The 54,729-nt window shown below is 65.6% G+C and carries 58 protein-coding genes (2 of these 58 cut by a window edge); 53 read left to right on the forward strand and 5 right to left on the reverse strand.

Features of this window, described 5'->3' with window-relative positions; all coding sequences use genetic code 11:
• The 10 genes from ACSQ17_RS06490 to ACSQ17_RS06535 all read left to right on the forward strand — a co-directional run.
• Positions 1-1,424 carry the 3' portion of a heavy metal translocating P-type ATPase gene (locus ACSQ17_RS06490; protein WP_436068054.1) on the forward strand. Its footprint begins 754 nt before the window's first position, so only the last 1,424 of its 2,178 coding nucleotides appear in the window; its start codon lies beyond the left edge, outside the window; its stop codon occupies positions 1,422-1,424.
• A gap of 11 nt (positions 1,425-1,435) precedes the next feature.
• Positions 1,436-1,813, forward strand: coding sequence for a DUF3703 domain-containing protein (locus ACSQ17_RS06495; RefSeq protein WP_436068055.1), 378 nt, complete (start codon positions 1,436-1,438; stop codon positions 1,811-1,813).
• A gap of 173 nt (positions 1,814-1,986) precedes the next feature.
• Positions 1,987-3,615: a methyl-accepting chemotaxis protein gene (locus ACSQ17_RS06500; protein ID WP_436068056.1), complete on the forward strand. Its 1,629-nt coding sequence runs from the start codon at positions 1,987-1,989 to the stop codon at positions 3,613-3,615.
• Positions 3,616-3,617: 2 nt separating this feature from the next.
• Positions 3,618-4,133 (forward strand): chemotaxis protein CheW, encoded by a 516-nt coding sequence (locus ACSQ17_RS06505; protein WP_233685947.1) that lies wholly within the window; start codon positions 3,618-3,620, stop codon positions 4,131-4,133.
• On the forward strand, positions 4,130-5,383 hold the full coding sequence (locus ACSQ17_RS06510) for a CheR family methyltransferase (RefSeq protein WP_392540098.1): 1,254 nt from the start codon (positions 4,130-4,132) through the stop codon (positions 5,381-5,383). The genes ACSQ17_RS06505 and ACSQ17_RS06510 overlap by 4 nt, the downstream gene beginning before the upstream one ends.
• Entirely contained in the window at positions 5,383-6,060 is a 678-nt protein-coding gene (locus ACSQ17_RS06515; protein ID WP_436070439.1) for a chemotaxis protein CheW, read from the forward strand. Before ACSQ17_RS06510 ends, ACSQ17_RS06515 begins: the two co-directional genes overlap by 1 nt.
• Positions 6,057-8,318, forward strand: a complete 2,262-nt coding sequence (locus ACSQ17_RS06520; protein ID WP_436068057.1) for a hybrid sensor histidine kinase/response regulator — start codon at positions 6,057-6,059, stop codon at positions 8,316-8,318. The genes ACSQ17_RS06515 and ACSQ17_RS06520 overlap by 4 nt, the downstream gene beginning before the upstream one ends.
• Entirely contained in the window at positions 8,315-9,319 is a 1,005-nt protein-coding gene (locus tag ACSQ17_RS06525) for a chemotaxis response regulator protein-glutamate methylesterase (protein WP_436068058.1), read from the forward strand. Before ACSQ17_RS06520 ends, ACSQ17_RS06525 begins: the two co-directional genes overlap by 4 nt.
• A gap of 57 nt (positions 9,320-9,376) precedes the next feature.
• Entirely contained in the window at positions 9,377-10,399 is a 1,023-nt protein-coding gene (locus ACSQ17_RS06530; RefSeq protein WP_233685951.1) for a diguanylate cyclase, read from the forward strand.
• 107 nt (positions 10,400-10,506) lie between these two features.
• Positions 10,507-11,277 (forward strand): sulfite exporter TauE/SafE family protein, encoded by a 771-nt coding sequence (locus tag ACSQ17_RS06535; RefSeq protein ID WP_436068059.1) that lies wholly within the window; start codon positions 10,507-10,509, stop codon positions 11,275-11,277.
• A 3-nt stretch (positions 11,278-11,280) separates the two neighbouring features.
• Here ACSQ17_RS06535 and ACSQ17_RS06540 read toward each other — a convergent pair whose 3' ends face one another.
• Positions 11,281-12,273 (reverse strand): AraC family transcriptional regulator, encoded by a 993-nt coding sequence (locus ACSQ17_RS06540; protein WP_436068060.1) that lies wholly within the window; start codon positions 12,271-12,273, stop codon positions 11,281-11,283.
• Positions 12,274-12,446: 173 nt separating this feature from the next.
• Between ACSQ17_RS06540 and ACSQ17_RS06545 the strand changes: the two genes are divergently transcribed.
• The 7 genes from ACSQ17_RS06545 to ACSQ17_RS06575 all read left to right on the forward strand — a co-directional run bounded on the left by ACSQ17_RS06545 (position 12,447) and on the right by ACSQ17_RS06575 (position 17,057).
• Positions 12,447-13,301 (forward strand): MaoC/PaaZ C-terminal domain-containing protein, encoded by an 855-nt coding sequence (locus ACSQ17_RS06545; RefSeq protein ID WP_436068061.1) that lies wholly within the window; start codon positions 12,447-12,449, stop codon positions 13,299-13,301.
• A 112-nt stretch (positions 13,302-13,413) separates the two neighbouring features.
• The gene (locus ACSQ17_RS06550; RefSeq protein ID WP_436068062.1) at positions 13,414-14,178 is read left to right on the forward strand and encodes a hypothetical protein; all 765 of its coding nucleotides are present in this window, start codon (positions 13,414-13,416) and stop codon (positions 14,176-14,178) included.
• A 76-nt stretch (positions 14,179-14,254) separates the two neighbouring features.
• Complete coding sequence (locus ACSQ17_RS06555; RefSeq protein WP_436068063.1) at positions 14,255-14,575, forward strand: nucleotide pyrophosphohydrolase; 321 nt, start codon at positions 14,255-14,257, stop codon at positions 14,573-14,575.
• Positions 14,568-15,317 (forward strand): methyltransferase, encoded by a 750-nt coding sequence (locus ACSQ17_RS06560; RefSeq protein WP_436068064.1) that lies wholly within the window; start codon positions 14,568-14,570, stop codon positions 15,315-15,317. Before ACSQ17_RS06555 ends, ACSQ17_RS06560 begins: the two co-directional genes overlap by 8 nt.
• 29 nt (positions 15,318-15,346) lie before the next feature.
• Entirely contained in the window at positions 15,347-15,940 is a 594-nt protein-coding gene (locus ACSQ17_RS06565; protein WP_436068065.1) for a DUF4136 domain-containing protein, read from the forward strand.
• A gap of 24 nt (positions 15,941-15,964) precedes the next feature.
• Complete coding sequence (locus tag ACSQ17_RS06570) at positions 15,965-16,528, forward strand: DUF4136 domain-containing protein (RefSeq protein WP_436068066.1); 564 nt, start codon at positions 15,965-15,967, stop codon at positions 16,526-16,528.
• 40 nt (positions 16,529-16,568) lie between these two features.
• Entirely contained in the window at positions 16,569-17,057 is a 489-nt protein-coding gene (locus ACSQ17_RS06575) for an N-acetyltransferase family protein (RefSeq protein ID WP_436068067.1), read from the forward strand.
• A 6-nt stretch (positions 17,058-17,063) separates the two neighbouring features.
• Here the strand turns inward: ACSQ17_RS06575 and ACSQ17_RS06580 are convergent, their stop codons facing one another.
• Positions 17,064-17,963, reverse strand: coding sequence for a LysR family transcriptional regulator (locus ACSQ17_RS06580; RefSeq protein WP_436068068.1), 900 nt, complete (start codon positions 17,961-17,963; stop codon positions 17,064-17,066).
• A gap of 99 nt (positions 17,964-18,062) precedes the next feature.
• Here ACSQ17_RS06580 and ACSQ17_RS06585 point away from each other — a divergent pair, with 99 nt between their 5' ends.
• The 11 genes from ACSQ17_RS06585 (at position 18,063) to ACSQ17_RS06635 (ending at position 28,429) form a co-directional block, all read left to right on the forward strand.
• Positions 18,063-18,935: an MBL fold metallo-hydrolase gene (locus ACSQ17_RS06585; protein ID WP_436068069.1), complete on the forward strand. Its 873-nt coding sequence runs from the start codon at positions 18,063-18,065 to the stop codon at positions 18,933-18,935.
• Positions 18,926-19,624, forward strand: a complete 699-nt coding sequence (locus tag ACSQ17_RS06590) for an SDR family oxidoreductase (RefSeq protein WP_436068070.1) — start codon at positions 18,926-18,928, stop codon at positions 19,622-19,624. The genes ACSQ17_RS06585 and ACSQ17_RS06590 overlap by 10 nt, the downstream gene beginning before the upstream one ends.
• A 63-nt stretch (positions 19,625-19,687) precedes the next feature.
• The gene (locus ACSQ17_RS06595; protein WP_436068071.1) at positions 19,688-20,137 is read left to right on the forward strand and encodes a DMT family transporter; all 450 of its coding nucleotides are present in this window, start codon (positions 19,688-19,690) and stop codon (positions 20,135-20,137) included.
• 237 nt (positions 20,138-20,374) lie between these two features.
• Positions 20,375-21,574 (forward strand): tyrosine-type recombinase/integrase, encoded by a 1,200-nt coding sequence (locus tag ACSQ17_RS06600; protein WP_023101691.1) that lies wholly within the window; start codon positions 20,375-20,377, stop codon positions 21,572-21,574.
• Positions 21,571-22,635 carry a PDDEXK nuclease domain-containing protein gene (locus ACSQ17_RS06605; protein WP_023101690.1) on the forward strand — a complete coding sequence of 355 codons (1,065 nt, stop codon included), beginning with the start codon at positions 21,571-21,573 and terminating at the stop codon, positions 22,633-22,635. Before ACSQ17_RS06600 ends, ACSQ17_RS06605 begins: the two co-directional genes overlap by 4 nt.
• Positions 22,636-22,980: 345 nt before the next feature.
• The gene (locus tag ACSQ17_RS06610) at positions 22,981-23,490 is read left to right on the forward strand and encodes a JAB domain-containing protein (protein ID WP_023101689.1); all 510 of its coding nucleotides are present in this window, start codon (positions 22,981-22,983) and stop codon (positions 23,488-23,490) included.
• Between the two features lie 279 nt (positions 23,491-23,769).
• Positions 23,770-24,120 carry a DUF2958 domain-containing protein gene (locus ACSQ17_RS06615; protein ID WP_023101688.1) on the forward strand — a complete coding sequence of 117 codons (351 nt, stop codon included), beginning with the start codon at positions 23,770-23,772 and terminating at the stop codon, positions 24,118-24,120.
• Positions 24,121-24,185: 65 nt separating this feature from the next.
• Entirely contained in the window at positions 24,186-24,464 is a 279-nt protein-coding gene (locus ACSQ17_RS06620) for a hypothetical protein (protein ID WP_023123544.1), read from the forward strand.
• Between the two features lie 719 nt (positions 24,465-25,183).
• Entirely contained in the window at positions 25,184-26,014 is an 831-nt protein-coding gene (locus ACSQ17_RS06625; protein WP_023101686.1) for a DUF932 domain-containing protein, read from the forward strand.
• 75 nt (positions 26,015-26,089) lie between these two features.
• Positions 26,090-28,156: a ParB/RepB/Spo0J family partition protein gene (locus ACSQ17_RS06630; protein WP_023123543.1), complete on the forward strand. Its 2,067-nt coding sequence runs from the start codon at positions 26,090-26,092 to the stop codon at positions 28,154-28,156.
• Between the two features lie 63 nt (positions 28,157-28,219).
• Positions 28,220-28,429 carry a hypothetical protein gene (locus ACSQ17_RS06635; protein WP_023101684.1) on the forward strand — a complete coding sequence of 70 codons (210 nt, stop codon included), beginning with the start codon at positions 28,220-28,222 and terminating at the stop codon, positions 28,427-28,429.
• Positions 28,430-28,557: 128 nt separating this feature from the next.
• Here the strand turns inward: ACSQ17_RS06635 and ACSQ17_RS06640 are convergent, their stop codons facing one another.
• Positions 28,558-29,076, reverse strand: coding sequence for a GNAT family N-acetyltransferase (locus tag ACSQ17_RS06640; protein WP_023101683.1), 519 nt, complete (start codon positions 29,074-29,076; stop codon positions 28,558-28,560).
• A gap of 826 nt (positions 29,077-29,902) precedes the next feature.
• Here ACSQ17_RS06640 and ACSQ17_RS06645 point away from each other — a divergent pair.
• Positions 29,903-30,217 (forward strand): DUF736 domain-containing protein, encoded by a 315-nt coding sequence (locus ACSQ17_RS06645; protein WP_023101682.1) that lies wholly within the window; start codon positions 29,903-29,905, stop codon positions 30,215-30,217.
• A gap of 358 nt (positions 30,218-30,575) precedes the next feature.
• Here ACSQ17_RS06645 and ACSQ17_RS06650 read toward each other — a convergent pair whose 3' ends face one another.
• Positions 30,576-30,872: a helix-turn-helix domain-containing protein gene (locus ACSQ17_RS06650; RefSeq protein ID WP_023101681.1), complete on the reverse strand. Its 297-nt coding sequence runs from the start codon at positions 30,870-30,872 to the stop codon at positions 30,576-30,578.
• Positions 30,873-31,114: 242 nt separating this feature from the next.
• Between ACSQ17_RS06650 and ACSQ17_RS06655 the strand changes: the two genes are divergently transcribed.
• The 10 genes from ACSQ17_RS06655 to ACSQ17_RS06700 all read left to right on the forward strand — a co-directional run bounded on the left by ACSQ17_RS06655 (position 31,115) and on the right by ACSQ17_RS06700 (position 38,568).
• Positions 31,115-31,465, forward strand: coding sequence for a DUF2958 domain-containing protein (locus ACSQ17_RS06655; RefSeq protein ID WP_023101680.1), 351 nt, complete (start codon positions 31,115-31,117; stop codon positions 31,463-31,465).
• A gap of 109 nt (positions 31,466-31,574) precedes the next feature.
• Complete coding sequence (locus tag ACSQ17_RS06660; protein WP_071560086.1) at positions 31,575-31,754, forward strand: hypothetical protein; 180 nt, start codon at positions 31,575-31,577, stop codon at positions 31,752-31,754.
• Between the two features lie 54 nt (positions 31,755-31,808).
• Positions 31,809-32,579 carry a DUF7011 domain-containing protein gene (locus tag ACSQ17_RS06665; protein WP_023101679.1) on the forward strand — a complete coding sequence of 257 codons (771 nt, stop codon included), beginning with the start codon at positions 31,809-31,811 and terminating at the stop codon, positions 32,577-32,579.
• Positions 32,580-32,705: 126 nt separating this feature from the next.
• Positions 32,706-32,972 (forward strand): helix-turn-helix domain-containing protein, encoded by a 267-nt coding sequence (locus tag ACSQ17_RS06670; RefSeq protein WP_020228437.1) that lies wholly within the window; start codon positions 32,706-32,708, stop codon positions 32,970-32,972.
• Between the two features lie 26 nt (positions 32,973-32,998).
• Positions 32,999-33,856, forward strand: coding sequence for a replication initiator protein A (locus ACSQ17_RS06675; RefSeq protein ID WP_023101678.1), 858 nt, complete (start codon positions 32,999-33,001; stop codon positions 33,854-33,856).
• Positions 33,857-34,109: 253 nt separating this feature from the next.
• Positions 34,110-34,748 (forward strand): ParA family partition ATPase, encoded by a 639-nt coding sequence (gene parA, locus ACSQ17_RS06680; RefSeq protein ID WP_016452353.1) that lies wholly within the window; start codon positions 34,110-34,112, stop codon positions 34,746-34,748.
• A complete protein-coding gene (locus ACSQ17_RS06685) occupies positions 34,745-35,029 on the forward strand; it encodes a hypothetical protein (RefSeq protein ID WP_023101676.1) in 285 nt (94 codons plus the stop codon). The genes parA and ACSQ17_RS06685 overlap by 4 nt, the downstream gene beginning before the upstream one ends.
• Positions 35,026-35,589, forward strand: a complete 564-nt coding sequence (locus ACSQ17_RS06690) for a DUF2840 domain-containing protein (protein WP_023123541.1) — start codon at positions 35,026-35,028, stop codon at positions 35,587-35,589. The genes ACSQ17_RS06685 and ACSQ17_RS06690 overlap by 4 nt, the downstream gene beginning before the upstream one ends.
• Positions 35,586-36,161: a S26 family signal peptidase gene (locus ACSQ17_RS06695; RefSeq protein WP_023123540.1), complete on the forward strand. Its 576-nt coding sequence runs from the start codon at positions 35,586-35,588 to the stop codon at positions 36,159-36,161. Before ACSQ17_RS06690 ends, ACSQ17_RS06695 begins: the two co-directional genes overlap by 4 nt.
• Positions 36,162-36,585: 424 nt before the next feature.
• Positions 36,586-38,568 carry a relaxase/mobilization nuclease domain-containing protein gene (locus ACSQ17_RS06700; RefSeq protein WP_031656922.1) on the forward strand — a complete coding sequence of 661 codons (1,983 nt, stop codon included), beginning with the start codon at positions 36,586-36,588 and terminating at the stop codon, positions 38,566-38,568.
• 42 nt (positions 38,569-38,610) lie between these two features.
• On the opposite strand, the gene ACSQ17_RS06705 is transcribed toward ACSQ17_RS06700, so the two are convergent.
• Positions 38,611-39,315 carry a TetR/AcrR family transcriptional regulator gene (locus ACSQ17_RS06705; protein WP_031656921.1) on the reverse strand — a complete coding sequence of 235 codons (705 nt, stop codon included), beginning with the start codon at positions 39,313-39,315 and terminating at the stop codon, positions 38,611-38,613.
• Positions 39,316-39,564: 249 nt separating this feature from the next.
• On the opposite strand from ACSQ17_RS06705, the gene ACSQ17_RS06710 reads away from it, so the two are divergent.
• The 14 genes from ACSQ17_RS06710 to trbE form a co-directional block, all read left to right on the forward strand.
• Complete coding sequence (locus tag ACSQ17_RS06710; RefSeq protein WP_031656920.1) at positions 39,565-40,611, forward strand: lipid A deacylase LpxR family protein; 1,047 nt, start codon at positions 39,565-39,567, stop codon at positions 40,609-40,611.
• 110 nt (positions 40,612-40,721) lie between these two features.
• Positions 40,722-41,723 carry an HlyD family efflux transporter periplasmic adaptor subunit gene (locus ACSQ17_RS06715; RefSeq protein WP_033475074.1) on the forward strand — a complete coding sequence of 334 codons (1,002 nt, stop codon included), beginning with the start codon at positions 40,722-40,724 and terminating at the stop codon, positions 41,721-41,723.
• A complete protein-coding gene (locus tag ACSQ17_RS06720; protein ID WP_031656919.1) occupies positions 41,720-43,495 on the forward strand; it encodes an ATP-binding cassette domain-containing protein in 1,776 nt (591 codons plus the stop codon). The genes ACSQ17_RS06715 and ACSQ17_RS06720 overlap by 4 nt, the downstream gene beginning before the upstream one ends.
• On the forward strand, positions 43,492-44,619 hold the full coding sequence (locus ACSQ17_RS06725) for an ABC transporter permease (protein ID WP_031656918.1): 1,128 nt from the start codon (positions 43,492-43,494) through the stop codon (positions 44,617-44,619). The genes ACSQ17_RS06720 and ACSQ17_RS06725 overlap by 4 nt, the downstream gene beginning before the upstream one ends.
• 4 nt (positions 44,620-44,623) lie before the next feature.
• On the forward strand, positions 44,624-45,736 hold the full coding sequence (locus ACSQ17_RS06730; protein ID WP_031656916.1) for an ABC transporter permease: 1,113 nt from the start codon (positions 44,624-44,626) through the stop codon (positions 45,734-45,736).
• Positions 45,737-45,751: 15 nt separating this feature from the next.
• Positions 45,752-47,260, forward strand: a complete 1,509-nt coding sequence (locus tag ACSQ17_RS06735; protein WP_031656915.1) for an efflux transporter outer membrane subunit — start codon at positions 45,752-45,754, stop codon at positions 47,258-47,260.
• 120 nt (positions 47,261-47,380) lie between these two features.
• On the forward strand, positions 47,381-48,325 hold the full coding sequence (locus ACSQ17_RS06740) for a LysR family transcriptional regulator (protein WP_033475075.1): 945 nt from the start codon (positions 47,381-47,383) through the stop codon (positions 48,323-48,325).
• A complete protein-coding gene (locus tag ACSQ17_RS06745; protein ID WP_031656913.1) occupies positions 48,322-48,600 on the forward strand; it encodes an EexN family lipoprotein in 279 nt (92 codons plus the stop codon). The genes ACSQ17_RS06740 and ACSQ17_RS06745 overlap by 4 nt, the downstream gene beginning before the upstream one ends.
• A 236-nt stretch (positions 48,601-48,836) precedes the next feature.
• Complete coding sequence (locus tag ACSQ17_RS06750; RefSeq protein WP_033475076.1) at positions 48,837-50,840, forward strand: conjugal transfer protein TraG; 2,004 nt, start codon at positions 48,837-48,839, stop codon at positions 50,838-50,840.
• Complete coding sequence (locus tag ACSQ17_RS06755) at positions 50,837-51,301, forward strand: ribbon-helix-helix protein, CopG family (protein WP_033475077.1); 465 nt, start codon at positions 50,837-50,839, stop codon at positions 51,299-51,301. The genes ACSQ17_RS06750 and ACSQ17_RS06755 overlap by 4 nt, the downstream gene beginning before the upstream one ends.
• On the forward strand, positions 51,298-52,335 hold the full coding sequence (trbB, locus tag ACSQ17_RS06760) for a P-type conjugative transfer ATPase TrbB (RefSeq protein ID WP_031656907.1): 1,038 nt from the start codon (positions 51,298-51,300) through the stop codon (positions 52,333-52,335). Before ACSQ17_RS06755 ends, trbB begins: the two co-directional genes overlap by 4 nt.
• On the forward strand, positions 52,332-52,724 hold the full coding sequence (locus ACSQ17_RS06765) for a TrbC/VirB2 family protein (RefSeq protein ID WP_033475078.1): 393 nt from the start codon (positions 52,332-52,334) through the stop codon (positions 52,722-52,724). Before trbB ends, ACSQ17_RS06765 begins: the two co-directional genes overlap by 4 nt.
• Complete coding sequence (locus tag ACSQ17_RS06770; protein WP_031656903.1) at positions 52,721-52,993, forward strand: VirB3 family type IV secretion system protein; 273 nt, start codon at positions 52,721-52,723, stop codon at positions 52,991-52,993. The genes ACSQ17_RS06765 and ACSQ17_RS06770 overlap by 4 nt, the downstream gene beginning before the upstream one ends.
• A 12-nt stretch (positions 52,994-53,005) precedes the next feature.
• On the forward strand, positions 53,006-54,729 hold the 5' portion of the coding sequence (gene trbE, locus ACSQ17_RS06775; protein ID WP_033475079.1) for a conjugal transfer protein TrbE. 736 nt of this gene lie beyond the right edge of the window; 1,724 of the gene's 2,460 nt are visible here — the first part of the coding sequence; it begins with the start codon at positions 53,006-53,008; the stop codon falls past the right edge of the window.

Consider the following 54,729-nt stretch of genomic DNA (forward strand, 5'->3'; position numbering starts at 1 on the left):
GTGAACGCATCGGCCTGGATGGCGAGGTGGTCAGCGGCCACTCGACGATCAACCAGGCCCCGATCACCGGCGAAAGCCTGCCCGTGGAAAAGACCATTGGCGATCAGGTCTTTGCCGGCACCATCAACGAAGCCGGCTCGCTGGAATACCGCGTACTGGCGGCCTCGGCCAACACCACGCTGGCGCGTATCATCCATGCTGTCGAACAGGCGCAAGGCTCCCGTGCGCCGACCCAGCGCTTTGTTGATCAGTTCTCCAAGGTCTACACCCCACTGGTGTTCCTCTTCGCCCTGGCGGTCGCCATAGTGCCGCCGCTGTTTATGGGCGAGCCCTGGTATGACTGGATCTACCGCGCCCTGGTGTTGCTGGTAGTGGCCTGCCCCTGCGCCCTGGTGATCTCGACCCCGGTGACCATCGTCAGCGGCCTGGCTGCGGCCGCGCGCAAAGGCATTCTGGTCAAGGGCGGGGTTTACCTGGAAAGCGCCGCCAAGCTGGGTTTCCTGGCGCTCGACAAGACCGGCACCATCACCCACGGCAAACCCGTACAGACCGACTATCTGCCCCTGCTGGAGCAGGATGCCGAACGCTATCGCGGCCACGCCGCAAGCCTAGCCAGTCGCTCCGACCACCCGGTGTCCCAAGCAATTGCCAGGCTGGCGCTCGAACAGAACCTGCCAACCAGCACGGTCGAAAGCTTCGCCGCACTGCCAGGCCGTGGCGTACAAGGCAGCATCGACGGCACCTCGTTCTATCTGGGCAACCACCGCCTGATGGAAGAACTGGGCCTGTGCTCGGCCGAACTGGAAGCCACCCTCGAAGGCCTCGAACGCCAGGGCAAAAGCGTGGTGGTGCTGTGCGACAGCAACCAGGCGCTGGCCCTGTTTGCCGTGGCCGACACGGTCAAGGAGTCCAGCCGCGAGGCCATTCAGCAGTTGCATGCGCTGGGGGTGAAAACCAGCATGCTCACCGGCGACAACGCACATACGGCAGCGGCAATCGCCACGCAGGTGGGCATCGACGAAGCGCGCGGCAACCTGCTGCCGGCGGACAAGCTGCAAGCCATCGAAGCCTTGCAGGCGCGCGGTTTTGTCGTCGGCATGGTCGGCGACGGGATCAACGATGCGCCGGCGCTGGCCAAAGCACAGATCGGTTTCGCCATGGCGGCGGCCGGCACCGACACGGCCATCGAAACCGCCGACGTGGCGCTGATGGACGATGACCTGCGCAAGATCCCGGCCTTTATCCAGTTGTCGCAGCAGACCGCCGCCATTCTGAAGCAGAACATCATCCTGGCATTGGGGGTCAAGGCGCTGTTTCTCGCCATCAGCCTGAGCGGCCAGGCCACCCTGTGGATGGCGGTGTTTGCCGACATGGGCGTCAGCCTGCTGGTGGTGTTCAACGGCCTGCGCCTGCTGAAGAAATAGGAGCAAAAAACATGCACACACCCTCGCAACAGGCGATTACCGAGGCCTTCCAGCACGCCGAACAGGCCAGGCAAGCAGGCCACAGTGGCGCCGCTTTCGTCTGGCTGGAACGCGCACATATCCTCAGCCAACGCCAGCCTCTGCTGCATGCCAAAAGCCATTGGCTGATGCTCACGCTCGGCTGGCAGCAGCGCGATTACCGCGAAGTGGCCGGCCAACTGCCGCGGACTGTCGCGGCCCTGCTGTTCTCGCGCATCTGGGTGCCCGTTGGCAACACCGGACGAGCGCGGGTCAGCGCCTTCCGGCCGATGCCCGTGGCAGAGGAGTTGCGCACGCTGCTGCGCCACGAGAAACGCGCCTCTCTGCACCGCAACGAAGGGGGCCTTTAGCGCCGCCGCGGCGGTGCGCTGGCGAGTTACGCGCTATAACTGGTTGGCTGGCCGCTGGCTGACCAGTAGCATGGCCGCACCAGCGCGAGCATCGCAGCCACACCCTTGCGGGTGGCCGCTCGCCCATCACCACGCACGACTAACAGCCTCAACAGCAGCTGAAGGATCACGGGATGAAGTTAACCGTACGCAACCGCATCATTGCCAGTTTCACCGTCCTTATCGCCATTCTGCTGCTGCTCGCCGGAGCCTCCTACCTGCGTATGTCGGCCATCAAGGATGCAACGGAAAGCATGCTGACCGACTCGGTACCCGGCGCCTACTATGTCAGCGAGATTCAGGAAGCCTGGGCTCAGCACATGCTCGACACCCGGCGCATGCTCCTGCGCCTGGTCGATGAAGAGCCGCAGGCCGTGCTTGATCACTACCAAGAGCAGTTCAAACTCAACGAAACGGCGCTCAAAGACCTGCAAACACGCTATCAGAGCGCTGTCGCAACCGAGCGCGAACATGCGCTCGCAGCGGCGTTCAAGCGGCAACACAAGCAATACCTGAAAATGCATGAGCAGCTGCTCAATACCGTGCGTGAAACGCCGGGAGCCCAGGCACGCGCCTTCAGTGCCGGGCAGGTTTTCCCGGAATGGGAAAAAGGCCAGCAGACACTGAGCGACCTGACAGAGCTGAACAAATCACTCTCCGACAGCGCCTCTACGGAAATCCGCAACGCCGTGCGCACGCTGGAAATCGGCCTGCTGCTGGCCATCCTGCTGACCATTGCCGCCGCGGCCACCAGTGGCTGGCTGCTGCTGCAATCGATCACCCGGCCGGTCAACAGCATCGTCAGCACGCTCAAGCAACTCGAAAGCGGCGACCTTTCGGTGCGCCTGGACATGCAGCGTCAGGATGAATTCCACGCCATCGAAACCGGCTTCAACAGCATGGTTGGCGAGCTCAAGACCCTGGTCGGCCATGCCCAGCGCTCGGCTGTGCAGATGACCACCTCGGTCACCGAAATCGCTGCCACCTCGCGCCAGCAGCAGGCCACCGCCACCGAAACGGCCGCCACCACCACCGAAATAGGCGCCACCTCGCGCGAGATTGCCGCCACCTCCCGCGATCTGGTACGCACCATGGGCGAGGTGTCCGACAACGCCGAACAGACCTCGGTACTCGCCGGCACCGGGCAACTGGGGCTGACCCGCATGGAAGAGATCATGCGCCACGTCATGGGCGCTGCCGACGTGGTCAACGGCAAGCTGTCGATCCTCAACGAGAAGGCCGGCAACATCAATCACGTGGTCACCACCATCGTCAAAGTGGCGGACCAGACCAACCTGCTCTCCCTCAACGCAGCCATCGAGGCGGAGAAAGCCGGCGAGTACGGCAAAGGCTTTGCCGTGGTCGCCGTCGAGGTACGTCGCCTGGCCGACCAGACCGCCGTAGCCACCTACGACATCGAGCAGATGGTGCGCGAAATCCAGTCGGCGGTATCGGCCGGGGTCATGGGCATGGACAAATTCTCCGAAGAGGTGCGCCGCGGCATTGGCGAAATGGCGCAGATGGGCGACCAGCTGGCGCAGATCATTCAGCAGGTGCAGGCCCTTGCACCGCGTATCCAGATGGTCAACGAAGGCATGCAGGCACAATCGACCGGTGCCGAACAGATCAACCAGGCCCTGGTGCAACTGAGCGAAGCCAGCAGCCAGACCGTCGACTCCCTGCGCCAGGCAGGCGCGGCGATTGACGAGTTGAACCAGGTGGCCAACAACCTGCGGGTTGGCGTAAGCAGCTTCAAGGTCTGACCATGCACAAGGCCGTGACTGCCAACGCCCGCGAGGGTGAACTGCACCTGCTGTTCCACCTCGGCGAGGATCGCTACGCCATCAGCGCTCGCGAAGTGGCTGAGGTGCTACCGTTGCGCCAGCTCAAGCAGGTTCCGGAAACCCCGGCGTGGGTGGCTGGAATCTTCCAGCACCGCGGGCGGATGATTCCCGTGCTCGACCTCAACCAGCGCGTACTCAACCGCGCTGCGCGAATACGCAGCAGCACGCGCCTGGTGCTGGTGTACTTCGACGGCCAACGCGGCGAGCAGGCCAATATCCTCGGACTGATTCTGGAGCAGGCCACCGACACCCAACGCCTGCCGGCCAACGCCTTTGTGGCCAGCGGTCTGGAGGCCGGACAAGCGGACTATCTCGGCCCGACACAGGCAGACGCACGCGGCCTGATCCAGCGTATCGAAGTAGCCGGGCTGCTCGATGAGACGCTGCGTAGCCTGCTGTTCAAGGCCACGCCAGCGGCTGAGGACGAGCACGCATGATCGAGCACATCGAGCGCCTGCTGAAGTCGCGTATCGGCCTTGATGCCGAGTCAGTCGGCCGCAGCGTGATCGAGCGTGCCGTGCGTCAGCGCATGCAGGCCCAGCACAAGAGCACCCTGGAGGACTACTGGATCACCCTCAACGGCTCGCCCAAGGAACAACAGGCGCTGGTTGAAGCCGTGGTGGTGCCGGAAACCTGGTTCTTCCGCTACCCCGAATCCTTCAAGGCCCTCGCCACCCTGGCCCTGGAGCGCTGTACGCAGCTCAACACCACGCGGCCGCTGCGCATCATCAGCCTGCCCTGCTCCAGCGGCGAAGAACCTTACTCGATCGCCATGACCCTGCTCGATGCCGGTCTCGCCCCCGAGCAGTTCCAGATTGAAGCCCTGGATGTCAGCGACAAGGTGCTGGCCCTGGCCAGCCGTGGCATCTACGGCCGCAACTCGTTTCGCGGTGAGGCGCTGGCGTTTCGCGAGCGCTTCTTTCGTCCGCAGGATGACAGCTTCGTGCTCGATGAGCGGGTCAAAAGCCGCGTACAACTGCGCTGTGGCAACCTGCTCGACGGCAACCTGTTCAGCACCACGCCGGCCTACGATTTCATCTTCTGCCGCAACCTGCTGATCTACTTCGACCGGGCCACTCAGGTGCGCGTGCTGGATCTGCTCAAACGTCAGCTGCAACCAGAAGGCGTGCTGTTTATCGGCCCGGCCGAGGCCAGCCTGGCCACTCAAAATGGGATGCAGGCGCTGGGCCGGCAACAGACCTTTGCCTTCCGCTTTGCCGCCAGTGACGCCGCCCGCCCGCTCAACCTGAAGCCACCCAGCCGCCCACTGCCACCCATGCCGCGCCAGCCGGCACCAGCACCAGCACCAGCACCAGCACCACGGCTACGCAGCGCGCCGATTGTTGCCGCACCCGCTGCCGCCCCTGTAGCACAACCAACCCGCTCACTCTGGGACAGCGTTGCCGAGCTGGCCAACACCGGGCACTGTGAGCAGGCGCGCAGCCTCTGCGAACAGCACCTGCTGACTGAAGGCCCCAGCGCTCAGGCTTTCTATTGGCTGGGGCTGCTTAGCGATGTGCAACAGCACAGTGACCAAGCCTGTGGCTACTACCGCAAGGCCATCTATCTTGATCCGCAGCACCGCGAAGCACTGACCCACCTGGCCGCCCACCTGGAAAACCAGGGCGACCAGAGCGGAGCCCAACGCCTGTACCGGCGCGCCCAGGAGGGAGGTAAATCAACGTGATGGACACGGACCCGCTACTGCCGCAACAGGCCCCGATCGACGATTGCTGGAACCGCATCGGCGTATTCGGCGACCAGAGCTGCGCGCGCCTGGACGCCCATATCCACTGCCGCAACTGCGAGGTTTACAGTGCTGCCGCGATCGCCCTGCTCGACCGTTACGGCACCCGACTGGAACAGGACAGCAGCACCTATGGCCAGGTCGAGGCCAGCGCCGAGCAGGGCGAGCAGCGCTCGCTGCTGATCTTTCGCCTGGGCGAAGAGTGGCTGGCGCTCGCCATCCGACGCATGGCCGAAGTGATGCCGCTTTCGCCGATTCACACCCTGCCACACCAGAAAGCCGGCAGCCTGCTGGGCGTCACCAACGTGCGCGGCACCCTGGTCGCCTGCCTCGACCTGGGCAGTGTACTGGGCCTGGAGCACAGCGACAGCAAAGCGGAAAAACGCAGCATCCCGCGCATGCTGATTCTTGAAACCGGCGCCGGGCCATTGGTCAGCCCGGTGGATGAAGTCGGCGGTATTCAGCGCATTCCCCTGGCGCTGATCGGAGCCTCAGTGCAAGAAGACAAGCGCACCATCAGCCGCTTCAGCGCCGGTGTACTGCAGTGGGGTGGCAGGAGCATCACCCTGCTTGACGATGAACAGCTGCTCGCCGCCATGAGCAGGAGCCTGACATGACCCCGGACCAGATGCGCGATGCCTCGCTGCTTGAGCTGTTCCGCATGGAAGCGGAGGCGCAGAAGCAGGTGCTGGATACCGGCCTGCTGATCTTGGAGCGCGACCCGCTCAACGCCGGGCAGCTGGAAGCCTGCATGCGCGCGGCGCACTCGCTCAAGGGTGCTTCGCGGATTGTTGGCCTGGACAGCGGCGTGCAGGTGGCCCACGCCATGGAAGACCTGCTGGTGGCCGCCCAGGAGGGCCTGCTGCGCCTACTGCCGGATCATATTGATGCCCTGTTGCAAGGCTCCGACCTGCTGCTGCGCATCGGCCAGGCACAGTCCGATAGCGAACTTGAAACCCAGGTCAAACAGCTCACCTCACGCCTGCAGACACTGCTCGGGGCCGCAGTACCGGCCCTGCGAGAGCCACCCATTCCCCAGCAAACACAGCCCCAGACACAAACGCCGGAACCGGCGTCCGGCGCCCAGCCCGCGCCCCCTGTGCCGCCCGCAGAACCGACAAGCGAAGAGCACAGCCGGGTGCTGCGCGTATCCGCCGAACGCTTCGATCACCTGATCGACCTGTCGGGCAAATCGCTGGTGGAATTCCAGCGCATGAAACCGCTGAGCGACTCGCTGCACCGCCTCAAGCGCCAACAGGCCGCCGCGCGACGCACCTACGAAAGCCTGCGCGAACAGCTGCTCGGCCTGCCGATCAGTCCCGCCATAGAAACCCTGCTCAACGACGGACGCCACCTGCTGATGGAGTGCCAGCAGCAGCTGCAAAGTCATCAGGAACTGTTCGATGATTTCGTCTGGCATGGCGGCCAGCGTACCCAGCAACTCTATGACCTGGCCCTGGCCTCGCGCATGCGGCCGTTTGCCGACGTGCTGACCGGCCAGGCGCGCATGCTGCGCGACCTGGGACGTTCGCTGGGCAAGCAGGTGCACCTGGAAGTCGAAGGCGAACACACCCAGGTCGACCGCGATATTCTCGAACGCCTGGAAGCACCGCTGACCCACCTGCTGCGCAACGCCGTCGACCACGGCATCGAGCCGCCGGCGCTGCGGCTGCGCAAAGGCAAGCCCGAAGAAGGCACGGTACAACTCAAAGCCCGTCATCACGCCAACATGCTGATCCTCGAAGTCAGCGATGACGGCGGCGGCGTTGACCTGGAGCGGGTTCGCCAGGCCATCATCGAGCGCCGCTTCACCTCCGCCGAACAGGTGGCGCAGATGAGCGAGGAAGAGCTGCTGACCTTCCTCTTCCTGCCTGGTTTCAGCATGAGCCAGCAGGTCACCGAAGTGTCCGGACGGGGCGTCGGCCTGGACGTGGTGCAGCACGAAATCCGCCGCATGCGCGGCAACGTGCGCCTGCAACAGCGTCAGGGCGAAGGCAGCCTGTTCCACATCGAACTGCCACTGACCCTGTCAGTGGTCCGCGCGCTGGTGGTGAGCATCGGCGGCGAGGCGTATGCCTTCCCCCTGGCGCAGATCGAACGCATGCTGCGCCTGCAACGTGAGGCGATTGTGCACCTCGAAGGGCGCCAGCACTTCTGGCTCGAAAACGAGCACATCGGCCTGCTCTCCGCCGCCCAGTTGCTGCAACGCGCCGAGCAGAAGAGCGAAGAAACCGACATCCCGATTGTGATGATCCGTGACCGCGAGCGCTGTCACGGCCTGGCGGTCGAACGTTTTATTGGTGAGTACACCCTGGTGCTGATGCCGCTGGACCCGCGCCTGGGCAAGATCCGCGATGTGGCAGCCGGGGCCCTGTTGCACGACGGCACACCGGTGCTGATTCTGGATGTCGATGACCTGCTCAATTCAGTGGCCAAGCTGCTCGGCGGCGGCCATCTGGAGCGGGTCGACCACAGCGGCAGCATTCGCCAGGCGGCCAGCAAGCGCGTGCTGGTGGTGGATGACTCGCTCACTGTGCGCGAGCTGGAACGCAAGCTGCTGCTCAGTCGCGGCTATCAGGTCGAGGTGGCCGTCGATGGCATGGACGGTTGGAACGCCCTGCGCGCAGGCAGCTTCGACCTGCTGATCACCGATATCGACATGCCGCGCATGGACGGCATCGAGCTGGTCACCCTGGTGCGCCAGGACCCTCGCCTGCGCGCCCTGCCGGTGATGGTGGTGTCCTACAAGGACCGCGAAGAAGACCGCCGCAAAGGCCTGGAGGCCGGGGCGGACTACTACCTGGCCAAGGCCAGCTTCCATGACGAAGCACTGCTGGATGCAGTACAGACCCTGATTGGAGAGGCACGCGAATGAGGATTGCAATCGCCAACGACATGCCGCTGGCCGTAGAAAGCCTGCGCCGAGCGCTGGCTGCCGAGCCGCAATATGAGTTGATCTGGGTCGCCAGCAATGGCGAAGAAGCGGTGCGCCGCTGCCGCGAGGATCACCCCGACCTGCTGCTGATGGACATGCTGATGCCTGGTATGAACGGTGTCGAAGCCACCCGACGGATCATGCACGACACCCCCTGCGCGATCCTGATTGTCACTGCCGATGTCGAGCGCAACATGACCCAGGTGTTCGACGCCATGGGTGCCGGCGCGCTGGACGTAGTGGCCGTGCCGTCACTCGGGCCGCAACAGTTACTCGATGGCGCGGCGATCCGCCGCAAGATCCACAACATCGCCTGGATGATCGGCCACAAGGCTTCACGCAGCATCACCCCGGCCCCGACCAAAACCAGCGATCCGCGCGGCAAGCGCCTGGTGGCCATTGGCGCATCGGCCGGCGGCCCGGCGTCCCTGGTCGAGTTGCTGCAACAGATCCCCGCAGATTTCCCCGCCAGCATCGTCCTGGTGCAACACGTCGACGAGGTGTTTGCCGCCGGCATGGCGCAGTGGCTGGCCAGCGAATCGCACATGCCTGTGCGTCTGGCTCAGGAAGGCGAGCTGCTGCAACCGGGCGAAGTGCTGCTGGCCGGCACCAACAACCACCTGTACCTGACCGCCGAAGGGCGGCTGGTCTACCGCCGCGAACCGGCCGATCAGGTTTACCGTCCGTCTATCGATGTATTCTTCAACAGCGTGGCCAGCCACTGGCGCGGCGACGCCATCGGCGTGCTGCTGACCGGAATGGGCCGCGACGGCGCACGCGGGCTCAAGCAGATGCGTGAGCGCGGTTTTCACACCATCGCCCAGGATCAGGCCAGCAGCGCGGTCTATGGTATGCCTAAGGCCGCGGCAGCCCTGGATGCTGCCGTGGAGATTCTGCCGCTGGACAAGATTGCCCCGCGCCTGATCCAGCGCTTGAGTTGATGCACCCACCGCTAGCACTTTGCCGGCACCAGATGAAGTAAATGATGGAGTACTGCCATGCCACGGCCTAATGAGCATCCCCCGCTTCCTCAAGGGCTACCTGATAACTCGATGATGGTGCTGCTGGTCGATGACCAGGCCATGATCGGCGAGGCCGTGCGCCGGGCACTCAGCGAGGAAAGCGACATCGACTTTCATTTCTGCTCGGACCCGCACCAGGCCCTGAATGTGGCTCAACAGATCAAGCCCACGGTGATCCTGCAGGACCTGATCATGCCCGGTATCGATGGCCTCGACCTGCTCGGCCAGTACCGCAGCGCCCCGGGGCTGCGCGATGTGCCGGTCATCGTGCTGTCGACCAAGGAAGACCCCAAGATCAAGAGCGCCGCCTTCACCGCCGGGGCCAACGACTACCTGGTGAAATTGCCGGATGTGATCGAACTGCTGGCGCGTATCCGCTACCACTCGCGCTCCTACCTCACCCTGCAACAGCGTGATGAGGCCTACCGTGCCCTGCGCGAAAGTCAGCAGCAACTGCTCGACACCAACCTGGTTCTGCAACGGCTGATCAAATCCGACGGCCTCACCGGCCTGGCTAACCGCCGCTACCTGGACGAGTACATCGAAGTCGAGTGGCACCGTGCCCAGCGCGACAACAGTGAACTGTCACTGCTGATGATCGATGTCGATTACTTCAAAGCGTTTAACGACCGGTATGGGCATGTCGCCGGCGATGACGTATTGCGCCAGGTGGGCGAGGCGCTGCGCGCCAGCTGCAACCGCGCCGCCGATCTTGCCGCCCGCTATGGTGGCGAGGAATTTGCTGTGGTCATGCCGGGCACCGCCTCTGGTGGCGCGCGCCTGCAAGCCGAAAAAGTCCGGCGCGCCATTGAGGCGCTGGGCATCCCCCATGAACTGCCCAAGCCCGGTTCGCCGATCAGCGTGAGTATCGGCATCGCCACCCTCAGGCCGAGTGAGGGCAACGACCCCATGAGCCTGATCATCAAGGCTGACGAGGGCCTTTACCTGGCCAAGCACAGTGGTCGCAACCAGGTGGCGATGGCCTCGGACAACAGCTGAGCCCCCACGACAGATAGCGCACTGCCGCGAAACGGGACCTTGGTCGTACTTGGCCAGTCCGTGCGCGCGGCCTTACCTTGCCTCTCCAGCCAAACGAATAAAGTCCCATGTCAGTGCCTGATCTTCTGCTTCTGCTTGCCGCCGGTTTTGCTGCCGGCGGGATGAATGCCCTCGCCGGTGGCGGCACCTTCTTCTCCTTCCCGGCGTTACTCGCGGCGGGTCTGCCGCCGGTGACCGCCAATGCCACCAATGCCGTGGCGCTGTGGCCGGCCAGCCTGGCGGGAGCCTGGGCGGCGCGGGATTCGCTGCGACCGCTGGGGCGTTATCTGCTGCCGTTGCTGGCCGCCGGGCTGGCCGGCGGTTTGCTCGGTGGGCTGTTGCTGCTGGTTGGTGGCGATGCGGTGTTTGCCACACTGATTCCCTGGCTACTGCTGGCGGCCACCGCGCTGTTTGCCGCCAGCCCCTGGCTCAGTCGCTGGCTGGCCGCGCGCCGCGCCGAAGCCGCACAACCGCCCCACAGCCCGTTGTCGCTGGGTGCGCATATTGGTGTGTCGATCTATGGTGGCTACTTCGGTGCCGGCATGGGCATCCTGCAACTGGCGGCATTCTCCATCGAAGGCCACCCGCTGGCCCGCGCCAATGCCCTGAAAAACCTGATTTCGGCGGTGATCTACAGCGTCGCCACCGCGACTTTTATCATCGCCGGGCGGGTCAGCTGGTATGAGCTGGTGATTCTGCTGGTGGGCGCCACCGTAGGCGGCTATGTCGGCGGTGCGCTGGGCCAGCGTCTGCCGGCCACGTTCCTGCGCCTGCTGGTGATCAGCGTGGGCAGCGGTATGACGCTGTATTACTTCTGGGCGACCTATTTCGCCCAGTAACACTCAATTTTTACCGCGTTTGCGAAACTCCACCGGGGTTTCGCCGACCCAACGCTTGAAGGCGCGGTAGAAGGTGCTCGGCTCGGAGAAGCCAGTGCGTTCGACAATCACCTCAATGCGCTCGTCGGTGTTGAGCAGCAGGTCCTTGGCCAGGCGACAGCGGTAGTCAGTCACCAGGTCATTGAAGCGCACGCCGGCCATGGCCAGTCGCTCGCGCAGCCGTCGCGCTGGCATGTTCAAGCGTGCCGCCACCTGCTCCAGGGTGGCACCGCTGTCCACCAGCAACTCGCCAATCAACTCACGCACCTTGCGCACCAGATCCAGCCGCTCGACCTCGGCCAGCTGCCTACGCGCCAATGACTCGTGCATGCGCAGCAGCTCTGGCGCGGCATGCCGCGAGGTCTTGTCCAGCACTGCGGCATTGAACACCAGGGCGTAACGCTCGCCACTCAGTTGCGCCGGACAGCCGTAGACCTGCTGGTAACGCTCGGTCGGCGCGCCGTCGGCATGCATGAATTGCACTTCATAGGGGGTGAAATCGCCTTCGGTCAGCGCATCGAACAAGCGGATTACCGCGCCGGCGAGCATTTCAGGGAAATGCCGTGGCGTGCCGGGAATCAACCCGAGCACCAGCACCGCGCGCTCACCGTGCACCTCAAGATTGGCATTCAGGGTGTCGGAAAGCAGGCGTACATAGCGCAGGGCATGGCGCAGGCCTTCGCCGAAGGTTTCGCTGGAAAGAAACAGGTATTCCAGCAGCAGGCCGTGAAACGCCGGCAGGTGCTGAGCCAGGTAGAGGCCGACATGCTCTTCGCCGCATTCGTCGATGGCGGCCTTCCAGAACAGCGCCTGGGCGGCATGCGGAAAGCGCCCGGCAGGCAGACCACCCGGCGGCAGGCCAACCCGCGCCAGCACTCGATCAGGGTCGGTACCGCTGGCACGCAAGGCATCGATCACTGGACGCATTAGCGCCACGTCGTCAGTCAGGTCACGCATTTTTCAGGAATTCTTATTGTTCGCGAGGCGCGGCCATCTTAGGCAGCTTTAGGCTCTGCGCTCAAGGCGTGAATGCGGGCAATTGACTGGCCCGCCACATAACCAGGCAGCACGGCCAATGCAGGTACAAGCGCACCATCTAAGCTGCTGCCACCATTCTGAGGAGTGACCCCATGGCCATCGACTGGCTCGATCTACCCGCCCCGCCTGCCTTACCCGCCCTGTTTCAGCGTGCCGCTCTGCGCCGCCGCGTGACCGGCCGCAGCCTGCCCGAGCTGGGCGTGCGTTGCCAGGTCACGGTCGACCCAAAACACCTGGCGCGCTACCGGCAGATTTGCGGCGTTGCCGATGATCACCTGCTGCCCGCTGCCTATCCGCACATCCTGGCCTTTGCCCTGCAGATGCAGTTGCTCACCGACAAGCGTTTCCCCTTCCCGCTGCTTGGCCTGGTGCACCTGGAAAACCACATTCGCGTGCTACGCCCACTCGGCGGCCTCGGGCCGTTTACCGTCAGCGTGCAGGTGCAGGACCTGCAACCCCATGACAAGGGCGTGACCTTTAGCCTGATCACCCAACTGCACGACCAGCTCGGCCTGCTCTGGGAAGGCGACAGCCGCATCCTCTGCCGCGCCCTGCGCCTGGACGGCAAGCCAGCCGAACGCGCAGCCGAAACCGTGCTGACGCAAACCACCCTGGCGCACTGGCGCGCCCCTGCCGATATCGGCCGTCGCTATGCGCGCATCGCCGGCGACTACAACCCAATTCATATGTTTGCCGCCACGGCCAAGCTGTTCGGCTTCCCCCGCGCCATCGCCCATGGCCTGTGGAACAAGGGCCGCGCCCTGGCCGAACTGGGCCCGCGCCTGCCTGCTGCCGGCTATGCCGTGAGCGTGCGCTTCCAGAAGCCGGTGCTGCTGCCGGCAGAAGTGCGCCTACTGACCAGCGAGCCCGGCAGCCATGGCCAGTTCAGCCTGCTCGGTCAGGATGAACTGATCCATATGAGCGGCAGTTGGCAGCCGCTGGACTAGACGCGCGGCAAGGCTTGGCGTTTTTCCGGGGGCGGATTATCGTGTGCCTTCCTGCGCCTGCGCGGTCATGGTTGACCCGTCCGGCAACTCCAATGGATCAGAGAGCCTCAGCATGAAAAACACCGCCGTACTTGCCACGTCCTTCGTCCTCGCTTGCACTGCGTTGCAGGCCCATGCCCTGGACGCGTCCGGGCAGCGCTATGTCAATCAGCTGGTACAGGGCGGTCCGGTATCGATTCGCGAAGCCGCGCAGAGCATCTATCACAGCGGTTACCGGGACCAGGAAACCCTCGACGTGGCCGCCGAAGTGCTGCTGCAGAAGTACCGCAGCGCCACCGACAACACCACCTCCGACGCCCTGGCCTGGGTCTGCAAGGCCCTGGCCAGCTCGGGCAACGGCCGCTACAAGCCAGTGCTGGCCGAAGTGGTGGCCAACTCCAATAACCGCAAGCTCGACCGCCACTGCGAAAAGGCCGGCAACAGTCTCAGCGCCGGCGGCGCGCCCTACACTGCCGGCAGCGTCAACCTGGACGCCTACCGCGCCGGCCAGGGCCAGCCTGCCGCCAGCAGCACACAGGCGCTTGCGCCCGCTGCCGCACCGGCAGCCGTGGCCCAGGGCAGCGGCTCGTTCAGCGATGTGCGCACCGGCATGAGCATGGATGAAGTCAATGCACTGCTCGGCGCGCCGACCGCTACCTTCTCGCACCAGACCGGCAAGGCCTGGATCCCGTTCAACTTCAAAGGCAAGGACGTCGCCCGCGTGGTGTCGTTGTACAAAGGCAAGGGCCGCATCACCTTCTCCCAGGAAAGCGTCTATGCCAACGTCTGGCGCGTGCTGGAAGTAACTAACAACCCCAACGAAAGCGGCTACCCATAACCTGCGGCATCGGTTTGCCGGCTTGAAGACCGGCCGGCAAACCCCGAAGCTATGCTCCTCTTTGCTGGAGCGCCTGATGAACCTCGCCGAACTGACCACCCGCATGCACGCCATTCGTGACCACAACGATTGGCGGCCCTTCCACAGCCCGAAGAACCTGGCCATGGCGGCCAGCGTGGAAATGGCAGAGCTGGTGGAAATCTTCCAGTGGCTGACCGAAGCACAATCCCGCGAACTGCCTGCTGAACAACTGGCCCACGCGGGTCAGGAAATCGGCGATATCGTCCTCTATCTGATACTGCTGTGCGGCGAACTGGGCCTGGATATGGAACAGGTGGTGCGCGCCAAGCTGGCCGACAACGAACGGCGCTTTCTCGGGAGCACAGCCCATGAGTGATCGGCACTTCGACGAGCTGGCCACGCGCTTTGCCGAGAAGATCTATGGCGGCGCCAAGGGCGCGATTCGCCTTGCCGTGCTTCAGGCCGACCTGGCCGAAGCCCTGCCCGAACGCCCATTGCGGGTGCTGGATATTGGCGCAGGCCTTGGCCATATGTCGCTATGGCTGGCCGATCGCGGCCACCAGGTAACCCTGACCGAACCCGCCGAACCCATGCTCAATGGCGCCCGCGAGCGCTTTGCCGCCGCCGGCCAGCAGGCCACGTTTATCCAGGCGCCCTGGCAGGGCCTGCTCGGCCAGCTCAATCAACCCTATGACCTGGTGATCTGCCACGCGGTGCTGGAATGGCTGGCAGAGCCGCACAGCATCCTGCCGGTGCTGCACCAGCTATGCGCGCCCGGAGGCTGGCTGTCGCTGGCGTTCTACAACAAGGACGCGCTGATCTATCGCAACCTGCTCAAGGGCCACTTCCGCAAACTGCGCAAGGCCGAGTTCGCCGGGGAAAAGCAGAGCCTGACGCCGCAAATGCCGCTTGATCCGCGCGAGCTGGCGGCGCAACTTGAGGGCACTTGGCAGGTCGAAAGCCAGAGTGGCGTGCGGGTGTTTCACGACTATATGCCACAGCCCTTCCAGGCCAAGGCCGAGCTGCTCGACCTGCTGGAAATGGAGCTGGCCTACCGCCGCCATCCCAGCTTTGCCGGGCTGGGCCGTTATCTACACTGGATCTGCCGGCCACGCTGATTGACCTCTCACAGGAGGCTGAACATTCAATGAAACGACTGGGCGCATTACTGCTACTGGCCACCCTCGCGGCCTGTCAGAGCCAGAACCCCTATATTGCTGACAGCAAGCCTATGCCGCCGGCCCCCGCTCACTCGCCCCAACAACTGGACCGCAGTGCCTACCCCGCCACGCCACGCGACTATGCGCGCTACCGCACCTGGAGCTGGCAGCAGTTACCGGCTGGCAGCGCCTGGGCCAGTTCCGAGCAGGTGCAGGAAGCCCTGAGCAATGCCCTCGACCAGCGCGGCCTGCGCCCGCATCGCGTCGGCAAAACCAGCGACCTCAAGGTCAGCGCTGAGCTGCGTCTGGAGCAGCGCCTGCGCCAGGTCACGGAACAGTACGGCAGCCATTACGGCCATAGTCGCTATGGCGATAACTACGGCATGTGGGGCAGCGCGCCGCTGGTGCGCAGCTATACCGAAGACGTCATGGTGGTGCGCATTGAACTGTTTGATGGCCAAAGCGGTCAGCCGGTGTGGAACGGTCATGCCGAAACGCGCAACAGCGGCAGCCAGGGTGAACGCGCCGCCGCACTGCGCAACGCCGTACAACAAGCCCTGGCGGCGTACCCGCCAAGCTGATTGCCGAACCCGAGGAGAGCACCCATGCGTGCATCGCTGCTGTTACTGCCCCTGCTATTGATCCTCAGTGCCTGCCAGAACACGCAGCTGCAGCGCGACTTCGACCTTAACCGGGATTTTGCCGCCTACCGCAGCTGGAGCTGGCAGGAACCGGCGGTGCAATACAAACCCGATGACCCGCGCCTGAAAAGCGACCTGACAGACCAGCGCATCCGCACGGCGGTCAGCCAACAGCTCGACCAGCGTGGCCTGCGCCCGGCAGCCGCAAACACGCCAGGTGACCTCAAGGTGCAGGTGTGGATGATCGTCGACAACCGCCAGCAGCAGGTCAGCACCCAGCTCGGCGGCGCCTGGGGTGATCCCTGGAGTGGCGGTTTCTGGGGCGGCCCGAGTTACGTGGAAACCCGCACCCTGGACTATCAGGTCGGCACCCTGCAGATCGACCTGTTCGATAGTAAAGACGGCAAACTGGTCTGGCGCGGCAGCACCGAACAGGTGCTGCGCAACCCACAGCCCAGCCCGAGCGAGCGCGAAGCCGCGATTCGCCGCAGCGTGACGGAAGTGTTAAGCCAGTACCCGCCTCGATAAACCACCGCTACGCGCGCCCACTGACCGCCAAGGATGCTGCATGAGCCCAACCCCACGCCTCAGCCACCGCCCCGCTGCGGCGGCTGATCTGGCCGAGATTGTCGACTTTCCACAGAACGCCGATGAGCTGTTCTTCTGCTACCCCAAGGCCGACTGGCCGCTGAGTGTCGGTCAATTGGCCGCCGCCATTGCCGAACGCCGCGACAGCACCGTGGTGCTGTTCGATGGCCGAGTGGCCGGCTTTGCCAACCTCTACCAGTGGCACTACGACGAGCACTGCGCGCTGGGCAACCTGATGGTCGCCCCCTGGGCCCGCGGTCAAGGCGTGGCGCATTACCTGGTGGCAGTGATGGAGCAGTTGGCACGCGAGCACTACCACGCCAAACGCATGCTGGTGTCGTGCTTCAACGCCAACAGCGCCGGCCTGCTGCTCTACCCCAAGCTCGGCTATGCCCTCAGTGACGTGGTCGAGCGGCGCGACCCCAAGGGCCAGCGCGTCGCGCTGATCCAGTTCAGCAAACCCCTGTAGGCAGACTTACAGATCCCAGTCCGGCCGATCCGCCAATCGCTGGATCAGAAAATCCAGCAGTACCCGTAGCCCCGGCGGCATCTGCCGGCGCGTGCCGTACAGGGCGTGGATGCCCAGTTGCTGTGGCTCGTAGTCAGGCAGCAACTGCACCAGCGTCCCGGAGCGCAAATGCGCGCCGACCGAATAACGCGGCTGCAAACTGATGCCGATATCGGCCAGCATGGCCTCCAGCAGCACCATGGATTCATTCGCGCTGAGGTTGCCGCTGACCGCCACGGCGTGCGGCTCACCCGCGCGGGAAAACTCCCAGATGCTACGGCCGAAATAGGCGTAACTCAGGCAATTGTGCTGGGCCAACTCCTCGGGCCGCTGCGGCGTGCCATGCCTGGCCAGGTACGCGGGGGTGGCACACACCACCGAACGGCACACCGCCAGTTGGCGGGCGATCAGGTTGGGGTCGAGCTGATTGGTGATGCGCAGGGCCAGGTCGATACGCGCTTCCACCAGGTTGACCGCCTGACTGCCCACCAGCAGGTCAATGCTGACCTGCTGATACAGGCGGGTGAAGTCATCCAGCGCGTGCACCAACCAGGCTTGGGCCAGCGATTGGCTACAGGCAATACGCAGGGTGCCGCGCGGCGCGGCCTCGTCCGTACGGCTGACGCTCTGCATGGCCTCCGCCATGGCCAGCATTTCACGGCATTGGCCGAGCAACTGCTCGCCGGCACCGGTCAGGCTCAGCTTGCGCGTGGTGCGGTGCAGCAGGCGCGCGCCCACCCAGGTTTCCAGCTCGCCGAGGTAACGCGACACCATCGCCCGCGACATCTCCAGCGCATCGGCGGCGGCGGTCTGGCTGCCGCGCTCCACCACTTCGACAAAAACCCGCGTAGCCGTCAGTCGATCCATAATTAGCCCATTTAGCGCAACAAATATGCGTAAATTATGGGGCTTTTTGATCGATTTAAAGCAACTAATATGGACTCATTCACTCAACAGGAGCTCCCCATGTCGATCATCACTCACCTGCGCGCCCTGCTCGCCAGCGCCAGCCTGCTGACCCTGGCCACCACCGCCCTCGCCCAACCGCTGACCCTGGACGTCTACAACCCAGGCGACAAGGCCATCTTCCCGGTGACTTCAACGCTGATCAGCGGCGAACGCGAGGCCATTCTCGTCGATGCGCAGTTCTCCAACCGCGAAGCGCAGGAGCTGATCGAGCGCATCCAGGCCAGCGGCAAGACCCTGACCACCATCTTTATCAGCCACGGTGACCCGGATTTCTACTTCGGCCTGGGCACCCTGACCCGCGCCTTCCCCCAGGCCAAGGTCCTGGCCACGCCGCAGACCATCGCCTATATCGAGAAAAGTCGCGAGCCGAAGCTGGCCTACTGGGGCCCGATCCTCAAGGACAGCGCCCCAGCCCGTACCGTGGTGCCGCAAGCGCTGCAAGGCGACCACCTGAGCCTGGAAGGCCAGCGCATCGAGCTGATCGGCCATGATCCCAAGCACACCAGCCTGTGGATTCCGAGCATCAAGGCCGTGGTCGGCGGCGTGCTGACCTACGCCAACATCCATCCCTGGATTGCCGATGCACAAACCGCAAAGGCGCGTAAATCCTGGCTGAAATCCCTGGATGAGCTGCAAGCGCTGCAACCGAAAACCCTGGTACCGGGGCACTTTATGGGCCAACCGACGCTGAACCTGGATGACCTGCGCTTTACCCGCAACTACCTCAATGACCTGGAGGCAGCGCTGCCCAGGGCCCAGAACAGCCAGGCGCTGATCGAGACCATGAAAGCCAAGTACCCGCAGCTGCTTGATGCCAGCAGCCTGGAACTGAGCGCCAAGGTGCTCAAGGGTGAAATGCAGTGGCCGTAAGCCGCCATATCCTGATCACCGGCGCCTCACGCGGCATCGGCCTGGGTCTGACCCAGGCCTTTGTGCAGGCGGGCTGGCAGGTGCACGCCGTGATCCGCAACCTGGCGGGTAGCCACGAACTGCAAGCGCTGGCCACGCAACATGGCCAGCGCTTGCAGCTGATCGAATGCGACCTGGAGCAGCGTGAGGCAGGCCAGTTGATTGACCGCGCCCTCGGCGACCAACCGCTGACCTGCGCCCTGTTCAATGCCGGCGTCTATGGCCCCGCGCACCAGGACCCGCGCCAGGCCAATAGTGCGGAGATCGGCCAGCTATTCCTCGCCAATGCGGTCGCGCCGATCAGCCTGGCGCAACAGCTGGCTGGGCGCATCGAAACCGGCGGCGTGATGGCCTTTATCAGCTCGCAGATGGCCAGTTTGCAGCTCAACCGTGCCCTCGACATGCCGCTGTACGGTGCCAGTAAAGCCGCGCTGAACAGCCTGCTACTGAGCTGGAGCAGCCACTATGCCGAGCTGCCCTGGAGCCTGCTGGCTCTGCATCCGGGATGGGTACGCACGGCCATGGGCGGCGCCGATGCCCCCTTGAGCGTGGCGGACAGTGCCGCGGGTCTGTGTCAGGTGATCACCGCAGAGTTGGGCCGCCAACGCTGCATCTTCCTCGATTACCAGGGCCAGACCTTGCCCTGGTGAGGCTGACGGCGCGCGGTGCATTTGCGGCATAATCGCCCGCCCTGCCCGCCTGGAGATATGCCCATGCCTGCCCCGATCTGGTGGTTGATGGCCCTGCCTTTCGTTGCCGGCGCCTGCCTGCCGCTACAAGCCGGGATCAACGGTCAACTGGCCAAGCAGGTGTCCAGCGTGCTGGCCGCCGCACTGGTGTCCTTTGCCGTCGGCACTCTGGCGCTGCTGATTCTGGTGCTGGCGCAGCGCGAGTTCCCCAGCCTCGGTGCACTGAAAGGCCTGACTTGGTGGCACTGGAGCGGCGGCCTGCTGGGGGTGATGTTTATCGCCACCGCCGCCTTTGCCGGCCCGCGCGTCGGTGCTCTGCTGTTTATGGTGCTGGTGATCGCCGGGCAGCTGAGCATGGCCCTGACCCTGGATCACTTCGGCTGGGCCGGCTTTCGTGAAGCACCGATCACCGCAGGCAAAGTCGGCGGCCTGCTGCTGATCGTTGCCGGTATCTGGCTGATCCGCCGCAGCTAGCCACCCGGCGCCGCGCGCCGTAGGCGCAGACCTGCTGTGCTAGAGTGCGCGGCGTTTTTTTGTTTGACGATGACTCCAGCCCGGTACTTCGCTGGACTACGCCGAAGCTCGATACAGCAGGTTTATCAATAACTTAGGCGCGTCCATCATATGCCGGTGCTTTCTGAAACTTGACCCGGTTTCCCCTCGCGCCGCTCCTATGTGGCTCTTGGAACCGGGTCGTTCCAAGGAGTCATCATGGCAAAGATCAAGCTCACCAAGACCGCCGTAGAGGCGGCGCAACCCCAGGCCAAGGACGTCGAACTGCGGGATACCGTAGTGCCCGGCTTCCTGTGCAAGATTACCCCAGCGGGCCGCAAGGTGTTCATGCTCCAGTACCGCACGAACGCCGGTCAGCCCCGCAAGCCCTCGCTGGGGCTGTACGGGGAACTGACCGTGGAGCAGGCGCGCGTCATGGCGCAGGACTGGCTGGCCGAGGTTCGCCGGGGTGGCGACCCCGGCGGCGCCAAGGCCGAGGCGCGCAAGGCGCCCACGATGGAGGCGCTGTGCAAAAAGTTCATGGAGGACTACTCCAAGAAGCGCAACAAGCCCACCACGCAGCGCGGCTACCAGGCCGTCATTGACCGCTGCATCGTTCCGGTGCTGGGGCGCAAGAAAGTGCAGGACGTGAAGCGGCCCGACATTGCCGCGTTGATGGAAAAGTTCGCCTACAAGCCGGCCGAGGCGAACAACGCCTTTGGCGTGCTGCGCAAGATGTTCAACCTGGCCGAAGTGTGGGGCTACCGCCCGGACGGCACGAACCCGTGCCGCCACGTTCCGATGTTCCCGCCCGGCGAGGAAACCCGGCTCATCGTTGACGACGAGCTGGCGCTGATCTTTCGCCAACTGGAGAAGCTGGAGGCCGAAGGGCTGGAGAACTACGTCATCCCGCTGGCGATCCGCCTGCAATTCGAGTTCGCTGGCCGCCGTTCTGAAATCTGCACGCTCGAATGGAGCTGGATCGACCTGGAAAATCGCCGCGTCGTGTGGCCCGACAGCAAGACCGGCGGCCTTTCCAAGCCCATGAGCGCGGAAGCCCATCGGCTGCTTTCGACGGCCCCGCGCCGGGAGGGTTGCCCGTATGTCCTGCCGTCTCCCAACGACCCGGCCCGGCACCTGACCTTCGGCGAGCACTATGGCGGCTGGTGCCGGGTACTCAAGGCCGCTGGCGTCCCGCATGTCGGCACGCACGGCATCCGCCACCGCTCCACGACCGACATTGCCAATTCGGGCGTACCGACCAAGGTAGGCATGAAGCTGACGGGCCACAAGACCGTGGCGATGTTCATGCACTACGTCCACACCGAGGACAAGCCGGTGCGCGATGCGGCCGAGCTGGTGGCCAGCCGACGCCAGGCCATCACTGGCGCACGGCAGGCCGAAGGAGTGGCGGCATGAACCAGCGCAAGGCATCCGTAGCGTCACCCGCAGCGCCTTCGGCGCTGCTGGGCGACATTCGGGCACTGATCGAGGCGGCGCGGCAACGCGCCGCCTCGGCGGTGAATAGCGAGTTGACGATGCTCTATTGGCGCATCGGCCAGCGCATCCACACGCAGGTCTTGGAGGGCCGGCGAGCCGACTACGGCGAGGAAGTGGTGTTGACCCTGGCGGCGCAGTTGGTCAAGGAGTACGGCGGCAGTTTCGCGGTCAAGAACCTGCGCCGCATGGTGCAGTTCGCCGCCGCCTACCCGGACGAGCGAATTGTCGTATCACTGATACGACAATTGAGCTGGACGCATTTCATCGCCCTGATCCCGCTGAAAGACCCGCTCCAGCGGGACTACTACGCGCAGATGGCGAGCGCCGAACGCTGGAGCGTGCGAACGCTGCGCGAGCGCATCGACTCGATGCTGTACGAGCGCACGGCGCTGTCGCAGAAGCCAGGGGAGATGATCGCGCAGGAGCTGGCGACGATGCGCGATGCGCAGCGCATGTCGCCCGCGCTGGTCATGCGCGACCCGTACATTCTCGACTTCCTGGGGCTGCGTGACACTTGGCAGGAAAGCGACCTCGAAGCCGCGATCATTCGTGAAATGGAGTCATTCCTGCTGGAGCTGGGCGCAGGTTTCAGCTTCGTGGCCCGGCAGAAGCGCATCCCGATTGACGACGAGGATTTCCACCTCGACCTGCTTTTCTACAACCGCAAGCTGCGGCGGCTGGTGGCGGTGGAGTTGAAGGTCGGCGAGTTCAAGGCGGCCTACAAGGGCCAGATGGAGCTTTACCTTCGCTGGCTCGACAAGCACGAACGGGAGCCGGAGGAAGCCTCGCCGCTGGGCATCATCCTTTGCACCGGCAAGAAGCGCGAGCAGATCGAGTTGCTGGAGCTGGACAAGTCGGGCATCCACGTCGCCGAGTACCTGACCGCCTTGCCGCCAAGGGGTGTGCTGGTGGAGCGGTTGCAACAGGCAACGCAGCGGGCACAGTTGCAGATCGAGCAGCGCAAGACCGATAGCGGGTAGTCCTGTTCCCAGCAGTCGGGCGTCCCGGCGTTCCGCCGTCGCGCTGTCGTGCTGCGCATCGAGCCTCGCTGCGCGAGTCTCGCCCCATGCGGGCTTCCATCACTGACGCCTCCGGCCCTGGCGGGCCTGCGCGCTCCGCTTGCCCCAACAGCCGAGGGTGTGCAGTGGGCGGGGTGTAGGCGGTCTTGCTGTTCCCTTCACCGTATCACGGCGTTCTCGCCGTCAAGGGCGGCGCGCGCCATGCGCGCTTGCGTCCTGGCGGCCGTCTGCGACCCCTGACTGCTTGCGCTGCGCCGTGCTGGCGACGGTTCCGGGCAATTCCGCCCGAGCAACCGGAGCACGATCATGTCGCAACTGTCCTTTTCCTCGTTCGATTCCTCGCTGATGGTGCGTGACACGCAGGGCCGCTACCTGCTGGCGACTGCCGAGCAGATTCTGGACGCCGCGCGCCAGGCCATCGAGCGCAAGATGCAGCGCGGTACGTCGTTCACATCGCCGGCGGCAGTCAAGGAATACCTGTGCGCCAAGCTGGCCGGCTTCGAGCATGAAGTCTTCGCGGTGCTGTTCCTCGATACACACCATCGGTTGATCGAATACGCCGAGATGTTCCGCGGCACCATCGACGGCGCATCGGTGTATCCGCGCGAGCTGGTCAAGGAAGCGCTGCGGCACAACGCGGCGGCGGTCATCATTTCGCACAACCACCCGAGCGGCAATCCCGAGCCGTCGCAGGCCGACAAGGTACTGACGCAGCGGCTCAATGAGGCGCTGAGGCTGGTGGACGTGCGCGTGCTGGATCACGTCATCGTCGCGGGCAACAGCACGGCATCCTTCGCCGAACGCGGCCTGATTTGACCTTGGGGGCTTCGGCCCCTTTTTGCTGCGCCTGGTGGCGCAACTCCGGCCCTCGCGGGCCTGCGCGTGCTGCGCACTTGCCGAAAGCCGGGGTGCGTGGAGGTGTGAGGGAGGCGGTCTTGCTGTTCCCTTCATCGTGCCACGGCGTTCTCGCCGTCAAGGGCTGCGCGCCGATGGCGCTTGCGTCCTGGCGGCCGTCGTTGACCCCTGACTGCTTGCGCTGCGCCGTGCCCCGGAAGGGTCGGGCAATTCCGCCCGGCAACCTTTCAGGAGTTCACCATGAACAACCTACTCATCACTACCGAGCAGCGCATCGTGCTGCTGGCCAACGGCCGCGCATCGCTGGAGAACCCGGACTTCGATCCGGCTCCAGTGGTCAAGCTGTTCACGCCGGACGGCGGCGCGACTTGGCTGCTGACCGAGATTGATCCAGACGACCACGACCACGCCTTTGGTCTTTGCGACCTGGGCCTGGGGGAGCCGGAAATCGGCTGGGTCAGCTTGGACGAGCTGGCGAGCGTGCGCGGCGGGCTGGGCCTGCCGATCGAGCGCGACCTGTCTTTCCGGGCAGAGAAGCGTCTAAGCGGCTATGCGCGTGATGCGCGGCTGGCCGGGCGAATCGTCGTCTGACTTCGCCCTTGGAGCGCCGCAAGGCGCTCCTTGCGCTTTTTCGACCATCACAGGAGATCAATGCCATGAGCAGCCATCACGACTACATCATCGAAATCACCGCCCAGCATGATGCGCTCAAGCCGTTCGCGCCGGAGAACGGCCAGCCGCTGCGCTTCAAGATCGGTGACGCGGTGATCTACACCAACGAATACGGCGTGCAGTTCCGTAGCTGCATCAACGGGTTCTACCGCCCGACCGAGCCTTCGGGGCTGTATGCGCGCGGTATGCGCTACTACCTCGATTCGTCAGCGCCGTGGATGCCGGTTGCGCAATCCAGCCTGCGCCCTGACGACTCGGCCTGATGCCTTCGCGCCCCTTCCGGGGCGCTGCGCGCTGCGCTTGCCTCCAGGGGAAAGCCCTGCGGGCTATCCCCGCCGCGCGAGGCTTGGCACCCCTAAAGACCGCCGAACCGGCTGCGCCGGATCGGCCAGAAATCCGCAGCCACAGCAGAACCCGCTTCCCGATGTGTGGGGCGTAGTGCGCTTGGTGCTCATCGAACCTTGAAGGCTGGGCGTCCCCGGCCACCTGGGAGATGGCCGGTCGCGCTGTCGTGCGCGTAGCGCATCAAACCCCCTTCGGGGTTTCGCCCCTGTCGGGCTTCCATCGTTCCCTCGCTCCGCTCGGCTGACGCCTCCGGCCCGGCTTCCAGCTTCGGGCCTGCGCGCTTCGCTTGCCGTGCGGTCAGCGCAAGGGGAAGGCCGTTGCCATGTCCAGCCGTCTCCCCTGACTTCATCACCTTGTCCGCGACTGTAGCCCGCGCCCGTGTGCCGTCAAGGCGCGCAGGGCCGTGTCCTCGGCTGCGCCTGCGGGCCGCACCAACCCTGCGCTTGCCTCCTTGACGGCACACGTTCGCGCGCTCCTGACCGTCGCGGGCGATGAACTCAGGAAAGACGGTGGCAACAGGGCCAACCGGGTTCCTCTCGCCGACCGCACCAAACAGCCGAAAGGCTGGGCTCCGAATCTAGGAATCCGGTGTGCGGTGTGAACAGCAAACCCTTTTTTCTTTGTCAGGAGAAATGAAATGCAACTCGCATCCCGATTCGCTTCCCGTTCCCCCTCGCTGCGCAGCGACTACCCGCTGTCCGATGACCAGATTCACCGCGTAGCGCCGTCCATCTTCGCGGACGCGCCGCATGAAAGCCGTTCGCAGCGGTACGCCTACATCCCCACCGCTGCCGTGCTGACCGAGCTTCGCAAAGAGGGGTTTCAACCCTTCATGGTGACGCAAACCCGCGTGCGCGACGAAGGCAAGCGCGAGCACACCAAGCACATGATTCGCCTGCGCCACGCCAGCCAGATCAACGGCGCGGAGGCCAATGAAATCGTGCTGCTGAACTCGCACGATGGCACGAGCAGCTATCAGATGCTGGCCGGGATGTTCCGGTTCGTGTGCAGCAATGGCCTTGTGTGCGGCGACACCGTGGCCGATGTGCGCGTGCCCCACAAGGGCGACGTTTCCGGGCACGTCATCGAAGGCGCTTACGAAGTTTTGCGCGGCTTCGACCGGGTGAAGGATTCCCGCGATGCCATGCGCGCAATCACGCTGGACGAAGGCGAGGCCGAAGTGTTCGCCCGCGCCGCGCTGGCCCTCAAGTACGACCCCACCGACAACAAGCCCGCGCCCATCACCGAATCGCAAATCCTGATGCCGCGCCGGTTCGACGACCGCCGCCCGGACTTGTGGAGCGTGTTCAACCGCACGCAAGAAAACCTGACCAAAGGCGGATTGCATGGCCGCAGCGCCAACGGACGCCGCCAGCAAACCCGCCCGGTGCAGGGCATTGATTCCGATGTGCGCCTGAACCGCGCCCTCTGGATGCTGGCCGATGGCCTGCGCCAGTTGAAAGCCTGACCCCTTCCGATGTTTCACCCGCCGGAGGGGCGGTTTCCCCTCCATTCCCTTGTTTCACTTGATTGGAGAACCACCATGAACGCCATCACCTACACCGAAGCCCGCGCCGTCAACACCGCCGCCGCTGTCCCGCTGGAAGCCGCCGACCCGACCAAGAACCTGATTCTGGTTCCGCTGTCGCGGCTGGTGCTGCGCCCCACGGGCCGCAACGTGCGCAAGACCCCGCGCATGTCCATCCCCGAATTGGCCGCGAGCATCCAGCGCGTGGGCCTGCTGCAAAACCTGATCGTGATTGCATCCGCCGATGGCGAGCACTACGAAGTCGTGGCCGGTGGCCGCAGGCTGGCCGCGTTGAAGCTGCTGGCGAAGAAGCACCGCATCAGCAAGGAATGGGAGGTGCCTTGCCTGCTGGTGGCCGATGGCACCGCCCGCACGGCCAGCCTCACCGAGAACGTGCAGCGCGAAGCGATGCACCCGGCAGACCAGTTCGAGGCATTCGCCGCGCTGGTGGCCGAAGGCCGACCCATCGAGGACATTGCAGCGGATTTCAGCGTGTCCCCGCTGGTGGTGCAGCGCCGCTTGAATCTGGCGAACGTATCGCCCCGCCTGCTGGCCGACTACCGCGCCGAAGCCGTGAGCCTTGACCAGTTGATGGCCCTGGCCATCACCGACGACCACACCGCGCAGGAAGTCGCCTTCTACGATGCGCCAACATGGCAACGCCAGCCGTCCGCGCTGCGCGACCGCCTCACCGAAAGGGAAATCGACGCCTACCGGCATCCGCTGGTGCGCTTCGTCGGGCTGGACACCTACGAGGCCGCAGGCGGTGGCGTGCGCCGTGACCTGTTCGCCGAAGGTGACGCGGGCGTGTACCTGACCGATGCTGCGTTGCTGGACAGGCTGGCGCAAGACCGGCTGGCGGGCATCGCCGCCGAAGTGAAGGCCGAAGGCTGGGCATGGGTAGATGCCACGCCGGGCGTGACCCATGCCGACCTGCACGCCTTCCAGCGTGCGCCGAGGGAGCGGCGCGAACCGACCAAGCGCGAAGCGCAGCGCATCGAAAAGCTGCAAGCCAAGATGCAGGAACTGGCCGCAGCCGTGGATGACGCGCTGGACGTCGACGACGAGGAAAAGGCCGATGCCTTGCAGGAAGAAGGCGAAGCCGTGGGCGAGCAGTTGCAGGCGCTGGAAGATGGCTTGCAGGACTACAGCCCGACCGTGAAGGCCGCAGCCGGTGCCATCGTCACCATCGACCGCAACGGGCAGGCCGTCATCCATTGCGGCCTGCTGCGCGAGGCCGAGGCCAAGGCGCTGCGCACGCTGGAACGCCTGCGCCAAGGTTTCAGCGGCGAGGATGCCGTGAACGACGACGAAGGCGAAGACGGAGACAGCGAAGGGCAGCCCAAGACCGCCGCCATGTCCGACCGGCTGGCGCAACGGTTGAGCGCCCATCGCACCGCCGCGCTGCAAATCGAAGTGGCACGGCATCCGCAAGTGGCGCTGGCCGCGCTGGTGCATGGCATGGTGCAGACCGTTTTGCAGGAAAGCCACTACGGCCACGATCTGCCGCTGGGCGTGAGCCTGAAAGTGCAAGACCGGCTGGAAGGCATGGCCCCGGACTGGCCGGAATCGCCCGCCGCCGTGGCGCTGCGCGAACTGCAACAGGTGGCGGGCGAAGCCTTGCCCGAGGACAGCGCCGAACTGTTCGCCGCGCTGCTGGCGAAGTCGCAAGACGAACTGGTGCGGCTGCTGGCGGTATGCGTGGCCGTCACGGTGGACGTGGTGACACCCCGCACCACGCGGCAGCAGCCGGGCGAAGAACTGGCGCAGGCCGTGGGGCTGGACATGGCCGCGTGGTGGAAGCCATCCAATGAAGGTTATTTCCGGCATGTGCCGAAGGCCGCGATTCTGGAAGCCGTTGAGCAGTTCGCACCGTCGCACGTCACCCGGCTGGCGAAGTTGAAGAAGGCCGACATTGCCAGCGAAGCCGAGCGGCTGGCGGATGGAACCGGATGGATGCCCGCCATCTTCGCCACCGAAGGCACGCAGGAAGCCACGCAGGCAGAACCGCAGGCGCAGGATGACGCCCCGGAGGATGCCGAGGCACTGGCGGATGAACCCGCCGTGGCGCTGGCCGCTTGACCTGCGCCGATGGCAAGCGCCCCGGCCTTGAACCGGGGCGCTTCGCTTGAAGGAGAACGCCCCATGACCCACACCACCACCAGCCGCCTACGCATGGCGGCGATCTACGCCCCCGGCGCGGTACGCGCCCGCCGCTGGCACGGCGACGGCGACGTGCGCGGCTACCGCCCGCCCTCGGGCTGGTTAGCCCGTGCCGACCTGACCGACATTCACCCCATCACGGGCCGCGCCTTGCCGCGTGCCGTATGGTGGCTCATCGAGACGAAGAAATAACCCGAACAGCACCGCGCCCAGGCCGTTCCGTCCTGGGCGCGGTGAAATGCAAATCCGGGCGCGGCGGTGGCCGCGCCCGGTGTTCAAGGCCAACAGCCGAATCAGAACGCCGCCGCCTTCGCGCTCGCTCAGGCGGCGGCGTTGAAGGCATCGCTGTAGTGCGCGACGCCTTCCGGCACTGGCCCGTGCAGAGCCAGCGCCATGAAGTAGCCGGGCGGTACGCCCGGCAGTTGCAGACCCGCATGGGCCTCAAAACCAAAGCGCGCGTAATACGCGGGATCTCCCAGCAGCACGCAGCCTGCGGCCTGCATGGCTCGCAGTTCGGACAGCGCCTGTTCCATCAGGCGCGAACCGATGCCGTTTCCCTGCCTTGGCGGCAGGACGGAGATTGGCCCCAGGCCGTACCAGCCTTGGGCCTCTCGCCCGTGGTCATCGGTGATCGTCACCGGCGACAGCGCGACGTGGCCGACGACCTGGCCATGTTCTTCGGCCACGATGGAAAGCGTCAGTTCGCCGGCGGCTCGCAAGGCCCGCACGATGAATTGCTCGGTGTGGCTGGTATGTGGTGCATCGGCGAAGGCGGCCACCGTGACTGCCTCGATGGCGGCAACGTCGTCCGGGGTTTCGTGTCGGAGCTGGAGGGTCATGGACTGGTCTTGGTTTTCTTCCTGAGAGCATAGAACGGCCTGGGCGTGTCGGCGCGATGCGCCGCCGGGCTTTGCGGGCTTCGCCCCGTGCCGACTTCGCTGTCACGGCCATTCGGCTTCAATCCCTCACGTCTTCGCGCCTGCGGCGCTGCGCGCTGCGCTTGCCTCCAGGGGAAAGCCCTGCGGGCTATCCCCGCCGCGCGATGCTTGGCACCCCTTGATACCGCCGAACCGGCCTACGCCGGATCGGCCCGGCCAGCGCCCCACCGCGATGGGCGCGGCACTGGCGAACACGCTGGCGCTTGCTGCGGCAGGTTGTGCAAATGCAGGCCGTCCTCAACGCTGGCGGTTCGTACCCATCACGTCACGAAGGACGGTTCACGCCAGTTCACGGTATGCCTTTCCGGCATCGCTATGGAGCTTCCACGCCACGCCTCAAGACCGGCACCGCAAGGTGCGGCAGGGGCGTTCTCGCGTGTCGTCGGGGGGTTGACCTGGCCCGCGTCAGCGGGCGAGCCGGTGCAGCCTTCATGCGGGGATGCCGAGCCGGCCCCATCTCCTTTCGGAGCGGTTCGGCCCAAGGCGTCCTTGTCTCGTTGTGAATCCTGGCGGTGGCGCGGCTGCGCCTCGGGCTTCATGGCTGCAACCGTCCTTCGAAAACAATTTCCCCGCCGCTGCGCGGCTTCCTCGCGCAGCAAATTCTTTTCGCCTCCCGGCTCTCCACTGCGTTTCGACCGCAAGCGGTGCAGCCAGCCCGTCCCCCGCCGGCCGGATCACAACAAGGACGCGATGGGCGCGAACCTTGTTCAACCGAAAGGAAAACATCATGGCCAACATCGGCACCTTCACCGCAGAAAAAGACGGCTTCACCGGCACGCTTCGCACCCTGACGCTCAACGTCAAGGCCAAGCTGGTTCCCAACGACAAGGGGGACAACGAGAAAGCCCCTGACTTCCGCTTGCAGGCGGCCAGCCACGACATCGGCGCGGCGTGGAAGAAGACCAGCGAGGCCGGGCGGGAGTACATCTCCGTGACCCTCGACGATCCATCGTTCCCAGCCACGGTCTATGCCCGCCTGATCGAAAGCGAGGACGGCACGCACGACCTGATCTGGTCGCGCAGCAAGCCCCAGGCGGCGTGACCGCCGCCCGCAGCGCCCCGCCACACGGCGGGGCGCTGCGCTGTTTCTTCGCCCCAAACCTGGCAGCGGCAAGCAGCAATCCATAGCAGGTTGCGTTTCCATACGCGGAAGCTGCGTTGGTGCCGTCGGTCAGGGCATGGCGTGTCGGCGCGATGCGCCGCCGGGCTTTCGGGCTGCGCCCCGTGCCGTCGTTGTCGTCACGGCCATTCGGCTTCAATCCCTCACGCCTTCGCGCCTGCGGCGCTGCGCGCTTTGCTTGCCTCCAGGGGAAAGCCCTGCGGGCTATCCCCGCCGCGCTGCGCTTGGCACCCCTTGAGCGCCGCCGAACCGGCCTGCGCCGGATCGGCCGGGCCGGCGCCTACGGCTGGGCCGCTGCTGCTGCGAGCTGGCTTTCAGCCTCGCTCATCAGCACCGCCGTGCTGCATTCGAGCGCGCTGGCGATCTTGAAGATAAGCGCCAGCGTGGGCATGTGTTCGCCGCGCTCGACCTTGCCCATGTGCGAACGCTCGATGCCGGCCAGGTGTGCCAGCGATTCCTGCGCGATCCCTCGTTCCGTCCGTAGCGCGCGCACCGCCGCGCCGAAGGCTTGCGCCAGTTCGGCATCGAAGGTGGTGGCACCGGCCGGGCGGCCAGGTTGGACGGAGCGCTTCTGCATGGACAGAAGCGTCAAATCGCAGGACAATTAAAACCACGTTATCTTTAACTCATTGCCAAAAAATCGCTGTTCCGTGCTTTTACGGAAATCCGCATTTACGGATTTCCACAGAACCGGGGAATCGCATCCGTGTCTTTCCGGCTTCCTGCAATTGCGCTTCCGCGCTTGCGTTCTTCTACGGATGCGATGGCTTGTGCATCCGTGCTTCCACACGCATGCACGGTTCCGTGGGGGTTCTGCCCATGACCTTGCCGCTTGTCACCGCTGATGAACGCGCCCGGCTGCTGGCCCACGGCGCGGCGCTCGCCGCTGGTCAGCGCCTCGACCCGCTGCCGGTGGTGCGCCTGTTCACCCCTGACGCGCATGTGACCTGGCTGCTGGTGTCGCTCGACCCCGCCGATGGCGATACGGCCTATGGCCTGATCGACCTCGGCATCGGCATGCCCTCGCTGGGGACGGTCAGGCTGTCCGACCTGGCCGGCATCGTCGGGCCGCGCAAGCTGCCGTTGCAGCGGGATCGGTATTTCCAGGCGGTGCGCCCGCTGTCGGAGTACGTCCGGCTGGCGCAGGAGAACGACGCGATCACGGACTGATGAACGCCAGCGCGGCCCGGCCAGCCGGGGCGCACTGTGACTATTTCAGTCTTGGTCAAGACCGGGTAGGTCTGAATCGGCATTGATGCACCGAAGCGATGCCAGTCTGATGCAAACAGTCCTGATCTTTGGCGCGGGCTGCGGCACGGTATCCGGTGCCGCGCACCATTTCCGGGTGGCGCAGCCGTCGCATTCAGACGATTTCCCCAACACGCCGGAGCCAAACGGTCTTGACACCGACAGTTACAGCTTAACCGTTTTTGATGATGACCTGATGGCATTTCGATAGCTCCCGCATCGCGGAAATCGTGGCGACGCATCCCAAGCACAGGGAGCTTTCGCCATGACTGATCGCAGCGCCGACCACTGGTATCCGACAGCCGCCTATCTCTACGTCCTGCACCTCGATGGCCCCGCGCTGGCCTGGGAATACCTGCGCAGGAATCCCGACTACCGCCGCGACTGGCTGCGCCGTCGCCGCCGACCGGACGCGGCGCAGGCTTGGAGCCTGCGCCTGTTGGAAAACCCAGCCCTGGATGCGCGCGAAGCGCATCCGGCCTGGTTCCCTGACCACGATGCCGTGGTGCAGCTCTATCCCGACGCCGACCCGCCACCCGAAGCCCATGCCTTCGAGTTCTGGCGCGTTCCTGGCCGCAAGCAACTGATCCACGATGGCAAGCGCCTGGTGCTGGTGGCGCATTGGCCCGGCTGCTGCCTGCGGCTCGCGCTCGCGCCGGGCCTGGAGGACGGTGTGGCCTACCTCTACGCCACTCGTGCCTGCGCCACGCCCTGCACGCGCTATCGCACGCTCGCGGCGGAACTCGACGCCCTGGCTGCCGCCACGGTTGCCGCGCCTGCGGCGGCGGCCCGTTCGCGGCCCACGCCTGCCGCACTGCTGGAGCTGCACACCTTGCAGGCGCTCGACGCGACCCTGGCGGGCGCGTCCTTGCGCGAAGTGGCCGAAGGGCTGTTCGGCGCCGATACCGTCGCGGGCGACTGGCACAAGGACGGCGCCTTGCGCGCCCGCGTGCGTCGGCTGGTGCGCCGTGGCGATGCGCTGATGCGCGGCGGCTATCGCCGCCTGGCACAGCTTCCGCCACTGCCGTTGCAGTAGGGGGGACGTTTCGCAGCCCCTGCAATTCGTCCCTTAGCAAGAAGCCTCGCTTTCTTGAAAGTGCCTTCATCCGGCTGCGTGGTGTGGCCGGGCTTGATGGAGGTTCATCCCATGCGACCAGCTCCCTTGCGGCCTGCCGCCACTGTCTCGACCGCTGCCGCGCAGCCGCAGCGTTACCTCACCAACGACGAAGCCGCCGAGTACCTGCGCTTGTCGCCGCGCACGCTGGAAAAGCAGCGCGTGATCGGCGGCGGCCCGCGCTTTCGCAAGTTCGGCCGGCGCGTCATGTACGCCGTGGCCGACCTCGACGCCTGGGCGGCCGACCGCAGCTTCGAGACGACTTCCGATCCCGAGTACGCCGAGCACCACTCGGCGGACAGCCGTGCGCGCTGATCGCTGGCGCGCGCCAGGCCACAGCCATGTCCATCTCCGCGCTGCCATTCCGGCAGCGGCCCCCGCAAGAACGCGAACAGCTCGACCTGTTCCGCGCCTTGCCGGGCGACATGGCACCGCGCGACAGCCAGGACTTGATGGCCTATCCGTTCTTCTCGCTCGCCAAGTCCAAGCGGGTCAAGCCCATCGACTTCCGGGCGGGCAACGTCACGATCCGCGTGGAAGGCACGCAGGAGCATGGCATCGCCACGATTTGGGATGCCGACGTGCTGATTTGGGCGGCCTCGCAGATCGTGGAGGCGAAGGATGCGGGCCTGCGGCCATCACGGCTGATCCGCGCGACGCCCTACGAGATCCTGCGCTTCGTCGGGCGCGGCAAGTCGCTGCGCGACTACCAGCGCCTCAAAGCGGCCTTGGATCGCCTGCAATCGACCACGGTGGCCACGTCCATCCGCGAGACAACCGGGCGGCGTTTGCACCGCTTCTCGTGGATCAACGAATGGAAGGAACTGGCCGATGCCAGCGGCACGCCGTTGGGCATCGAGCTGATCTTGCCGGACTGGTTCTATACGGGCGTGCTGAATGCGGCCCTGGTGCTGACCATCGACCCGGCGTATTTCCGGCTGACCGGCGGCATCGAGCGGTGGCTGTACCGCCTGGTGCGCAAGCACGGCGGCAAGCAGGCATACGGCTGGCAATTCGACTTCCGCTACCTGCACCAGAAATCCGGCAGCACCGCCAAGCCCTACGACTTCGCCTGCGACTTGCGCGCGCTCGTCGCGCGGCAGTCGCTGCCCGGCTACGTCCTGGGCATCGAGCGGATGCCGGACAGCGGCGCCGAGCTGCTGACCTTCCGGCCCGTGCCGCATACGGCACGGGGATAACTCCGGGAGAGCCTGTGAATAGTGTCGTGCTATCAGGCGTGCGGGGTATCGTGCTATCAGGCGTGGGACTATCGTGCTATCAGGCGTGCCAATCGGCCGCAAACCCGCGCCAGCACTGGGTTTGCGCGCCCTCTAACTTCCCTAACTTAATTTCTCTAACTTGTAGTAGGGAAACGCCGCTGCGGTGGACAACCGCCACGCGGCCACCAACGCAGCAGGAACAGCCAGGCTTTCCAACACGAAGGGCCAGGCCATGATCGTCGCGCTGCTCAACCAGAAAGGCGGCGTGGGCAAGACCACGCTCGCCACCCACATTGCCGGCGAACTGGCAATGCGCGGCCAGCACGTCGTGCTGCTGGACGCCGACCCGCAGGGGTCATCGCTCGACTGGACACAGCGCAGAAGCCAGCAAGGCTTGCCACGGCTTTTCAGCGCCGTGGGCCTCGCACGCGAAACGCTGCATCAGGAAGCCCCGGAGCTGGCACGCCGCGCCGATCACGTTGTCATCGACGGCCCGCCGCGCATCGCCGCCTTGGCGCGCTCCGCGCTGCTGGCGGCCGAGCGCGTGCTGATCCCGGTGCAGCCCAGCCCCTACGACCTGTGGGCCAGCGCCGAGATGGTGGCGCTGATCCGCGAGGCGCAAGTCTTTCGGCCTGCGCTGCGCGCGGCCTTCGTCATCAACCGGCGTGTCAGTACCACCGTGATCGGGCGCGAAGCGCGCCAGGCGCTCGCCGATCAGCCGCTTCCTGCGCTGCGCGCGGAAGTGCATCAGCGCATCGTGTTCGCCGACAGCGTGGCCGCTGGCCGGCTTGCACGCGAGACGGCGCCGGACAGCGCCGCCGCGCGCGAAATCACCGCGCTCGTGGACGAACTGCTGCGGTGGACGACATGACCGCGAAGCCACCACCGAACAGCAAGCGCGCAGCAAAGCGCGTCGGCATCGGCGCGCGTCCACCTGCGAATCCGCACGCCGAGGCGTGGATTCGCCAGGGCGACGCCGACGCGCTGGGCAAGGGCGACCTCTACACGGCCCGCCTCACCCTCGACATCACGCCCGCCATGCGGGCGCGCATCAAGGTCTCTGCCTTCACGCAAGGCGTGACCGTGGCCGACCTGCTGCGCGGCCTGCTGGAACGGGAGTTTCCCGAGAACCGCAGGGAGAACACACCATGACTGCATCCACTGCACTAGCCGCCGCGCCTGCCGCTGTCGCGGCCACGGCCACGGCTGCGCCACAGCCATCATTCATCGCACCTTCCGGCCAGCCAGCCAGCGCGCCGCTGACGCGCGTGGCGCTGGCCTACATCGAGGCCCGTTTCAAGCTCTACCTGCGCTTCGGCGAACCCGCGTGCACGCACCAGCTCGACCGCTGGCGGCGCAGCGCGGTGTTCCTGCCGGGCGCGGTGTTCTGCCGCATCCGCTGGCAGGCCAACGACTACGGCACCGTGCGCTGGCAGCTCATGGTGATGCAAGCCTGCACGCCGCTGGACGCGGCGCAGCGCATCCCCGGCGTACAGCCGGGCGCGCGCCTGCTGCTGCACGCCGAGGGCGACGGGCAAGTGCGCGCCGTGCTGGAACGCATCGACGCCATCGAGGCGCTGGGCATCGCGCCCATCGCCGTCTCGCCTGCGTACTGGCGCACGCTCGCCAACCGGCTCGCCGCGCGCCTGCCGCTGCCCGAGTACACCGCCGAGCGGCACGCCGCCTGGTTAGCCGGGAGGGTGCTGCCATGACCGCCGTTTCCACTGGCGCCAACACCACTGGAAAGGCACCGCGTCCTCGCTCGCGCCTGCGCGCTCGCATCGTGCTCGCGGGCTTCGCCGCCTGCGGCCTCGCTGCGCTCGCCTGGGCGTCCTTCGTGCATCCGATGCCGCGCCTGATCTACAACCCGTCCGACAGCGTTCCGGTGGGCTGGTATCGCATCGCACCACCCGATGCGCCGCGCGTCGGCTCCATCGTGCTGACCACGCTGCCGCCAGACGCCGCCGCGCTGGCCGCGCAGCGCGGCTACCTGCCGGCGCGCGTGCCGTTGCTCAAGCGCGTGGGTGCCGTCGCGCCGCAGGAGGTGTGCATCGCTGGCGGCATCGTCCGCATCGACGGCGTGCCTTTGGCCGCCGCGCTGCTCGCCGACCGCTGGGGCCGCCCGCTGCCATCCTGGCAGCAGTGCCGCCGCCTTGAACCCGGCGAGCTTTTCCTGTTGAGCGTGACCAACCCGTCGTCGTTCGACAGCCGGTATTTCGGGCCGGTTGCCGCATCCGCCGTGATCGGCGTCGCGCACCCGGTCTGGCTGGAGAAGCGCCCATGATCGCCGCCGATTCGCTGCGCATCATCGTGCTATCAGGCGTGTCGATCCCGTGGTGTTCCGCGTGTCATCGCGCGTGCAGTGCGAGCGCATCCGCGCCGCGCTTCGCGCCGCCTTCCCATGTGCAGGCGTCTTGCCTCGAACGCTGCCGGCCTGCGGCCGTCGCCGCGTTCGCCGGCGCGCTGGCTGCTCGCGCAGCAGCGCCGCCGGGCCGCCGCTGCCCGGAGCGTCAGCGAGGGGCAAAGGCGGAAGGCAAGACAAAAGGACGCGGCACCGGGCCGCGTCGAAAGCCTGTCTGCACATGGGGGTGGCGCGGCACGCAGCGGCTTCGCCGCCGTGCCGCGTGGGGCGCGAAGCCCGCGCCAATCCAGGCATGTCCGCGTGCTTCGCACGACCGGACACGCTGGCGCTTGCAGGGAGCACAGCCATGACCGACCGCCGCGATGACGATTTCCGCATCCGCCCCAGCGCCCCGAAGAACCGGGGCCAGGGCTTCATCTCCAAGGTGCTCAAGCAGGCGGGCAAGGCCAGCAGCGGCAAGTCCTCGGTGCGCCGTCCCGCAGCCAGCGGCAGCGGCGCACGCGCTGGCCAGCGCCCCGGCTCGCGCCTGGGACGCGGCCACACGGCGGCGCGCTTCGCGGGCGCGAAGCTGACGCCCATGTCGCGGCGCGTGACCATCAAGACGCTGCTGGTCAACCAGCGCCAGGCCAGCCCGCAGTCGCTCGCCAAGCACCTGCGCTACATCGAGCGCGATGGCGTGGGCCGCGATGGCGAGCCGGGCCAAGCCTACGGGACGCAGACCGACGAAGCCGACCTCGATGCGTTCAAGGAACGCTGCGCCGACGATCGGCACCATTTTCGCTTCATCCTCTCGCCCGAGGATGGCGAGGAGCTGGAAGACCTGCGCACCTACACCCGGCACCTGATGGGCCGCATGGAGGCCGACCTGGGCACGCGCCTGGATTGGGTGGCGGTGGATCACTGGAACACCGATAACCCGCACACTCACCTGATCGTGCGCGGGCGTGACGACACCGGCAAAGACCTCATCATCGCCGGCGACTACATCGCGCACGGCTTTCGCCATCGCGCCGCCGAGCTGGCGACCGAATGGCTGGGGCCGCGCACCGAGTTGGAGATACAGCAGACCTTGCAGCGCGAGGTAGAGCAAGAGCGGTGGACGAGCTTGGATCGCACCCTGCAACGCGAGGCCGGCGAGGACGGCCGAGTGCAGATCGAACGCTTCAACGAACCGAAGCTGCAACGCCAACGCCTGCTATTGGTCGGCCGACTGCAACGCTTGCAGCGCATGGGCCTGGCCGACGAAATGCAGCCCGGAACCTGGGCCATTCATACAGATGCAGAGAAGACCTTGCGCGCCCTGGGCGAGCGCGGCGACATCATCCGCACGATGCAGCGGGCCATGCGCGGCGAGCTGCGCGAGCTGGCGGTGTTCGAGCCGAGCGACGATGGCCGTACCGTCATCGGCCGCGTGGCCGCGAAGGGGCTGGCCGACGAGCTGCGTGATCGGGGCTATCTGGTCATCGACGGGGTGGACGGCAAGGCCCACTACGTCGCGCTCAACGTCCGCGACGAGCTGGCGAACTACCAGACCGGCGCCGTGGTGGAGGTGAAGGGATCGGCCGACGTGCGCGCGGCCGACCGCAACATCGCTGCGCTGGCGAGCGATGGCCTGTACCGCACCGATCACCACCTCGCCATCGCGCAAGGTCAGGCCGTTCCCGGCCGAGATCCGCAGGAAGTCGTCGCGGCCCACGTCCGCCGGCTCGAAGCCCTGCGTCGGGCCGGCATCGTGGAGCGCGTGGCTGAGGGGCTATGGAAAGTGCCGGACAACCTGGCCGAGCGCGGTCGCCTGTACGACGCACAGCGCCTCGGCGGCGTGGCTGTGGAGCTGAAATCGCACCTGCCCATCGAGCGGCAGGCCCGCGTGATCGGCGCGACCTGGCTGGATCAGCAGTTGATCGGCGGCGGCAAGGGCCTGGGCGAGCTGGGCTTCGGCGGCGAAGCCCGACAGGCGCTGCAACAGCGCGCCGACTTCCTCGCCGAACAGGGATTGGCCGAGAAGCGCGGCCCGCGCGTGATCCTGGCGCGCAATCTGCTGGCGACTCTGCGCAATCGGGAACTGGCCCAGGCCGCAAAGGACATTGCCACGGAAACCGGGTTGGAGCATCGCCCCGTAGGCGACGGGCAGCGCGTGGCCGGCATCTACCGGCGCAACGTCATGCTCGCCAGCGGGCGCTACGCGATGCTCGATGACGGCAAGGGGTTCAGCCTGGTGCCGTGGAAGCCAGTGATCGAGCAACGGCTGGGGCAGCAGATTGCAGCGACTGTGCGCGGCGGCAGTGTTTCATGGGAGATCGGGCGACAACGAGGGCAATCCTTGAGCTGACAGTCGCATCCCTGCGGTAGACGAAGCACGCGCCGCCCACACTCACGTCTCGCTAGCCCTGCGTCGCTTCGAGGGTGATTTGCGCCCCTTCGGCGTACTCTCAGCATATTCCCGGCCAATCGCCTCCAGCCCTGCAAGAGCGAACTTGTGCAGGTGTGACGTCAGTTCTTGCCTTGGCATCCGTAGCACCTGCTGCGGGGGGCCTGGTAGTCCGCCATTGCCTGCGACCAGCAGCATCAAGCAGGGAGCCGCAATGCTGATCATGCAGCGAAGCAATGCTGGGTCGCTTTCAGGAATGCCAGTGACCTCGCCGATGACGCGCCTGATGAAGGTGAACTTCGGTTCCAGATCCTCTTGGTATAGAACCTGAAGATTCGACGACGGCGCTAGCAACTCGCGTGCAAAGAGCCGTGCGTGCCAGCCGTCGTTTCCTATCGTGGCTTCGGTCAGTCTGTCGATGCACCATTTCAGCTTCTCACGCGCGGGCAGCGCGCCTTCGACGACTTGTTGCAGATCGTCGAAGCTGATGATCCGCCGGTGACCTTCGACAAGAACGGCCTGATAGAGGCCGCGGCGACTGCCAAAGTGATAGTTGATCGAAGCGAGGTCCACGCCGGCTTTCGCAGCGATGGCTTTGCTGGTGGTTTCAGCGTACCCGGTGGCCGCGAACAACGATCCTGCGGCTTCCATGATGCGGGTACGGGTCAGCTCGCCATCGGTACGGGGGCTGCGGCGCGGTTTGGTCATAGCTAGTTCTGTGACCGGGGTGGGCGGGCTGATTGTGCTTGAACTGAACTTTAAATTCAATTTAACTTTAGTGTATGCTCGCGCTCATACCAAGCGGGCGCAGGCCAGCGCGCCCTTACACGCCCCCTTTCGAGAGACACCATGTTTACGAAACGGCTGGTTCCACCCGACGGCAGCGCCATTGCCGACTTGGCCTTGGGTCGCCCTGGCGCTCCGGCGCGTGCTGGCCGTCGGCACCTCGCCTCACGCATGGCCGCTGTCGCCGCGTTGCTCGGATTGCTGTGCGTAGTGCCCAGTAGGGTGGCACAGGCGCAGTCGTGCCCTGACGGGAAGACACCTCTGTTGTCGTCCGGGACGATCAACCTGCGCATTGACAACGATCTGTTCGGAAGGCTGGGCCAGGATCAAGGCTACTCGAACGGCTTTTTGGTCAGTTGGGTATCGCCCAACCTGGTCGATTACTCCCATGATCCGTGTCTGCCATTCCTCGCCCGCCGGCTGAACCAACGCTTGGCCTGGCTACAGCCGGACGGGTTCGACGAGCAGAACATGACGATCGGGATCGGGCAGATGATGTATACCCCGACCGACAAGGTGCCTTCTCACCTCATCGAGGATGATCGTCCATTCGCCGGCGCGTTGATGCTGAGTTTTGGCTACAACGCCCGTCGCGGCGATTCTCTGCGTACTTCGCAAATCCGCGTTGGCGTCGTCGGGCCTGCTTCGCGGGCCGAGCAGGTGCAGAACTGGTGGCATGGTGTCATCGGCGTGGATCGCTTCAACGGCTGGGATCACCAGTTGCGTGATGAGCCAGTCGTGCAGTTGATCCATGAGCGCCGCAAGCGCGTAGCGCGGCACGTAGGCACAAGTGGCTGGGGTTGGGACTACACGCGCCACTGGGGCATGAGCCTGGGAAATTTTGCGACCTATGCCAATGCCGGCGGCGAGTTGCGCTTCGGCCTGCGCCTCCCGGATGATTTCGGCACCGCGCCGCTGCGGCCGGCTGGCGAGAACACCGCGCCGGTGAAGGTGGCCGCCGGCCAACCCTGGAACTGGCACTTGTTCGTGGCCGCAGACGCCCGCTGGGTACTGCACGACATCACACTCGACGGCAACACCTTCAAGTCCAGCCACAGCGTCGATAAGCGCCCGTTCGTGGCCGACCTCGGCTATGGCGCTGCGATCTACCGCGGCCACTGGCGATTCGCATTCGCGCGCTACTTCCGCACGCGCGAATTCCACGGCCAGAAGGAAACCCCGGTCTACGGCACGTTGACCATCGGCAGGCGATTCTGACCACGGATGGCGGGCGCCTGCGGATGTGCTTGCGCCTAAACATTAAATTGCATTTAATCTTAGAGTATGCTCACAGCCCGAGTTGCCACTAAGCCCACGGAACACCGTCCATGAAGAAGCCTCTCATCCTCCTTGCAGCCATCGCGGCAGTGGTTCTCGTAGCCTGGGCCTGGTGGCATTTCAGCCACCGTGATGGCGACGGCGCGCTGGTGCTGTACGGCAACGTGGACATTCGGCAGATTTCGCTGGCGTTCGACGGCAGCGGCCGGGTGGCGGAACTGCACGCCGAGGAAGGCGACCGCGTAACGTCGGGAACTGTGCTGGGTGTGCTGGATACCCGCACGCTGGCGTTGCAGGCCGAGCAAGCGCAAGCACAGATCGGCGTCCAGCAGCAGACGCTCCTGCGCCTGCGCAACGGCTCACGGCCGCAGGAGGTCGCGCAAGCCCGCAGCCGTGTGACCGCAGCACAGGCTGACGCCTCGCAAGCCGAACAAGACCTCAAGCGCCTGCAAGGCATTGCGGCCAATACCCAAGGGCGCGCCGTGAGCGCGCAGGATCTGGACCGCGCCCGAAGCCATCTACAGGTCGCGCAGGCGAAGGTCGCGGAGCAACGCGAAGCATTGCGCTTGACCGAACTTGGACCGCGTGCGGAAGACGTGGCGGGGGCGGAGGCACAGCTCAAGGCGGCGCAGGCGCAACTGGCCTTGTTGCAGCACCAGATCGCCCAGGGCGAACTCAAGGCGCCCGCCGACGCGATCGTGCGTTCGCGGCTTCTTGAGCCGGGCGACATGGCCACGCCCCAGCGGCCGGTTTTCGCCTTGGCGTTGACGCAGCCGAAGTGGGTTCGCGTCTATGTCGGCGAACCCGACCTGGGCCGGGTCAGGCCCGGCATGGAGGCCCGCGTCGTCACTGATGGCCGCCCCGGCCAGTCCATCACTGGCAAGGTCGGCTACATCTCATCGGTTGCCGAGTTCACGCCCAAGTCGGTCCAGACCGAGGAACTGCGCACCAGCCTGGTTTACGAGGTACGGGTGCTGGTCGATGACCCGCAGGACGTGCTGCGCCTTGGACAGCCGGCAACCGTTCACCTGACGACCGGCACCGCGCAATGAACGACAGCGACACAACGGTCATTGCCGAGGGCCTGCGCAAGACCTTCGAGGCGCCGGGCGGCGGCCCGTTGCTTGCGGTGAACGATGTGTCGATGACGATACGCGCGGGCGAGCTGACCGCCCTCGTCGGGCCGGACGGCGCAGGCAAGACAACCTTGCTGCGCATGATGGCCGGGCTGCTTAAGCCCGACGCCGGGCGCCTTGAGGTGCTGGGCATCGACGTGGCGGCCAATCCGCAGGCGGTGCAAGACCGCATCAGCTACATGCCACAGCGCTTCGGGCTGTACGAAGACCTGAGCGTGCAGGAAAACCTGGACTTGTACGCCGACCTGCACGGGGTGCCGCCTGCCGAGCGCAGCAGACGCTTCGCCCGGATGCTGGAGATGACCGACCTCGTGCGCTTCACCGCACGCCCGGCCGGCAAGCTGTCCGGCGGCATGAAACAGAAGCTGGGCCTGGCCTGCACGCTGGTGCGCTCACCCGATCTGCTGCTGCTCGACGAACCCAGCGTCGGTGTCGATCCGCTGTCGCGGCGCGACCTGTGGAAGATCGTGCAGCAATTGGTCGATGACGAGAACCTGAGCGTGATCGTCAGCACCGCGTACATGGACGAGGCCGAGCGATGCGCGCAGGTGTTCGTGATGAACGCGGGCCGGTTGCTGGACGAAGGCACGCCGGCCGCGTTGAGTGAGCGCGCTCGCGGCTTGACCTTCACCACGTCGCCTCCAGCGGGGATGCCTGCCCGCGATCTACAGGCGCGATTGATCGACGCCACCGAACTGATCGTCGATGCGGTTCCCCAGGGCGGCGCGGTTGACTTCATCCGCCAACCGCAGGCCACCACCGACGAGGTGAACAAGCTGCTTGGCGATGCCGGCTGCGAGCCACGCCCGGCGGAACTCGAAGACGCTTTCATGATGATGCTGCGCAAGCAGCAGCAGGACGAGGGCCAGGCGCCGGAACTGCGAGCAGCGTCGCACGCGCAGGTCATGAATGGCGATGCCGATGGGCCGGTGATCGTGGTCCGCGATCTGGTACGCAAGTTCGGCGACTTCACCGCCGTTGCCAGCACATCGTTCGAGGTGAGCCGCGGCGAGATATTCGGTTTGCTCGGCCCCAATGGCGCGGGCAAGACCACGACATTCCGCATGTTGTGCGGGTTGCTGCCAGCCACCAGCGGCCATCTGGAGGTCGCTGGACTCAACCTGCGCACGGCGCGCGCGCAGGCGCGTGGGCGCATCGGCTACGTGGCGCAGAAATTCGCGCTGTACGGCAACTTGACCGTGCGCGAGAACTTGGAGTTCTTCGGTGGCGCCTACGGGCTGCGCGGACAGGTGCTGCGCGAGCGCGTTAACGGCACTATCGAGGAATTCGGGCTGGAACCGATGGCGGTCAGCGGCCTGCTCCCCGGCGGCTACAAGCAACGCCTGGCAATGGCCGCTGGCCTGCTGCACCAGCCGGAAATCCTGTTCCTCGACGAACCGACCAGCGGCATCGACCCGCTGGCACGGCGTGCCTTCTGGCGGACGATCACCGCGCTGGCGCAGAGTGGCGTCACTGTCATCGTCACCACCCACTTCATGGAGGAAGCGGAATACTGCGACCGCATCGCTATCCAGGACGCCGGGAAGATGCTGGCACTGGGCACGCCGCAGGAGGTCCGCGAACAGGCCGGGGGCGACGGCAGCACTGACATGAACAGTGCGTTCATCGCCATCGTTGAACGCGGTCGCACCGAAAGCCAGCGCGCGATAGTGGGAGCCGCTGCATGAATACCTCGGGATTCATCAGGCGATTCTCCGCGCTGCTGCGCAAGGAAGTGCGCCAGATGCTGCGCGACAGGAGCACGCTGGCGGTCGGCCTGATGCTGCCGGCTGTGCTGATCCTGCTGTTCGGCTATGGCCTGTCATTCGACGTGAAAAACGCGCCGGTGGCCGTAGTGCTGGAGGACAGTTCGCCGTCCGCGCGCGAGGTGCTTGCCGGCCTGGAGGGATCGCCCTATCTGGCGCCCGTGTGGACGACCAATATGACGGAGGCCGAGCGCCGGATGCGCGACGGGGAAGTGCGCGCCATCGTGCGGGTTCCGGCGGACTTCTCGCGCAGACTAGCAGCGGGGCAAGCCCAGGTGCAGTTGCTGCTGAACGGTGTCGATTCCAACACGGCCGCTGCCGTTGACGGCTATGTCGGTGGAGCCATCGCAACCTGGGCGCAACAGAAGGCCGACCGCGCTGGCAGCAAATCCGGTGCCGGTGGCGTGGAGCTGGTGCAGCGCATGTGGTTCAACGAAGCCTCAACCAGCACCTGGTATCTGGTGCCGGGCTTGATTGCGCTGGTAATGACGCTGATCGGCGCCTTCCTGACTTCGCTGCTGATCGCGCGCGAGTGGGAACGCGGCACGCTGGAATCGCTGTTTGTCACGCCGGTACGGCCGCTGGAAATCGTGCTGGCCAAGCTCGCGCCCTACCTGTTGGTCGGTGCCATTGACCTGGCGCTGTGCCTGCTCGCGGCCAAGTTCCTGTTCCACGTGCCGATGCGCGGGTCGCTGTGGGTGATCGTGTTTGCCTCGCTCTTGTACCTGACGGTATCGCTGCTGCTGGGCCTGTTCATCTCCGGCAAGACGCGCAACCAGTTCCAGGCGAGTCAGGTAGCCCTGCTGGTCAGCTTCATGCCGGCATTGATGCTGTCGGGTTTCATCTTCGACTTGCGCAACGTGCCCGTGGTGGTTCAGGCGGTCAGCCAGCTACTACCGGCAACGCACTTCGTCGGGCTGATCAAAACGCTGTTTCTGGCCGGTGACAACTGGCCGATGATTCTGCGCGACTGCGCGATTCTGAGCCTTTACGCGCTCGTGCTGACCGGCGCCGTGCGCCGCACGTTGCGCAAGACGCTGGACTGACGCCATGCACGCATTTCTCACTCAACTGGCGTCGATCGGCTTCCTCTGCCGCAAGGAGTTTCTGGCGCTGTTCAAGGAGCGGTCCAGCCGGGCAATTCTGTTCGTACCCGTTCTGATGCAAGCCCTGCTGTACGGCTACGGCGCGACCTACGATCTCAGCTATGCACCCTATGCGGTGCTGGACCAGAGCCGGGGCGCGGCCTCGACCGAGTTGCTGGCGCGTGTGGATGGCACCGGCGTGTTCAAGCGCGAAGCCTCGCTGAATACGCCGCAGCAGATCGCTCAAGTCGTCGATCGGGGCCATGTGCTGCTGGTGCTGCACTTCCCCGCAGACTTCGACGCCCGGCTGGCTGGTGGTCAGCAAGCTCCGTTGCAGATGATCCTTGACGGCCGCAATTCCACGACCGCCGGGGCGGCGGCAGCCCAGGTCAGTGCCATCGTCGCCGCTTACAACCGATCGCGCACCGGCACGCCTGCGGTCAGCGTGGAGCGACGTGCTTGGTACAACCTCAACCTGGAGTCGCGCTGGAACTTGATGCCGGCACTGATTGCCGCGTTGAGCCTGATCCAGACTTTGCTGCTGTCGTCGCTGTCGGTCGCCCGCGAACGCGAGCAGGGCACCTTCGACCAGTTGCTGGTGACGCCGCTGACGCCCATGCAGATTCTGGTCGGCAAGGCCGTGCCGCCGATGCTCGTGGGCGTGGCGCAAGCGACCATCATTTTGCTGATCATCCGCTTCTGGTTCCAGATACCGATGAACGGCTCCCCGTGGCTGCTCTACCTGGGGCTGGTCGTTTTCACCTGTGCCACCGTGGGACTCGGCCTGTCGATTTCCGCGCTGTCGCTGAACATGCAGCAGGCCATGCTCTACACCTTCCTGCTGATCATGCCGATGATGCTGCTGTCGGGCTTGCTCACGCCGGTGAGCAACATGCCTGAACCCCTACAGATCGTCACCTATGCCAATCCGCTGCGCTTTGGCATGGACCTCGTGCGCCGCGTCTATCTCGAAGGCGCCGGGTTGCGCGAGGTCGCCTTCGACTTCGTTCCCATGCTGGTGATGGCAATCGTCACGCTGCCGCTGGCGGCCTGGCTGTTCCGCAACCGCCTCTCCTGATCCGGGGTATTGGCTATGTCCGACTTTCGCATTCTTCGTGGTCAACCGTCGCGCTTGGCGGTGTGCCTGCTCGCCCTCGCAATGGCTGGCTGCGCGGTGGGGCCGGATTTCGTCAAACCCACGCCGTCGGCCCCGGATGACTGGACAAGTTGGCGCAGCGCCGACGATGCGTTGCGTACCCCTGTCGGCAACGAGCAGGCGTTGCCGGCGGACTGGTGGCGGGCGTTCGGCGATCCGACGCTGGACCGCCTTGCGCAACGGGCTTTCGAGGCAAGCCCGGACTTGCAAACGGCCGCGCTGCACTTCGCCCAGGCGCGTGCGCAGCGCAGCACCGTCGAGGCTCAACGCGGGCCGCAGGTCAACGCCAACGGCGGCGCGATCCGCCAGCGCCAGAGTGAGTATGGCGCCAGCACACGCATGATCGACGCCATCGGCGGCGACCGATCGACGCTGGCACAAGTGCTGAGTGAGCCTTTCACGCTCTACCAGATCGGCTTCGACGCCTCCTGGGAGCTGGACCTGTGGGGCCGCGTGCGCCGCTCGATCGAGGCAGCCGACGCCGAAGTGTCCGGCCAGGCGGCGCTGCTGGATCTGGCCCGGTTGAGCCTCATCAGCGATGTGGTGCGCAACTACTTCGAGCTGCGCACCACACAGCGCCAGATCCGCCTGGCGCGCGAGGACATCGCCGCGCTGGAGGAGCGCGTGGGCCTGCTGGAAGCGCGCGTGCAGGGTGGCATCGTCGATCACCTGGACCTGGAGCGCCAGCGCGCCGAATTGGCGGCGGTGAAAGCGCAATTGCCGGGGCTGCTGGCGCAGGAAGGCGCCAGCGCCAACCAGATCGCGCTGCTCCTGGGCGAGCGGCCCGGTGCCTTGCGCAACGAGCTGGCTGCCGTCGCCGACGACGGCAGGACGGCGTTGCCGGACTTGGCGCTGGGGCTGCCGTCGGAAGTTGCCCTGCGCCGGCCCGACATTCGCGCCGCCGAGGCTCGCCTGCATCGGGCCACGGCCAGCATCGGCGTTGCGCAAGCCGAGCTGTACCCAAGCATCCGCCTGGGTGCGCGGTTCGGGTACGAGTCCTATCTGAGCGGCGAATTCTCAGCCTGGGGCAGCCGCACATGGTCGATAGGACCGACTCTGAGCCTGCCGCTGTTCGACCGTGGCCGCCGCAAGAGCGTGGTGCAGTTGCGCGAGCTGGAGCAGCAAGAAGCGGCAGTGAACTACCAGAGGACCGTGCTCAAAGCCTGGCAGGAGATCGACGACGCGCTCAGCGGATACACCGCAGAGCAGCAGCAGGAACGTGAACTGCAAGCCCGAATGCACAGCGCCGGCCAAGCCTACGAACTGGCCCAGGCACGCTACGACGGCGGCATGGCCGATTTCCTCTCCGTGCTCGACAGCCAGCGTAGCTATTTGCAGGCGCGCCGCGAATTGGCAGCGAGCGAAGGGCGCGTGGGCACCCGCTACGTGATGGTCAACAAGGCCATTGGCAATACACAACTATCGGAAGGCGGCGTGACGAAATGACGAGCTTCGTTAGCGCGTACTCCGAGCGCACAGATCAACTGTTGTTGGTTGTGGAATTGGTCTGCTCGCATGATCGGGAACACTGCGGCGATTCGTCCTACCGGATACGGGAGGGGTGAAATGGAACTTCGGCATCTGCGCTGTTTCCTGGCCGTGGCCGAAGAACTCCACTTCGCCCGCGCGGCGGAAAAGCTGCACATCGAACAATCGCCACTGTCGCGTGCGATCAAGGAGCTAGAAGAAGAACTTGGCGTTGTGCTGTTCGCCCGCACCACGCGCAGCACGCGACTGACCCGTGCTGGAAAGCTGTTCTTGGAACACGTGCGCCGCGTGTTCACAGTCTTGGAACAAGCACGCGATAGCGTGAAAGCGGCGGCCCACGGCTTCCACGGACAATTGCGCGTGGCGTTGTCGGACGGCATCACACCGTCGCGCTTACCGGCTTTACTGGCGCTATGCCGACAGGAAGAACCGGAAGTTGAACTCCGATTCTTCGAGGTGCCGCTGTCACAGCAGATCAAGGGGCTGCATGACGATCTGTACGACGTGGGGTTTGCGCAGTCCGATGAAGTGGGCGATGGCATCACCACCATGCCTGTCTGGAGAGACACGCTCATCGTGACGGTGCCAGCGCGACATCCGCTGCTGGCACACAAGCGCATCCCTTTGGAGGAACTGCTGCGCTATCCGCTGGTTCTATGCGATCCACAAGTGTGCGAAGGCCATGCCAAATTCGTCGATCGGGTGCTACGTCGGGCCGACATGGAGCCGCTGGTCGCAGAACGGGTCGCTACGTGTGATTTGATGATGGCCTTGGTATCGGCCGGTTTCGCACTTGGGTTTACGGGTGCCGCGCGCATTGCCGCGAACCCTGACTCCGGCGTAGTGGCCCGACCGCTGGCGTTGCGCGTGCCGCCGCTGACAACCTACCTGCTTTACCCCGCCGGCGAGCCGTCCGATGTGCTGGCGCGGTTCATTGAGCGCGTGCAGGCCATCGAGTCACCGGAACCCCCAAGGCCCAAGTCGGGCCGTCATTCCGATTCCCTGGAGGAACCTGAGCCATGAAAAAGATCATCCCGTTCTTACTGGCGGCCGCGTTGACTGCTTGCGGCCAGTCCGAAACGCCTCCGAAGGCCAACACGTCGGAAGCGAATATCCCGACGGTGGAAGAACTGGCGTCCAACCCCGAACGGTTGAAGGAACTGCGCCAGCAATGCAAGACGGATCGCCCCAAGCTAGGCGACGTGCTGTGCAACCGGGTGGCCGAAGCCACGCGCAAGCGATTCTATGGCGACGGCGAGACGCCCTACACGCCGCCGAAAGAATCGCCGAAGTTCTGACCGTTGGCGGCTCGCCGCCTCGCCTTCATATTTCTGTTCGACACGCCGCAATGCGCCTTCGCTTGCGGCATTTTTCTTTGGCCTGCCGCTGCATTCATTCTGTCTTTTTGCTCGACCTTTCTGCTTGAAACGGTCTTTGACCAGCACTGATCCGGCACCGATCCTGACGCTTGCGGCACGTCCCTGTGCCGCGCTTTCCATGAGGAACCAGCGCAGGAGAAAGCGGAGGCCAGGTCATGCAAGGGACGAACGTGCTGTTCGGTCAGATCGCCGTGGTATTCGGCATCGTGATCGCCGGTGTGTGGGGTGCCACACAATGGACAGCGGCGGCCCTTGGCTATCAAGTACGCCTTGGCTCGCCCTGGTTCGACTTTCTTGGCACGTCGATCTACCACCCGTGGAAGCTGTTTGAGTGGTGGTTCTTCTTCGGCGCCTATGCGCCGGAGGTCTTCGACACCGGCGGTGCCATTGCCGGCGCCAGCGGCATGGTCGCCGTGGTCGTTGCCATCGCCATGTCGGTCTGGCGCTCGCGCCAGGCACGCATGGTCACGACCTACGGCTCGGCGCGATGGGCGAATGCGCACGACATTCGCAAGGCCGGCCTCACACAGCCTGCCGGCGTGTTCCTCGGTCAGCACGATCACCAGTACCTACGTCATGAAGGACCGGAACACGTCCTGACCTTCGCGCCCACGCGCTCGGGTAAAGGCGTGGGCCTAGTCATTCCCACACTCTTGAGTTGGCCGGCATCCGCCGTCATCCATGACATCAAGGGCGAGAACTGGAGCATCACCGCCGGCTGGCGTTCGCGTTTCTCGCACTGCCTGCTGTTCAACCCGACCGATGCGAAGTCGGCAGCCTACAACCCACTGCTGGAGGTGCGGCGCGGCGCGCATGAAGTGCGCGACGTTCAGAACATCGCGGACATTCTGGTCGATCCCGAAGGCGCGCTGGAGAAGCGCAACCATTGGGAAAAGACTTCGCACGCGCTGCTGGTCGGGGCCATCCTGCATGTGCTCTACGCGGGCGAAGACAAGACGCTGCGCGGCGTTGCCAACTTCCTGTCCGATCCGGCCAGCCCTTTCGAGCTGACCTTGCACCGGATGATGACCACGCCCCACCTGGGCGATGGCCCGCATCCGGTCGTGGCCTCGGCGGCGCGCGAAGTGCTCAACAAGTCGGATAACGAGCGCTCCGGCGTGTTGAGCACCGCCATGTCGTTCCTCGGCCTGTACCGCGATCCCACGGTGGCCGAAGTCACTTCGCGCTGCGACTGGCGCATTGCCGACCTGATCGCGGCCGAACATCCGGTGTCGCTGTATCTGGTGGTGCCGCCTTCGGACATTTCGCGGACGAAACCGCTGATTCGCCTGATCCTCAACCAGATCGGGCGGCGCCTAACCGAATCGCTTGATGGCTCCGACGGCATCGCGCGCCGCCACAAGCTGCTGCTGATGCTCGACGAGTTCCCGGCGCTGGGCAGGCTCGATTTTTTCGAGACGGCGCTGGCCTTCATGGCGGGCTACGGCATCCGCAGCTTCCTCATCGCGCAGTCGCTCAACCAGATCGACAAAGCCTACGGCCAGAACCATTCGATTCTGGATAACTGCCATGTGCGCGTGACGTTCGCCACGAACGACGAACGCACGGCGAAGCGCATTTCCGAGACGCTGGGCACGGCCACCGAGCTGCGCGCGCAGCGCAACTACGCGGGCCACCGGCTCGCGCCGTGGCTGGGCCACTTGATGGTGTCGCGCCAGGAGACGGCCCGGCCGCTGCTGACGCCGGGCGAAGTCATGCAGCTTCCGCCCGACGAGGCGGTGGTCATGGTGTCCAGCGTGGCGCCGATCAAGGCGAAGAAGCTGCGCTACTACGCGGACGCCAATTTCAAGCGCCGCGTGCTGCCGCCGCCTGCACTGGCGAACGGGCAGTACGCGGACGCGCCGCCGTCGCGCTCGGATGATTGGAGCGGCCTGGCTATTCCCGCCATGCCCGTCGCGCCTGCGTCCGATACCGCTGAGGGCTTCGCTGCCTCTGCCGATGACGGTGGCCCACGCCGTCAACCCGAACTCTCCGAAACCGTCGCCTACGCCCCCGAGCTGGCCGTGCCGGCTGCCGACCTCGCGCTGCTCGATGACGACGACGACCTGCCGCTTCCCCTTCCTCGCCAGCTTGACCCGGCCATGCAGCGCACGGCGCGGCTGGCTTCCCTCGACCCCAACGACGGAATCGAGCTATGAGCCACTACCGCCTCAACCTGTTCATCCAGCCGGAGCACGCCAAGCGCCTGGACGAGCTGGCCGCCAAGAAAGGCGTGTCCAAGTCGTCCATCGTCGCGGCGGCGCTCGCATCGTGGTTGTCGCCTGATGCCGCCGACCAGCGCGAGGCGGCCATCGCCAAGCGGCTTGATCGCCTGTCGCGGCAGGCGGAGCGCATGGAGCGCGACCAGAACATCGCCATCGAAACGCTGGCGCTGTTCATCCGCTACTACCTGACCGTGAGCACGCCCGTTCCCGAGGCGCACCAAGACGCGGCTCGCGCCCAGGGCAAAGCACGCTTCGAGCAGTTCGTGGAGCAGCTTGGGCGCCACCTGCTACGCGGACGCAGCCTGGTGCGCGACGTGGTGGAGGAACTGCACCCCGATCCGATGCGGATGGAGGACGCGGCGGCAGTCGCCCAAGCACAGGAGCGTGCGTCATGAGCGCCGTTCCGCAATCCATGACCGCCACGTCGCTCGACCGGCGCATCCAGATGTTGCGCACGGCGATGGGGCCGCTGATCGCCGCCGCGCTCGAAGACCCGGACGTGGTGGAAGTCATGCTGAATCCCGACCGCACCCTTTGGGTGGATCGGCTTTCATCGGGGCGTGCGCCGATGGGCGTGGAGCTGTCCGAAGCGGACGGCGAGCGAATCATCCGTCTTGTGGCGGCCCACGTCGGCGCGGAAGTGCATCGCGGCCAGCCGCTGCTGTCGGCCGAGCTGCCCGAGACCGGCGAACGCTTCGAGGGCATCTTGCCGCCCGCCGCGCCGGGGCCAGCCTTCGCGCTGCGTAAGCGCGCCATCGGCGTGATCCCGCTGGAGCGGTACGTCATCGACGGGATGATGACCAGCGCGCAGGCGGGCTTTCTGGTACGGGCCGTGCGCGAGCGGCAGAACGTGCTGATCGCCGGCGCCACCAGCAGCGGCAAGACCACGCTCGCCAATGCTTTGCTCGCCGAAATCGCCGCCACCGGCGACCGCGTGCTGGTGCTCGAAGACACGGTGGAACTGCAATGCGCGGCCCGCGACCACGTTCCCCTGCGCACCCGCGCAGGCGTGGTGTCGATGACCGAGCTGGTTCGCTCGTCCATGCGCCTGCGGCCTGATCGCGTCGTCGTCGGCGAGGTGCGCGGCGCCGAAGCACTGGATCTCATCAAGGTGTGGGGAACGGGCCACCCCGGCGGCATCGCCACGATCCACGCCGGTTCCGCGCTCGGCGCGCTGCTGCGCTTGGAGCAACTGATTCTCGAAGTGGCCGTGAACCCGCCGCGTGCGCTGATCGCTGAGGCGGTCAACGTGGTGATCTACATCGCCGGGCGTGGGCGCAAGCGCCGCATCGAGAGCATCGCCCGCGTCGTCGGCTTCGACGGCGTGGGCTACCAACTGGCGGACGCGATGGATGCGCCATTTCCCGAGCTGCCATCGCAGTCCGACCTTTCTTCCCCGTCCCTCAACCACCCTGGAGAACTGCCATGACGCAGATGCACGTTCCTGCTTTCCGTATTTTCGTAGATCCGCTTCCTCACCTGACCGGCTTGGCACGGCTGCGCAGCCTGGCACGCCCTGCGGGGCAAGGACTGCTGCTGGCCGCGCTGCTGCTGTTCATGGCCGGAACCGCGCAGGCCGCCGGTTCCTCGATGCCGTGGGAAGGCCCGCTGCAATCCATCCTCGAATCCATCCAGGGGCCAGTGGCGCGCATCGTCGCGGTCATCATCATCATCGCCACGGGCCTCGCACTCGCGTTCGGCGACACGTCCGGCGGATTCCGCAAGCTGATCCAGATCGTCTTCGGCCTGTCCATCGCCTTCGCGGCTTCGAGCTTCTTCCTGTCGTTCTTCAGCTTCTCCGGCGGGGCCGTCGTATGAGTGCCCCGGATGCCTTTGCGGCCGGGTTTGAAGTGCCGCTGCATCGCTCGCTGACCGAGCCGATCCTGCTGGGCGGTGCGCCACGCACCGTGGCGATCGCCAACGGCACGCTCGCTGCCGCAGTGGGGCTGGGCCTGCAACTGTGGATTCCCGGTGTCGTGCTCTGGATCGTCGGCCACTCGCTGGCGGTATGGGGCGCGCGCGTCGATCCGCAGTTCATGACCGTGTTCGCGCGGCACATCAAGCACCGCCCGCTGCTGGACGTGTGAGGGGACGCCGCCATGCTGAACCTTGCCGAATACCGCCAGCGGCCCGCACTGCTCGCCGACTGGCTACCGTGGGCCGGGTTGGTCGCGCCGGGCGTCATCTTGAACAAGGACGGTAGTTTCCAGCGCACGGCCCGGTTTCGCGGGCCTGACCTCGACAGTGCGACGCAAGGCGAGTTGATCGCCACGTCGGCGCGCTTGAACAACGCGCTGCGTCGCATGGGTTCGGGCTGGGCGCTGTTCATTGAGGCCGAGCGCCGACCCGCTGCCGACTATCCGCACTCGGAGTTTCCCGAGCCGCTGTCGTGGCTCGTGGAGGAGGAGCGCCGAGCCACCTTCGAGGAATCGGGCAACGACTTCGAGAGCGGCTATCACCTGACGCTGGTGTACCTGCCGCCCGAGGAATCGCGTGCCCGCGCGGCGGGGATGCTGTACGAGAACCGGCCCACCGAAGGCGTGGACTGGCGCGAGCGGCTGCAAGCCTTCGTCGCGGAGACGGATCGCGTCTTTGACCTGCTCGATGGCGTGATGCCGGAAATCGCTTGGCTCGATGACAGCCAGACGCTGACCTACCTGCACGCCACCATATCGACGCAGCGCTACCGCGTCGGCGTGCCCGAAGTGCCGTTCCATATCGACGCGCTGCTGACCGACTCTGCGCTGGTCGGTGGTCTGGCGCCCATGCTGGGCGACCAGCACCTGCGCGTGGTATCGGTGCGGGGCTTCCCGACCTCGACCTGGCCGGGGATTCTGGACGACCTCAACCGCCTCGGATTTGCCTATCGCTGGAGTACGCGCTTTCTCTGCCTGGACAAGGCCGAGGCGGAAAAAGAACTCGCCCGCCTGCGCCGCCAGTGGTTCGCCAAGCGCAAGAACGTCGTCGCGCTGCTGCGCGAAACGATCTTCCAGCAGGAAAGCCCGCTGGTCGATACCGACGCCAGCAACAAGGCGGCCGACGCCGATGCCGCCCTGCAGGAGTTGGGCAGCGATCAAGTCGCCTTCGGCTACCTCACTGCCACGGTGACGGTGCTCGATGCCGACCCGGCCGTGGCCGACGAAAAGCTGCGCATGGTGGAGCGTGTCATCCAGGGACGCGGCTTCGTCACCATCCCCGAAACGCTCAACGCCGTGGATGCGTGGCTGTCGTCCATTCCGGGCAACGCCTACGCCAACGTACGCCAGCCCATCGTCTCGACACTGAACCTGGCTCACATGATGCCGGTGTCGGCGGTATGGGCCGGGCCGGAGAAGAACGATCACCTCGACGGCCCGCCGCTGATCGTCACGCGCACCGATGGCGCCACGCCGTTCCGGCTGGTGACGCACATCGGCGACGTGGGCCACACGCTGGTCGCGGGGCCGACTGGCATGGGCAAGTCGGTCTTGCTCGCCACGCTGGCGATGCAATTCCGCCGCTATCGCGGCTCACGCATCTTCGCCTTCGACATGGGCCGCTCCATGCGAGCCACGATCCTTGGGCTGGGCGGCGAACACTACGACTTGGGCACGGACGGAGAAATCGCCTTCCAGCCCTTGGCACGCATCGACCGTGAGGGCTACCGCACCTGGGCCGCCGAGTGGATCGAAGGCCGCTTGCTGCACGAAGGCGTGGCGGTAGGCCCCGACGAGAAAGCGGCTATCTGGTCGGCGCTGGGAAGCCTCGCCGGTGCGCCGGTGGAGCAGCGCACGATGACGGGGCTTTCCGTGCTGCTGCAATCGAACACGCTGCGGCAGGCGCT

It is taken from the genome of Pseudomonas sp. LjRoot71 (assembly GCF_964253255.1).
In the GTDB taxonomy this organism is placed as follows: domain Bacteria; phylum Pseudomonadota; class Gammaproteobacteria; order Pseudomonadales; family Pseudomonadaceae; genus Aquipseudomonas.

What these genes read in the sequence shown, in the direction of transcription:
- ACSQ17_RS06495 (WP_436068055.1), top strand. Translation starts at nt 1,436, where the DNA reads ATGCACACACCCTCGCAACAGGCGATTACCGAGGCCTTCCAGCACGCC.
- ACSQ17_RS06500 (WP_436068056.1), top strand. Translation starts at nt 1,987, where the DNA reads ATGAAGTTAACCGTACGCAACCGCATCATTGCCAGTTTCACCGTCCTT.
- ACSQ17_RS06505 (WP_233685947.1), top strand. Translation starts at nt 3,618, where the DNA reads ATGCACAAGGCCGTGACTGCCAACGCCCGCGAGGGTGAACTGCACCTG.
- ACSQ17_RS06510 (WP_392540098.1), top strand. Translation starts at nt 4,130, where the DNA reads ATGATCGAGCACATCGAGCGCCTGCTGAAGTCGCGTATCGGCCTTGAT.
- ACSQ17_RS06515 (WP_436070439.1), top strand. Translation starts at nt 5,383, where the DNA reads ATGGACACGGACCCGCTACTGCCGCAACAGGCCCCGATCGACGATTGC.
- ACSQ17_RS06520 (WP_436068057.1), top strand. Translation starts at nt 6,057, where the DNA reads ATGACCCCGGACCAGATGCGCGATGCCTCGCTGCTTGAGCTGTTCCGC.
- ACSQ17_RS06525 (WP_436068058.1), top strand. Translation starts at nt 8,315, where the DNA reads ATGAGGATTGCAATCGCCAACGACATGCCGCTGGCCGTAGAAAGCCTG.
- ACSQ17_RS06530 (WP_233685951.1), top strand. Translation starts at nt 9,377, where the DNA reads ATGCCACGGCCTAATGAGCATCCCCCGCTTCCTCAAGGGCTACCTGAT.
- ACSQ17_RS06535 (WP_436068059.1), top strand. Translation starts at nt 10,507, where the DNA reads ATGTCAGTGCCTGATCTTCTGCTTCTGCTTGCCGCCGGTTTTGCTGCC.
- ACSQ17_RS06540 (WP_436068060.1), bottom strand. Translation starts at nt 12,273, where the DNA reads ATGCGTGACCTGACTGACGACGTGGCGCTAATGCGTCCAGTGATCGAT.
- ACSQ17_RS06545 (WP_436068061.1), top strand. Translation starts at nt 12,447, where the DNA reads ATGGCCATCGACTGGCTCGATCTACCCGCCCCGCCTGCCTTACCCGCC.
- ACSQ17_RS06550 (WP_436068062.1), top strand. Translation starts at nt 13,414, where the DNA reads ATGAAAAACACCGCCGTACTTGCCACGTCCTTCGTCCTCGCTTGCACT.
- ACSQ17_RS06555 (WP_436068063.1), top strand. Translation starts at nt 14,255, where the DNA reads ATGAACCTCGCCGAACTGACCACCCGCATGCACGCCATTCGTGACCAC.
- ACSQ17_RS06560 (WP_436068064.1), top strand. Translation starts at nt 14,568, where the DNA reads ATGAGTGATCGGCACTTCGACGAGCTGGCCACGCGCTTTGCCGAGAAG.
- ACSQ17_RS06565 (WP_436068065.1), top strand. Translation starts at nt 15,347, where the DNA reads ATGAAACGACTGGGCGCATTACTGCTACTGGCCACCCTCGCGGCCTGT.
- ACSQ17_RS06570 (WP_436068066.1), top strand. Translation starts at nt 15,965, where the DNA reads ATGCGTGCATCGCTGCTGTTACTGCCCCTGCTATTGATCCTCAGTGCC.
- ACSQ17_RS06575 (WP_436068067.1), top strand. Translation starts at nt 16,569, where the DNA reads ATGAGCCCAACCCCACGCCTCAGCCACCGCCCCGCTGCGGCGGCTGAT.
- ACSQ17_RS06580 (WP_436068068.1), bottom strand. Translation starts at nt 17,963, where the DNA reads ATGGATCGACTGACGGCTACGCGGGTTTTTGTCGAAGTGGTGGAGCGC.
- ACSQ17_RS06585 (WP_436068069.1), top strand. Translation starts at nt 18,063, where the DNA reads ATGTCGATCATCACTCACCTGCGCGCCCTGCTCGCCAGCGCCAGCCTG.
- ACSQ17_RS06595 (WP_436068071.1), top strand. Translation starts at nt 19,688, where the DNA reads ATGCCTGCCCCGATCTGGTGGTTGATGGCCCTGCCTTTCGTTGCCGGC.
- ACSQ17_RS06600 (WP_023101691.1), top strand. Translation starts at nt 20,375, where the DNA reads ATGGCAAAGATCAAGCTCACCAAGACCGCCGTAGAGGCGGCGCAACCC.
- ACSQ17_RS06605 (WP_023101690.1), top strand. Translation starts at nt 21,571, where the DNA reads ATGAACCAGCGCAAGGCATCCGTAGCGTCACCCGCAGCGCCTTCGGCG.
- ACSQ17_RS06610 (WP_023101689.1), top strand. Translation starts at nt 22,981, where the DNA reads ATGTCGCAACTGTCCTTTTCCTCGTTCGATTCCTCGCTGATGGTGCGT.
- ACSQ17_RS06615 (WP_023101688.1), top strand. Translation starts at nt 23,770, where the DNA reads ATGAACAACCTACTCATCACTACCGAGCAGCGCATCGTGCTGCTGGCC.
- ACSQ17_RS06620 (WP_023123544.1), top strand. Translation starts at nt 24,186, where the DNA reads ATGAGCAGCCATCACGACTACATCATCGAAATCACCGCCCAGCATGAT.
- ACSQ17_RS06625 (WP_023101686.1), top strand. Translation starts at nt 25,184, where the DNA reads ATGCAACTCGCATCCCGATTCGCTTCCCGTTCCCCCTCGCTGCGCAGC.
- ACSQ17_RS06630 (WP_023123543.1), top strand. Translation starts at nt 26,090, where the DNA reads ATGAACGCCATCACCTACACCGAAGCCCGCGCCGTCAACACCGCCGCC.
- ACSQ17_RS06635 (WP_023101684.1), top strand. Translation starts at nt 28,220, where the DNA reads ATGACCCACACCACCACCAGCCGCCTACGCATGGCGGCGATCTACGCC.
- ACSQ17_RS06640 (WP_023101683.1), bottom strand. Translation starts at nt 29,076, where the DNA reads ATGACCCTCCAGCTCCGACACGAAACCCCGGACGACGTTGCCGCCATC.
- ACSQ17_RS06645 (WP_023101682.1), top strand. Translation starts at nt 29,903, where the DNA reads ATGGCCAACATCGGCACCTTCACCGCAGAAAAAGACGGCTTCACCGGC.
- ACSQ17_RS06650 (WP_023101681.1), bottom strand. Translation starts at nt 30,872, where the DNA reads ATGCAGAAGCGCTCCGTCCAACCTGGCCGCCCGGCCGGTGCCACCACC.
- ACSQ17_RS06655 (WP_023101680.1), top strand. Translation starts at nt 31,115, where the DNA reads ATGACCTTGCCGCTTGTCACCGCTGATGAACGCGCCCGGCTGCTGGCC.
- ACSQ17_RS06660 (WP_071560086.1), top strand. Translation starts at nt 31,575, where the DNA reads ATGCAAACAGTCCTGATCTTTGGCGCGGGCTGCGGCACGGTATCCGGT.
- ACSQ17_RS06665 (WP_023101679.1), top strand. Translation starts at nt 31,809, where the DNA reads ATGACTGATCGCAGCGCCGACCACTGGTATCCGACAGCCGCCTATCTC.
- ACSQ17_RS06675 (WP_023101678.1), top strand. Translation starts at nt 32,999, where the DNA reads ATGTCCATCTCCGCGCTGCCATTCCGGCAGCGGCCCCCGCAAGAACGC.
- parA (WP_016452353.1), top strand. Translation starts at nt 34,110, where the DNA reads ATGATCGTCGCGCTGCTCAACCAGAAAGGCGGCGTGGGCAAGACCACG.
- ACSQ17_RS06685 (WP_023101676.1), top strand. Translation starts at nt 34,745, where the DNA reads ATGACCGCGAAGCCACCACCGAACAGCAAGCGCGCAGCAAAGCGCGTC.
- ACSQ17_RS06690 (WP_023123541.1), top strand. Translation starts at nt 35,026, where the DNA reads ATGACTGCATCCACTGCACTAGCCGCCGCGCCTGCCGCTGTCGCGGCC.
- ACSQ17_RS06695 (WP_023123540.1), top strand. Translation starts at nt 35,586, where the DNA reads ATGACCGCCGTTTCCACTGGCGCCAACACCACTGGAAAGGCACCGCGT.
- ACSQ17_RS06700 (WP_031656922.1), top strand. Translation starts at nt 36,586, where the DNA reads ATGACCGACCGCCGCGATGACGATTTCCGCATCCGCCCCAGCGCCCCG.
- ACSQ17_RS06705 (WP_031656921.1), bottom strand. Translation starts at nt 39,315, where the DNA reads ATGACCAAACCGCGCCGCAGCCCCCGTACCGATGGCGAGCTGACCCGT.
- ACSQ17_RS06710 (WP_031656920.1), top strand. Translation starts at nt 39,565, where the DNA reads ATGGCCGCTGTCGCCGCGTTGCTCGGATTGCTGTGCGTAGTGCCCAGT.
- ACSQ17_RS06715 (WP_033475074.1), top strand. Translation starts at nt 40,722, where the DNA reads ATGAAGAAGCCTCTCATCCTCCTTGCAGCCATCGCGGCAGTGGTTCTC.
- ACSQ17_RS06720 (WP_031656919.1), top strand. Translation starts at nt 41,720, where the DNA reads ATGAACGACAGCGACACAACGGTCATTGCCGAGGGCCTGCGCAAGACC.
- ACSQ17_RS06725 (WP_031656918.1), top strand. Translation starts at nt 43,492, where the DNA reads ATGAATACCTCGGGATTCATCAGGCGATTCTCCGCGCTGCTGCGCAAG.
- ACSQ17_RS06730 (WP_031656916.1), top strand. Translation starts at nt 44,624, where the DNA reads ATGCACGCATTTCTCACTCAACTGGCGTCGATCGGCTTCCTCTGCCGC.
- ACSQ17_RS06735 (WP_031656915.1), top strand. Translation starts at nt 45,752, where the DNA reads ATGTCCGACTTTCGCATTCTTCGTGGTCAACCGTCGCGCTTGGCGGTG.
- ACSQ17_RS06740 (WP_033475075.1), top strand. Translation starts at nt 47,381, where the DNA reads ATGGAACTTCGGCATCTGCGCTGTTTCCTGGCCGTGGCCGAAGAACTC.
- ACSQ17_RS06745 (WP_031656913.1), top strand. Translation starts at nt 48,322, where the DNA reads ATGAAAAAGATCATCCCGTTCTTACTGGCGGCCGCGTTGACTGCTTGC.
- ACSQ17_RS06750 (WP_033475076.1), top strand. Translation starts at nt 48,837, where the DNA reads ATGCAAGGGACGAACGTGCTGTTCGGTCAGATCGCCGTGGTATTCGGC.
- ACSQ17_RS06755 (WP_033475077.1), top strand. Translation starts at nt 50,837, where the DNA reads ATGAGCCACTACCGCCTCAACCTGTTCATCCAGCCGGAGCACGCCAAG.
- trbB (WP_031656907.1), top strand. Translation starts at nt 51,298, where the DNA reads ATGAGCGCCGTTCCGCAATCCATGACCGCCACGTCGCTCGACCGGCGC.
- ACSQ17_RS06765 (WP_033475078.1), top strand. Translation starts at nt 52,332, where the DNA reads ATGACGCAGATGCACGTTCCTGCTTTCCGTATTTTCGTAGATCCGCTT.
- ACSQ17_RS06770 (WP_031656903.1), top strand. Translation starts at nt 52,721, where the DNA reads ATGAGTGCCCCGGATGCCTTTGCGGCCGGGTTTGAAGTGCCGCTGCAT.